Origin of the sequence: Microbulbifer sp. SH-1 (genome assembly GCF_011326135.1) — a bacterium.
Taxonomy (GTDB): domain Bacteria; phylum Pseudomonadota; class Gammaproteobacteria; order Pseudomonadales; family Cellvibrionaceae; genus Microbulbifer; species Microbulbifer harenosus.
On sequence record NZ_CP046948.1, the window covers coordinates 4632089 to 4684771 of the forward strand.

At 60.7% G+C, this 52683-nt stretch carries 45 protein-coding genes and 1 riboswitch (1 of these 46 running past the window's edge); of the genes, 19 read left to right on the plus strand and 26 right to left on the minus strand.

Annotated features, from left to right (window positions below; genetic code table 11):
- Positions 1-58, minus strand: partial view of an acyl-CoA thioesterase gene (locus GNX18_RS19165; protein WP_138236054.1) — the start only. The gene continues 356 nt to the left of window position 1, outside the view; the window shows 58 of its 414 coding nt (coding positions 1-58); it begins with the start codon at positions 56-58; the stop codon falls past the left edge of the window.
- 627 nt (positions 59-685) lie between these two features.
- Here GNX18_RS19165 and fabV point away from each other — a divergent pair.
- The 9 genes from fabV to zntB all read left to right on the plus strand — a co-directional run bounded on the left by fabV (position 686) and on the right by zntB (position 9548).
- Positions 686-1864, plus strand: a complete 1179-nt coding sequence (gene fabV / locus GNX18_RS19170) for an enoyl-ACP reductase FabV (protein ID WP_166220163.1) — start codon at positions 686-688, stop codon at positions 1862-1864.
- Between the two features lie 107 nt (positions 1865-1971).
- Positions 1972-3015 (plus strand): NADP(H)-dependent aldo-keto reductase, encoded by a 1044-nt coding sequence (locus tag GNX18_RS19175; protein ID WP_138236052.1) that lies wholly within the window; start codon positions 1972-1974, stop codon positions 3013-3015.
- A 103-nt stretch (positions 3016-3118) separates the two neighbouring features.
- Positions 3119-3349 (plus strand): DUF2789 family protein, encoded by a 231-nt coding sequence (locus tag GNX18_RS19180; RefSeq protein ID WP_138236051.1) that lies wholly within the window; start codon positions 3119-3121, stop codon positions 3347-3349.
- A 90-nt stretch (positions 3350-3439) separates the two neighbouring features.
- Positions 3440-4465, plus strand: a complete 1026-nt coding sequence (gene lpxL / locus GNX18_RS19185; RefSeq protein ID WP_240914109.1) for an LpxL/LpxP family Kdo(2)-lipid IV(A) lauroyl/palmitoleoyl acyltransferase — start codon at positions 3440-3442, stop codon at positions 4463-4465.
- A 136-nt stretch (positions 4466-4601) separates the two neighbouring features.
- Positions 4602-5477, plus strand: a complete 876-nt coding sequence (dapA, locus tag GNX18_RS19190) for a 4-hydroxy-tetrahydrodipicolinate synthase (protein ID WP_138236050.1) — start codon at positions 4602-4604, stop codon at positions 5475-5477.
- Between the two features lie 127 nt (positions 5478-5604).
- Positions 5605-6780 (plus strand): outer membrane protein assembly factor BamC, encoded by a 1176-nt coding sequence (bamC, locus tag GNX18_RS19195; protein ID WP_138236049.1) that lies wholly within the window; start codon positions 5605-5607, stop codon positions 6778-6780.
- Positions 6781-6800: 20 nt separating this feature from the next.
- Entirely contained in the window at positions 6801-7574 is a 774-nt protein-coding gene (locus GNX18_RS19200) for an MBL fold metallo-hydrolase (RefSeq protein ID WP_166220165.1), read from the plus strand.
- A 32-nt stretch (positions 7575-7606) separates the two neighbouring features.
- Positions 7607-8542 carry a D-hexose-6-phosphate mutarotase gene (locus tag GNX18_RS19205; protein ID WP_166220167.1) on the plus strand — a complete coding sequence of 312 codons (936 nt, stop codon included), beginning with the start codon at positions 7607-7609 and terminating at the stop codon, positions 8540-8542.
- Positions 8543-8579: 37 nt separating this feature from the next.
- Positions 8580-9548: a zinc transporter ZntB gene (gene zntB / locus GNX18_RS19210; RefSeq protein ID WP_166220169.1), complete on the plus strand. Its 969-nt coding sequence runs from the start codon at positions 8580-8582 to the stop codon at positions 9546-9548.
- A 25-nt stretch (positions 9549-9573) separates the two neighbouring features.
- Here zntB and GNX18_RS19215 read toward each other — a convergent pair whose 3' ends face one another.
- From GNX18_RS19215 to dksA, 10 genes are all read right to left on the minus strand, one after another.
- Complete coding sequence (locus GNX18_RS19215) at positions 9574-10386, minus strand: acyl-CoA thioesterase II (RefSeq protein WP_138236045.1); 813 nt, start codon at positions 10384-10386, stop codon at positions 9574-9576.
- A 25-nt stretch (positions 10387-10411) separates the two neighbouring features.
- Complete coding sequence (panB, locus tag GNX18_RS19220; RefSeq protein ID WP_138236044.1) at positions 10412-11227, minus strand: 3-methyl-2-oxobutanoate hydroxymethyltransferase; 816 nt, start codon at positions 11225-11227, stop codon at positions 10412-10414.
- Positions 11228-11313: 86 nt separating this feature from the next.
- Complete coding sequence (locus GNX18_RS19225) at positions 11314-11976, minus strand: deoxynucleoside kinase (protein WP_240914391.1); 663 nt, start codon at positions 11974-11976, stop codon at positions 11314-11316.
- 99 nt (positions 11977-12075) lie between these two features.
- Positions 12076-12555, minus strand: coding sequence for a 2-amino-4-hydroxy-6-hydroxymethyldihydropteridine diphosphokinase (gene folK, locus GNX18_RS19230; RefSeq protein WP_205828190.1), 480 nt, complete (start codon positions 12553-12555; stop codon positions 12076-12078).
- A gap of 13 nt (positions 12556-12568) precedes the next feature.
- Positions 12569-13993 carry a polynucleotide adenylyltransferase PcnB gene (gene pcnB, locus GNX18_RS19235; RefSeq protein ID WP_371808113.1) on the minus strand — a complete coding sequence of 475 codons (1425 nt, stop codon included), beginning with the start codon at positions 13991-13993 and terminating at the stop codon, positions 12569-12571.
- Positions 13994-15147: 1154 nt separating this feature from the next.
- Positions 15148-16548, minus strand: coding sequence for a sigma-54 dependent transcriptional regulator (locus GNX18_RS19240; protein ID WP_138236040.1), 1401 nt, complete (start codon positions 16546-16548; stop codon positions 15148-15150).
- Between the two features lie 129 nt (positions 16549-16677).
- Entirely contained in the window at positions 16678-19665 is a 2988-nt protein-coding gene (locus GNX18_RS19245) for an ATP-binding protein (protein ID WP_166220173.1), read from the minus strand.
- On the minus strand, positions 19655-19831 hold the full coding sequence (locus tag GNX18_RS19250; protein ID WP_166220175.1) for a hypothetical protein: 177 nt from the start codon (positions 19829-19831) through the stop codon (positions 19655-19657). The genes GNX18_RS19245 and GNX18_RS19250 overlap by 11 nt, the downstream gene beginning before the upstream one ends.
- Before the next feature lie 112 nt (positions 19832-19943).
- On the minus strand, positions 19944-20855 hold the full coding sequence (gluQRS, locus tag GNX18_RS19255; protein WP_240914111.1) for a tRNA glutamyl-Q(34) synthetase GluQRS: 912 nt from the start codon (positions 20853-20855) through the stop codon (positions 19944-19946).
- 136 nt (positions 20856-20991) lie between these two features.
- On the minus strand, positions 20992-21429 hold the full coding sequence (gene dksA, locus GNX18_RS19260) for an RNA polymerase-binding protein DksA (protein ID WP_138236082.1): 438 nt from the start codon (positions 21427-21429) through the stop codon (positions 20992-20994).
- A gap of 330 nt (positions 21430-21759) precedes the next feature.
- On the opposite strand from dksA, the gene sfsA reads away from it, so the two are divergent.
- Positions 21760-22461 carry a DNA/RNA nuclease SfsA gene (gene sfsA / locus GNX18_RS19265; RefSeq protein WP_138236038.1) on the plus strand — a complete coding sequence of 234 codons (702 nt, stop codon included), beginning with the start codon at positions 21760-21762 and terminating at the stop codon, positions 22459-22461.
- A 47-nt stretch (positions 22462-22508) separates the two neighbouring features.
- Here sfsA and GNX18_RS19270 read toward each other — a convergent pair whose 3' ends face one another.
- The 4 genes from GNX18_RS19270 to GNX18_RS19285 form a co-directional block, all read right to left on the minus strand.
- Positions 22509-22853, minus strand: coding sequence for a Rieske (2Fe-2S) protein (locus tag GNX18_RS19270; protein WP_138236037.1), 345 nt, complete (start codon positions 22851-22853; stop codon positions 22509-22511).
- Positions 22854-22902: 49 nt separating this feature from the next.
- Positions 22903-23979 (minus strand): S1C family serine protease, encoded by a 1077-nt coding sequence (locus GNX18_RS19275; RefSeq protein WP_138236036.1) that lies wholly within the window; start codon positions 23977-23979, stop codon positions 22903-22905.
- A gap of 71 nt (positions 23980-24050) precedes the next feature.
- A complete protein-coding gene (gene htpX / locus GNX18_RS19280; RefSeq protein WP_138236035.1) occupies positions 24051-24938 on the minus strand; it encodes a protease HtpX in 888 nt (295 codons plus the stop codon).
- Between the two features lie 328 nt (positions 24939-25266).
- The gene (locus tag GNX18_RS19285; RefSeq protein WP_138236034.1) at positions 25267-25551 is read right to left on the minus strand and encodes a TfoX/Sxy family protein; all 285 of its coding nucleotides are present in this window, start codon (positions 25549-25551) and stop codon (positions 25267-25269) included.
- A 411-nt stretch (positions 25552-25962) separates the two neighbouring features.
- Between GNX18_RS19285 and GNX18_RS19290 the strand changes: the two genes are divergently transcribed.
- The 3 genes from GNX18_RS19290 to GNX18_RS19300 all read left to right on the plus strand — a co-directional run bounded on the left by GNX18_RS19290 (position 25963) and on the right by GNX18_RS19300 (position 28173).
- Positions 25963-26700 carry a M15 family metallopeptidase gene (locus GNX18_RS19290; RefSeq protein WP_138236033.1) on the plus strand — a complete coding sequence of 246 codons (738 nt, stop codon included), beginning with the start codon at positions 25963-25965 and terminating at the stop codon, positions 26698-26700.
- Positions 26701-26789: 89 nt separating this feature from the next.
- A complete protein-coding gene (gene cysE, locus GNX18_RS19295; protein ID WP_138236081.1) occupies positions 26790-27548 on the plus strand; it encodes a serine O-acetyltransferase in 759 nt (252 codons plus the stop codon).
- A 73-nt stretch (positions 27549-27621) separates the two neighbouring features.
- Complete coding sequence (locus tag GNX18_RS19300) at positions 27622-28173, plus strand: hypothetical protein (RefSeq protein ID WP_166220177.1); 552 nt, start codon at positions 27622-27624, stop codon at positions 28171-28173.
- A gap of 72 nt (positions 28174-28245) precedes the next feature.
- Here GNX18_RS19300 and GNX18_RS19305 read toward each other — a convergent pair whose 3' ends face one another.
- Positions 28246-31188 carry a TonB-dependent receptor gene (locus GNX18_RS19305; protein ID WP_166220179.1) on the minus strand — a complete coding sequence of 981 codons (2943 nt, stop codon included), beginning with the start codon at positions 31186-31188 and terminating at the stop codon, positions 28246-28248.
- A gap of 274 nt (positions 31189-31462) precedes the next feature.
- Here GNX18_RS19305 and GNX18_RS19310 point away from each other — a divergent pair, with 274 nt between their 5' ends.
- Both GNX18_RS19310 and GNX18_RS19315 read left to right on the plus strand, forming a co-directional pair.
- Positions 31463-32056 carry an RNA polymerase sigma factor gene (locus GNX18_RS19310; RefSeq protein WP_166220181.1) on the plus strand — a complete coding sequence of 198 codons (594 nt, stop codon included), beginning with the start codon at positions 31463-31465 and terminating at the stop codon, positions 32054-32056.
- Entirely contained in the window at positions 32053-33084 is a 1032-nt protein-coding gene (locus GNX18_RS19315; RefSeq protein WP_166220183.1) for a FecR domain-containing protein, read from the plus strand. The genes GNX18_RS19310 and GNX18_RS19315 overlap by 4 nt, the downstream gene beginning before the upstream one ends.
- 176 nt (positions 33085-33260) lie before the next feature.
- Here GNX18_RS19315 and GNX18_RS19320 read toward each other — a convergent pair whose 3' ends face one another.
- The 3 genes from GNX18_RS19320 to ppa form a co-directional block, all read right to left on the minus strand.
- Positions 33261-33806 carry a hypothetical protein gene (locus tag GNX18_RS19320; protein ID WP_138236028.1) on the minus strand — a complete coding sequence of 182 codons (546 nt, stop codon included), beginning with the start codon at positions 33804-33806 and terminating at the stop codon, positions 33261-33263.
- A 216-nt stretch (positions 33807-34022) separates the two neighbouring features.
- On the minus strand, positions 34023-36650 hold the full coding sequence (locus GNX18_RS19325) for a TonB-dependent receptor (RefSeq protein ID WP_166220185.1): 2628 nt from the start codon (positions 36648-36650) through the stop codon (positions 34023-34025).
- Positions 36651-36904: 254 nt separating this feature from the next.
- Positions 36905-37441: an inorganic diphosphatase gene (gene ppa / locus GNX18_RS19330; RefSeq protein ID WP_166220187.1), complete on the minus strand. Its 537-nt coding sequence runs from the start codon at positions 37439-37441 to the stop codon at positions 36905-36907.
- 264 nt (positions 37442-37705) lie between these two features.
- On the opposite strand from ppa, the gene GNX18_RS19335 reads away from it, so the two are divergent.
- From GNX18_RS19335 to GNX18_RS19345, 3 genes are read left to right on the plus strand one after another with little or no spacing between them, the layout of a single operon-like run.
- Positions 37706-39157, plus strand: a complete 1452-nt coding sequence (locus tag GNX18_RS19335; protein WP_166220189.1) for a glutamine synthetase family protein — start codon at positions 37706-37708, stop codon at positions 39155-39157.
- Between the two features lie 28 nt (positions 39158-39185).
- A complete protein-coding gene (locus tag GNX18_RS19340) occupies positions 39186-40583 on the plus strand; it encodes an aldehyde dehydrogenase family protein (RefSeq protein ID WP_166220191.1) in 1398 nt (465 codons plus the stop codon).
- Between the two features lie 8 nt (positions 40584-40591).
- Entirely contained in the window at positions 40592-41770 is a 1179-nt protein-coding gene (locus tag GNX18_RS19345) for an iron-containing alcohol dehydrogenase (RefSeq protein WP_166220193.1), read from the plus strand.
- A 48-nt stretch (positions 41771-41818) separates the two neighbouring features.
- Here the strand turns inward: GNX18_RS19345 and GNX18_RS19350 are convergent, their stop codons facing one another.
- The 3 genes from GNX18_RS19350 to GNX18_RS19360 all read right to left on the minus strand — a co-directional run bounded on the left by GNX18_RS19350 (position 41819) and on the right by GNX18_RS19360 (position 47060).
- Entirely contained in the window at positions 41819-43327 is a 1509-nt protein-coding gene (locus GNX18_RS19350; RefSeq protein WP_205828014.1) for a M20 family peptidase, read from the minus strand.
- 89 nt (positions 43328-43416) lie between these two features.
- A complete protein-coding gene (locus GNX18_RS19355) occupies positions 43417-45657 on the minus strand; it encodes a TonB-dependent receptor (RefSeq protein ID WP_166220194.1) in 2241 nt (746 codons plus the stop codon).
- A gap of 200 nt (positions 45658-45857) precedes the next feature.
- The gene (locus GNX18_RS19360; RefSeq protein WP_166220196.1) at positions 45858-47060 is read right to left on the minus strand and encodes a helix-turn-helix domain-containing protein; all 1203 of its coding nucleotides are present in this window, start codon (positions 47058-47060) and stop codon (positions 45858-45860) included.
- Positions 47061-47253: 193 nt separating this feature from the next.
- On the opposite strand from GNX18_RS19360, the gene GNX18_RS19365 reads away from it, so the two are divergent.
- Positions 47254-48360, plus strand: a complete 1107-nt coding sequence (locus GNX18_RS19365; protein WP_166220198.1) for an acyltransferase family protein — start codon at positions 47254-47256, stop codon at positions 48358-48360.
- Between the two features lie 29 nt (positions 48361-48389).
- Here GNX18_RS19365 and GNX18_RS19370 read toward each other — a convergent pair whose 3' ends face one another.
- The 4 genes from GNX18_RS19370 to GNX18_RS19385 are packed head-to-tail and all read right to left on the minus strand — an operon-like array spanning position 48390 to position 52335.
- Positions 48390-49256 carry a choline/ethanolamine kinase family protein gene (locus GNX18_RS19370; RefSeq protein ID WP_166220200.1) on the minus strand — a complete coding sequence of 289 codons (867 nt, stop codon included), beginning with the start codon at positions 49254-49256 and terminating at the stop codon, positions 48390-48392.
- Positions 49240-49908, minus strand: a complete 669-nt coding sequence (gene pnuC / locus GNX18_RS19375) for a nicotinamide riboside transporter PnuC (protein ID WP_166220202.1) — start codon at positions 49906-49908, stop codon at positions 49240-49242. Before pnuC ends, GNX18_RS19370 begins: the two co-directional genes overlap by 17 nt.
- 4 nt (positions 49909-49912) lie before the next feature.
- A complete protein-coding gene (locus GNX18_RS19380; protein ID WP_166220204.1) occupies positions 49913-50173 on the minus strand; it encodes a YkoF family thiamine/hydroxymethylpyrimidine-binding protein in 261 nt (86 codons plus the stop codon).
- Between the two features lie 14 nt (positions 50174-50187).
- Positions 50188-52335: a TonB-dependent receptor gene (locus GNX18_RS19385; protein WP_166220206.1), complete on the minus strand. Its 2148-nt coding sequence runs from the start codon at positions 52333-52335 to the stop codon at positions 50188-50190.
- Between the two features lie 65 nt (positions 52336-52400).
- A riboswitch (TPP riboswitch) is annotated at positions 52401-52517 on the minus strand.
- Positions 52518-52683: the final 166 nt, after the last annotated feature.

Here is a 52683-nt window from a genome sequence, read left to right on the forward strand (position 1 = left end):
GACGCTGGGCCGGATTCAGGTCGCCGGGTTTTACGAAATGACGTGAGTAGTACTTCATGAGAATTTACCTCGCTGGTTGACCCTGGGTTGGGGGGAAAATATCGCCGCATTCCATAACGGCCCCAGGGGAGAAATTGCATTTAGCGTGCCAAGAAGCTGTGAATATTTTTTGATTCGAAGTGAATACCTAAATGCGAAGGAAAGGTGCCGGGTGAAAGGTTTCAGAAGCGTCGGCGACAGGGGCCGAAGGCGCCGCGCTGAAGCGGCCGGGCCACGCCGCCGACGCAGCGTACAGGGGTGAGACAAGCGTTTGTGAAGCATTGCTTCGCGCACAGACGAACGACGCCAATCTGTGATTGGTGGCCGGGCCCGCTTGCGGGGATCCACAGCGGTTCTGAAACCTTTCACCCGGTGGCTTCCCGCCACTGAACTTGAATAAGAGGACCCCTAAGCCTGGTTTAGTCAAAAGTGTGCAAAAAATGTGCGCTCCGCTCTTTTCGAGGGCGGGGGCTTGGAGTCCAACTTGGCTAAACTGGCCGCAACACTAGATATTCTGGCCGCGAAATTACCGTATCGTGACTTGCCACTCTGGGAGTCGCCCGCAAACGCCATTAGAATGTGCCGCTTTATGGCCCGCCAGTCGGCGGGCGCATATCGAAGAATCACCCAACGGAGAGAGCCCGGCATGATCATCCAGCCGAAAGTTCGCGGATTCATCTGCACCAACGCCCACCCACAGGGCTGCGCCGCCAACGTGCGCGAGCAGATCGAATACATCAAATCCCAGCCCGCCATTGAAAACGGTCCCAAGAACGTGCTTGTGGTCGGCGCCTCCACCGGCTATGGCCTCGCGTCCCGCATCACCGCCGCCTTCGGCTGTGGCGCCAGCACCCTCGGTGTATTCTTTGAAAAGCCGCCGACCGACAAGCGCACTGCCTCCGCAGGTTACTACAATGCCGCAGCCTTCGAAGAAGAAGCGCATAACGCCGGCCTTTATGCCAAGAGCATCAATGGCGATGCGTTCTCCGACGAAATCAAAGCCCAGGCTATCGACCTGATCAAGCAGGACATGGGCAAGATCGACCTGGTCATCTACAGTCTCGCCTCTCCAAGACGTACCGACCCGAAAACCGGCGAACTGTACAGCTCCGTATTGAAGCCCATCGGCAAATCCTATACCGCGAAAAACCTCAACACCGACAAGCTGGAAATCTCCGACATCAGCGTCGAGCCTGCGAACGAAGAAGAAATCGCGGCCACGGTCAAAGTGATGGGCGGCGAAGACTGGGAACTGTGGATGCAGGCCCTGAACGACGCCGGCGTACTGGCGGACGACTGCAAAACCGTCGCCTACACCTATATTGGTGACAAACTCACCTGGCCGATCTACGGTCACGCCACCATTGGCAAGGCCAAGGAAGATCTGGATCGCGCCGCCAAAGCCATCAGTGACAGTGGCAGCGCGAGCGCCAATGTCGCCGTGCTGAAAGCTCTGGTCACTCAGTCCAGCTCGGCGATTCCTGTGATGCCACTGTATATCTCTCTTGTTTACAAAGTGATGAAGGAAGAGGGCACTCACGAGGGCTGTATTGAACAGCTGTACCGCCTCTACACGGAAGGCCTGTACACCGACGCTCCGCGCCTCGACGACGCCAACCGCTTCCGTATGGACGAGAAAGAACTGCGCGCGGAAACCCAGGCCAAAATCGAAAAACTGTGGCCGGAAGTGACCGAGGAAAATCTGTTCGAGTTGACTGACTACAAAGGTTACGCCGACGACTTCCTCAAACTGTTCGGCTTTGGTGTAAAAGGTATCGATTACGATGCCGACATCAGTCCGTTAGTGGAAGCGGACTTCAAATAAGCGCTGCCCCATGGCATTTTAAAAATTGCGTCGAAAAGAAACGCCGGGCAATTGCCCGGCGTTTCCGTTTTATAATCGTGCACTTTTGATTCCGCAGGAGACGTTTCATGGAAACCCGCAAGCTCGGAAAAACCGATCTCGAAGTAAGCAAGATCTGCCTCGGTACCATGACCTATGGCGAACAGAACAGCGAGACGGAGGCCTTCGAGCAGCTGGATTATGCGGTTGCTCAGGGAGTGAATTTTATCGACTGCGCGGAAATGTACCCGGTACCGCCAAAACCCGAGACCTACGGCCGCACAGAGGAGATCATCGGCAACTGGCTGGAGAAGCGTGGTAAGCGGCAGTCGCTGGTGCTGGCGACCAAGGTGACAGGGCGCGGCGAGGGCAACTCCGGTGTCGGCCACATTCGTGGCGGCCCACGCCTCGACCGCGACCAGATACTGCGGGCCTGTGACGATTCCCTGGCTCGGCTCAAGACCGACTACATCGATCTCTACCAGGTGCACTGGCCGGAGCGTCAGTCCAACTACTTCGGGCAACTCGGATACCGGCATGGCGGTGACGACGGTGTGGATATCAGTGAAACCCTGAGCGCGCTGCAGGAGCTTGTGGCGGCGGGCAAGGTGCGCCACATCGGCCTTTCGAATGAGACGCCCTGGGGTGTGCACCGCTACCTGCGCCTCGCCTCCCACGGCAACAGGCCGCGCATCGCCTCGATTCAGAATCCCTACAATCTGCTGAACCGCACCTTCGAAGTGGGACTGGCGGAAATGGCCATTCGCGAACAGTGCGGCCTGCTGGCCTATTCACCCCTGGCGTTTGGCACTTTGAGCGGCAAGTACCTGAATGGAGCGAGACCTGCGGGCGCGCGCCTGACCCTGTTCGAGCGGTTCCAGCGCTATACCAATGAGCGCGCGGTATCCGCCACCGAGCAGTACGTGAAACTGGCGGCGGCGTTCGGCCTCGACCCGGTGCAGATGGCGCTGGCGTTTGTGAACCAGCAGCCGTTTGTGACGTCCAACATCATTGGTGCCACTACCATGGAACAGCTCCGTGCCAATATCTCCAGCAGTCAGCTGCAGTTGAGTAGCGAGCAACTGGAAGCCATTGAGGCGGTGCACCGGCAGAATCCCAATCCGGCACCGTGAACAATACCGTAAGGCGTGAACCTCACCTCTGAATGTCTATACTTCGAGGTAGTGTTTCGCGCCGATCAACGCTGATTCGATGCTCGGGTCAAAGGGAGTACTCATGCAGGCTGGTTACCACACCCTCAACGATCTGTTCGCCCAGCTGGGGTTGCGTTCTGACGATCGCGCCATCGAGGAATTTCTCGGTAAACATCACCTGGACGGTGAGGACAAGCTCTTCCACGCCAGATTCTGGAACGAGAGCCAGCGCAAATTCCTGCACGATGCGATTCTGGAAGATTCCGACTGGTGCGAAGTGGTGGACGAGCTGGACGCACTGCTGCGGCACTGAGACTCTCTGGAGTTAGTTGCGTCCAAAAGAGATCGGTCACCGGGCGGGCGGGCCGCCGGGAGTACCCTAGGGCGGTGCTGCGCGGCTATAATGCGCCGTTTTCGTCCGGGGGCATTGGCCGCCTGGTGCCTGTTCCCCGATCTCTGCTGTCCGCAACTTATGGAAAAACCCCGTTTTCGTGCTGCCCTGCTGCACCCGCGCTACTGGCTGACCTGGCTTCTGTTCGGCGTATGGTTTGCGGTGGCGCAGCTGCCGTACAACTGGCAAATGGCGATCGGTCGCATGCTGGGCCGGCTGATGCTGCGCTTTGCCAGCGATCGGCGCCAGATCGCCGAGCGCAATCTGGCGCTGTGCTTTCCCGAGCTTTCCGCCATGGAGCGCGAGCAACTGCTGCGCCGCAACTTCGCTTCCAACGGTATCGCGCTGATGGAGACCGGCATGGCGTGGTTCCGCTCCAGCCGCTGGCTGCGCCGGCGCTTTACCATCGAGGGGCTGGAATATCTGCAGGAGCCCCACAGCCGCGGCCAGGGTGTGGTGATGCTGGCGATGCACTTCACCACACTGGAAATCGGCGCCCAGTTTATGTCCCTGAGCCACCCGGTGGACGGCATGTACCGCCCGCATAAGAATCCAGTGTATGACTACATGCAGCGCAAGGGGCGCGAGCGCCTCGGGGAGGATTCCGAGGTGTACCAGCGTAAGGACGTACGCGGCATGTTGCGGGCGCTGCAGAAGGGGCGTGCGGTCTGGTATGCGCCGGATCAGGACTACGGCATCAAACAGGGGGTATTCGCCCCGTTGTTTGGGATCCCTGCCGCCACCGTTACCGGTACTTCGCGCTTTGCGCGGGTTGGTCGCGCCCAGGTGGTGCCCTATACGGTAACGCGCCTGGAGGGAAAGGGGTTTTACCAGGTCCGGGTGTTCCCGCCGATCACCGAGATCCCCTCCGGCGATGAATTGAAAGACGCGGCGCTGGTCAACCAGTTTGTAGAAGCGCGCATGCGTGAGAATGCTGCGCAGTACATGTGGGTGCACCGTCGCTTCAAGACTCGCCCTGAAGGTGAGGAGCCGTATTACCCGAAACGGAAACGGCGGCGCAAAAAGCGCAAAATTTGATCAATATCCGCCGGACTCCCTGCCGCGCAGTGGGATAAATTTTGCGCTGGCATCGAACTGGCACGGTCAGTAACATACCGCATTCATTTTTTTGGCGGTACAGGCCGGCTGCAGGCCGGTTGGAGAAGGAGTTGCAATGATTTCCGGCAGTATGGTGGCGCTGGCCACACCCATGTATGCAGACGGCAGCCTGGATTGGGACAAACTGCACGAACTGGTGGAATGGCACATCGAGCAGGGCACCCGCGCGCTGGTTGCGGTGGGCACCACCGGTGAATCCGCCACCCTCGATGTGCACGAACACCTGGAAGTCATCCGCCGCGTGGTGGACCAGGTTGCCGGGCGCATTCCGGTGATCGCCGGTACCGGCGCCAACTCCACCACCGAAGCCATTGAACTCACCGCGACTGCGGCCAAGTGCGGCGCGGACGCCTGCCTGCTGGTGACTCCTTACTACAACAAGCCCACACAAGAGGGCCTGTACCAACACTACAAGGCCGTGGCCAAGGCCGTTGCTATTCCGCAGATCCTCTACAATGTGCCGGGGCGCACGGCGGTGGACATGCTGCCCGACACGGTGCGCCGCCTGTCTTCCGTTGCCAACATCGTCGGCATCAAAGAAGCCACTGGCGATTTGGAGCGCGCGCGCCAGATCCTGGATCTGGTGCCGGAAGATTTCGCCGTCTACTCCGGTGACGACGCCACCGCAGTAGAGCTGATGCTGCTTGGCGGCCACGGCAACATCAGCGTGACCGCGAACGTGGCGCCAGCGGCGGTGGCGCAGATGTGCGAAGCGGCCCTGTCTGGCGACGCCGTGACCGCGCGCGCCATCAATCAACGCATAGAAATATTGCACAAAACACTGTTTGTGGAGTCCAACCCCATACCGGTGAAATGGGCGCTAAAGGAAATGGGTCGCATCGACAGCGGAATCCGCCTGCCGCTTACCGGTCTGTCTGCTGAGCACCACGGCGTGGTGCGCGAGGCGCTGCGCAGTGCGGGTGTGCTCTGACAGGCAGCGCTCACGGTAGACTGACGGCGAGAACGTACTGAGGCTGCAGGAAACAATTTTCCCGGCCTCATGGTCTATACCGCTTCAGAACAATTGCGATCGGGACTGATTCGACAAGGTACCAATAATGACAAAATTTACCGCCGGAGCCCTGCTGTGCGCTGCGGTTACCACCCTCGGTGGCTGTGGCATTTTCGGCCAGGACGGTTACTTCCGCGACCGCGGTGACGACTACCAGCTGGCCGACAGCCTGCCTCCGTTGCAGATGCCGGAGGGCGTTACTGCCAAGCACCAGGAGGAACTCTACGAAGTGCCGCAGATCAGCGGCGAGGTGGAGCGCGGCTCCTTCGAAGTGCCGCGCCCGCAGGCGTTGTCGGTCAACGTAGGGCTCGACCGGGTGAAAATCCAGAAGCTGGGCAACCGCCGCTGGGTGCTGGTGAACCAGCCACCGGATGAGGTGTGGCCGCAGCTGCACTATTTCCTGCGCACCGCCGGTTTGCAGCTGGCGATGTCTGACGCCGGTGCCGGCACCATGGAAACCACTTGGCTTACATTTGGTGAAAGCCCGCAAACCAAAGACAAATACCGCCTGCAGGTGGAGTCCGGGGTGCAACCCGATACCACCGAAGTTCATGTGCGCCACTATTCTGCGGCCCTGGACGCACCGGCCAACGGCCCGGTGGATTGGCCGGCGCAGTCCACCAACCCCGAACGCGAGGGCTGGATGATCGACGAAATGTCCAACGCGCTGGCGGCCGATGACAGCGGCGCCGCGGCTTCGCTGGTGGCTCAGGCTATCGGTGGCGGCAAGGTGAAGGTGCAGGTGATGGAACCGGCGGGCAAAGAGCCGTACATCGCGCTCGACCTGGCCATGAACCGCGCCTGGGCAACCGTGGCCCACGCCCTCAATACCGGTGCCTACCGCTTGCACAAGGAAGACGCGGATATCGGCGTCTTTTACGTAACCTACGACACCGACCGGGAACTTTCGGAAGAGGAAACCGGCTGGTTCTCCAGCTGGGGCTCCGGCGAAGACGACGACAAGCAGGCAAAAGCGGCCGACGCATACAGCCTGCAGCAGGTGCTGGCGAATATCGACACCAGCTCCACCGCCGAGCCGCGGCTGTTTGCCAACCTCCAGGGACTCGGCGGTTCCCCCAACAGCAATATCCCCGGCTATCTGGTGGTATTGCGCAGTGAAAACGACACCATCGAAGTGCGCATCCGCAATACCCGCGGCCAGCCACTCGGTCGCAACAAGGCATCAGAGCTGCTGATGGCCATTCGCCAGAACCTGATCTGACCTCCGGCTGGGACACGCACATGGCGATCAGATTTGCCTCCCTGGGTAGTGGCAGCAAGGGCAATGGCACTCTGGTCGCCTCCGGCGACCACTGTCTGTTGGTGGACTGCGGCTTCACCATCAAGGAGACCGAACGGCGCATGGCGCGGCTCGGTCTTTCCCCCGCGGAGCTCTCCGCCATTCTCGTCACCCATGAACACAGCGATCATATGGCCGGTGTCGGTCCGCTGGCGCGCAAGTACCGGCTGCCGGTGTATCTCACCCCCGGCACCTTGCGCGCGCGGGATTTCGGCGCGCTGCCTGCGGTGCAGTTGATCGAGGGCCACCAGCCCTTCGCCGTGGGCGACATCCAGGTCACTCCGGTGGCGGTACCCCATGACGCCCGCGAGGCCGCGCAGTTTGTCTTCCGCAGCCGGGGCAGCAGTCTCGGGCTGCTGACCGACCTCGGGACCATCACACCCCATGTGGAATCCCACTACGGCGATTGCGACGCGCTGGTGCTGGAGGCCAATCACGACCCCATGATGCTGGCGCAGGGGCCTTATCCACCGTCATTGAAGCGGCGCGTCGGCGGCGCCTACGGGCACCTCAGCAATCAGCAGGCGGCAGGTTTTCTGCAGCGTATCGGCAGCCAGCGCTTGCAGCATCTGGTGGTCGCTCATATCAGTGAGAAAAACAACAGCCTGGAGCTGGCGCGCGCGGCACTGGGCGACGCTGCCGCCCAGGCCGCCAACTGCATTTTTGCCTGTCAGCAGGAAGGGTTTGACTGGCTGCAGATCGAAAAGGCAGAGTAGACCTTGATTCCTGCGCCACAGGATACTTTCACATGTATCCGCTACCGGCGCCATTTCCCTCGAAGAACAAGAAAACGGAGTCTCCCGCAGTGGCCGCATTCGACGATCCCGCCCACAGCTACCTCACCCGCACCGACAGCGGTGCCCTGTACGGCAACCCTGGCCTGGACCTGCTGCTGGTGGAAACCGGCCTGTGTCGCGCAGTGATCTCCCTGCAGGGGGCTCAGGTACTGGAGTTTGCCGCCAGCGGCCGCGCGCCGCTGCTGTGGTTAAGCCCCGCAACCCCCTTTGCGGCGGGTACCGCCGTGCGGGGCGGTGTGCCGCTGTGCTTGCCCTGGTTCGGGGAAAACCGGGAAGACCCCTCAAAACCCAAGCACGGGCTGGTGCGCACGCAATTGTGGGAACTCGCCGATAGTGAAATGCTGTCCGACGGCGCGGTGGAGCTGACGCTCCGCTTCCAGCATCCAGGGGATGCACTGTTTCCCGCGAGCTTTACCTGCACCCTGAAAATCGTCCTGGGCAAGAGTCTCATCTTTGAGCTTGAGCTTACCAACAGCGCCGACAGCGCCGCGGAATACAGCTGGGCCCTGCACAGCTATTTTGCGGTGGAAGATGTGAATGCGGTGGAGGTGGAGGGACTGGACGGCGGTGAGTTCCTCGACAAGACCCGCGCTTTCGTTCGCGACCGCCTCGATGGCATGCAGACCTTTGCCGGTGAAGTGGATCGCGTATTTGAGCGGGCTCCCGCCCACCAGGTTATCCACACGCCCAATCCGATCACTGCCGAGAGCGAAAACTGCCACACGGTCATCACCTGGAACCCGGGTGCCGAGCTCGCCGCCACCATAAGTGACATAGGCCCGCACTACCGCGGTTTTGTCTGCGTGGAGCACGGCAATGCGTTTGCCGACAGCTGGCGACTGCAGCCCGGGGAGTCCGCCCGCGCCCGCCTGACGCTCAGCCGTTAAGTTACTGTCAGCAAACCATCCCGAGGCAGGAGGCCCCATGCAAACCGGACTGATTCACGCCTATCTCCTCGACGGCCGCGGCGGTGGACGCCGTATGCAGTGGCCGGAGGTGCAGCAGTGGACGCCGGACCAGGGGCGTCTGTGGTTGCACTTCGACTACACCGACAAGGACGCCCGCACCTGGATCAGCGGTGCGGCCAACCTGGATCCGCTGGTGGCCGATGCGCTGCTGACAGAGGAAACCCGCCCTCGCACCACGGGTATCGGCAGCGGCCTGCTGATCGCGCTGCGCGGGGTCAACCTCAACCCGGAATCCCAGCCGGAGGACATGGTGTCCATCCGCCTGTGGGCGGAGGAGACGCGGGTTATCAGCACGCGCCGGCGCCGCCTGCTGTCCATCGACGATCTCTGTACTCAGTTGGATGGCGGGCGCGGACCAACCTCAACGGCCGGGCTGGTGGTGGAGATCGCGGATCTGCTGGTATGGCGCATGAGCGACACGGTGGACAACTTCGAGGAGGTGATCGACGAGCTCGAAGACCGGGTGGTGGGTGGCGCCAGCGCCAATCTGCGCCTGGATCTGGCGATGCTGCGCAAGCAGACCATCACACTGCGCCGCTACCTGTCGCCGCAGCGGGAGGCACTGGCGCGCTTTCTGGGGGAGAAACTGGCGTGGATCAGCGAGGCGGACCGCCTGCAGTTGCGCGAGGTGAGTGACCGCCTGTTGCGGCATATTGAGGATATCGACGCGGTGCGCGAGCGCGCGGCGGTCACCCAGGAAGAGTTGATGAGCCGCATTTCCGAGCAGCTCAACAGCCGCATGTATGTGCTCTCCATTATCGCCGCCATCTTCCTGCCGCTGGGTTTTTTCACCGGTCTGCTGGGCATCAATGTCGGCGGTATCCCCGGTTCCGAGAATCCCCGCGCTTTTCTGATTTTCAGTGTGTTACTGGTGGTGACAGTGGCGATCCAGCTAGTGGTATTCCGCTGGAAACGGTGGTTGTAGCGTCCATCGTGTTGCGGGACCGCCGTCAGGCGAACACCGTTACCGTCTGCCGTGTCAGCGCCATCAGCACACCGCGGCTGTTCCACAGTCGCGCCTGGATCACCGCGTAACCATCTTCCGCCTGTTCCACCTCTGCCAGATACTGCCACCAGTCGCCGCTGTCACAGTCAGCGGTCATGGCGGCGGGCATTAGTTCCACGGTCCATGTCAGCGAGCTGGCGGGGGCGACGGTCTTCAACATCGGCAGCACCGCCGGTGGCCAGGCGTCGATCAGCGCAAGCAGGTGCGCGGTGGTGGCGGGGCCCGCGGATTCGCGGAAGCGGACCCAGCCACCAATACGGCCTTCGCGGTGGCCACTGAAGGGCAGGGCGCCAGCACAGATCCGGTAGTCAAAGTGGCGGGTGAACTCCGGCACTAGTCCCTCGATATAGGGGAGCGCCTCGCAGGACTCCGGTTTGGGAAACTCCGGAGCGGCGTCGGTCGCCACGGCGATTGCCGAAGTGCGCGGTTTGCCAAAACTCGCCAGGGCAGCGGTCACGACCTGGTCGCCCTGGCTGGCGTGGGCTTCGATCTGCACTGCGGAACGGCCGGCGCGCAGTATCCGGGCGCTCGCCTGCAGTTCACCGGCTTCCGCCGGGGCCACGAACGAGACCGTGAGGGAGCGCAGGGGAGTATTCGCTACCGGCGCCTCAGAGGCCTGTTCCAGTGTCGCCTCGACGTGTCGGTACAGCATCGCGGCGACGAGACCGCCAAAGGTAGCGCGGCCCTGGGCCCATCCGCTGGGAATATTCGTGGTGCCGCCACTGCCGGCACCGTCGAGAATGGCAGTAAATTCCATTGAGTAGTCTCCGGCCTGCGGCGGCTCAATTAAAGCTGTGGTCGGTGCCGGGGAAGGTGCCGTTTTTTACGTCTTCGGCGTATTTGCGCAGAGCGCCGGGAATGTTGCCCGCTTCCGCGAGGAAGTTCTTGGAGAACTTCGGCGGTTTTTCCGTGAGGCCGAGGATGTCATTGATGACCAGTACCTGGGCGTCGGTATGAGGGCCGGCGCCGATACCGATGGTCGGCATGGAGACCGCTTCAGTGATGCGCTTACCCAACTCCGAAGGCACGCACTCCAGCACCAGCAGATCTGCACCGGCCTCATCCAGCTGTACGGCGTCGTTCAAAATTTCTCCGGCGTGGTCGTCGTCGCGCCCCTGCACCCGGTAGCCGCCCAATTTGTGTACCGACTGTGGCGTCAGTCCCAGGTGCGCACACACCGGAATGCCGCGCTCGGTCAGCATTTTTACGGTGGGCGCGAGCCAGGCGCCGCCCTCAATTTTCACCATGTGCGCGCCCGCCTGCATGATGCGGGTGGCATTGGTAAGCGCTTGCTCCGGTGTGGCGTATGTCATGAATGGCAGGTCGCCCATGATCAGGGATTTTTTGTTGCCGCGGGCCACCGCTTCCACGTGGTAGATCATCTGTTCCATGGTGACCGGAATGGTGCTGTCGTAGCCGAGCACAGTCATGCCGAGGGAATCGCCGATCAACACGGTTTCCACCCCGGTTCTCTGCGCCATTGCGGCCATGGGGGCGTCGTAGAGGGCGACACAGATAAACTTCTCTCCATCCGCCTTCATCTTGCGCAGGGTCTGGACAGTAACAGGCTTTGTCAGCTCACTGGGGGCGTAGGGCATGGTGATTACTCGCTAATCTGGGGCGCGGGGCCCGTGGTACATCCGCGGCGTGACACCGGGATACTCAAGCGGCAGGAAGGCGGTGCCTATCTGCCGGGATTGTAGTAGTGGCGGCCGCTCTTGATCTCCAGCAGGTATTCCACCAGTTGAAGGTAATCCCGCTGCTGGTCGACGATGTCGATCTCGGCACAGTTCACGATCAGCAGGGGCGCTTGGTCGTAATAGTGAAAGAAGTTGGTATAGGCCTCGTTGAGGGTCGCCAGGTACTCGTTGCTGATACTGCGCTCAGCGGCGATACCGCGTTTGTGGATGCGCTGCTGCAGTACTTCGAGGGGCGCCTGCAGGTAAATTACGAGATCCGGCTTCGGCGCTTCCAGTGTCAGGTGCTGGTAGACCTGGCGGTAGAGCTGCAGTTCGTCGCTGTCCAGGGTAACTTCCGCGAACAGGTGATCTTTTTCAATCAGGAAGTCCGCCACCCGCACCGGCTTGAACAGATCGTCTTGGCGCAGGGCCTGAATCTGTTGCGAACGCTGCAGCAGGAAGTGCAGTTGCGTGGGGAGCGCGGCGTTTTTCGGGTCGCGGTAGAAGCGCTCGAGGAAGGGATTTTCTTCCGGCAGTTCGAGCAATGTATCGTAATTGAAGGTGGCGGCCAGCTTTTTCGCCAAGGTGGTTTTGCCTACGCCGATATTGCCTTCAACTGCGATAAAGCGGGGCAGTTTGCGCTCCTGCAGGTTCAGTTCCAGGGCCAGATTCTCTGCGCTGTAGTCTTCGGAAGGTGTGTTGTCGGATACGGAGGATTTTGTCACCGGGGTTGCTCCTTCTTGTTCCCTGATTTCCGTCGGTACCGGTTATTTCAGTCGATGCAAGCGGTTGGGTGGACACCGGGCCAGCAGTGTCTGCAACGGTGTACCGTCGGGCATACACAGGTCTGGTGCCAGCTCTGCCAGCGGTTCCAGCACGAAATTGCGTTCCGCCATGCGCGGGTGCGGCACGGTCAGTCGTGCGGTACCCAGCGTTTTATCACCGAACAGCAGAATATCCAGGTCCAGCGTGCGCGCGCCCCAGCGCAGGGTGCGCTCGCGGCCGTGAAGGTGCTCGATAGCCTGCAGCGCATCCAGCAGCGCTTCCGCCGCCAATGACGTTTCGACACAGGCCACTGCATTGACGTAATCCGGTTGCTCACCGGGGCCGATGGGCGCACTGGCGTAAAAGCCGGAGCAACTCAGAACCTGCGTCTGTGGAATTTCTTCCATGTGCGCGAGCGCACTGCGCAGCTGGGCCGCCGGGTCCGCAAGATTGCTGCCGAGGCCAATATAACAGCGTGTCACTTGTGATTTCCGCTCAATTCGACGGATGTTCCGCGCCGCCGCCCTGCCGATTGCCACCCTGGCGGCCACGGTTGCGGCCGCCGCGATTGCGCCGGCCACGGCCTTTGCCGCTGCCCTGCGCGCCGTTGCGCGGCAGGTCGCGCACCATCTGCAGCCGCTGTTCCTCATCTGCCTGCTGGAACGCCGTCCACCACTGGCCGAGGCCCGCGGGAATCTCGCCACTGTCTTCGCGCAGCAACAGGAAATCGTAGGCCGCTCGGAATTTGGGAAGCTCCATCAGGCGGAAGGCGCGCTCGCCACTGCGGCGGGGCAGGCGGGATTGCATGTCCCAGATCTCGCGCATGGGGATGGTGAAGCGCTTGGGAATCGCCGTGTGCACCAGCTGGTTGCTGGTAATTTTCTGCGCGGCCTGCGCCAGTGCCGGCACCGGGGGAACGCCCTTGCTTTCGAGGTATTGCTGTTCGGCATTGACCCCCGGCCACAGCAGTGCCGCGTACAGGAACGCCGGCGTTACCCGCAGGTCTTCGCGAATACGGGTATCGGTATTGCGCAGGGCCTGGCGGGTAAGGGCCAGGGCCTCGGGGTTGTCCAGCAGGCGCGCGTTGTCCGGGAACAGATGCTGCCACAACTGGTACTGGCGCAGCAGCTCGAATGTGCGCTCGCCGTGGCCGCTCATCAGCAGCTTCAACACCTCGTCGAACATGCGCGCAGGGGCGATGTTGCGCAGCAGTGGTGCCAGTTCTTTCAGGGGAGCGGCGGTGGCCGGTTCAATATCAAAATCGAGCTTCGCTGCAAAGCGCACCGCGCGCAGCATGCGTACCGGGTCTTCCTTATAGCGGGTTTCCGGATCGCCAATCATGCGGATCAGGCGCTGCTCGATATCCCGAATGCCACCGGTGTAGTCGTGGATCTCGAAACCATTGGTGGTGTAGTAGAGTGCGTTGACCGTGAAATCCCGCCGGATTGCATCACTCTCAAGGTCACCGTAGACATTGTCGCGCAGCAGCATGCCGTGTTCGGACTGCTGTGCCTCATGCTCTTCGCCATCGCTGTGGTGGCCGCGGAAGGTGGTGACCTCAATTACCTCGCGGCCGATACGCGCGTGCAGGATGCGGAAGCGGCGGCCGACAATGCGCGAACCGCGAAACAGCTGCCGCGCCTGCTCGGGGGTGGCATCGGTCGCGACGTCAAAGTCCTTGGGGTGGCCGCCCAGCAGTAAATCGCGCACACCGCCGCCGACGATATAAGCCTCAAAACCGCCCTCCTGCAGCCGCTTCATTACCGTAAGCGCCGCGCGGCTCACGTCCCGGCGGGACAGGCTGTGATCACTGCGGGGGATGATCACACGGGATACGCCCGTGTCGCTGGCTTTGGGCCTGGTTGACTTGCCTGGGGACTTCTTGAGCGGCGGTTTACCGCGACCACCCTCGCTGGACATGAGCGGGGTGTCGCCATTGGCGTCGGTGGTTTTTGATTTGTTGTGCCAGCGTTTGATACTGCTGATCAGGGAATTGAACATACGGCTTACTGTGTTATCCGCAGCCCAGTGCATGGGCGGCTCTACGGTTGATCCTGGTGGCTCATAGCGAGCTGGTACCGGGATGGCGGTGTTCCTGGCTCGTATGGGGGCGGATTCTATCACACACAGCGCAACGCACAGCTGCCGGCCCCGCTCCCTGCGGGTACCAGCAAATGTGTGCATTCATTGGAAAAGAAAAGAAGGGAATTATTCTTATTCGGTATGAAGGCAGCGGCTTCCTTGCGCTATCAATTTGCTTTTCAGCAAACCCTCTCCCAGGCACAATCAGTCAGTTTGTCACGTGCTTGTCGTTATTTTTGTTGTCTTCTACAAGTTATTGTTTTTGTTATTACGCTTTATTCTTATTGTTTATTGTTGTTTTAGTTCTTATTACTTTTTGTTTATTTTTATTGTTGTGTTGAGCCTTATTGTTGTTATTGCTCAGTTTTTGCTCCGGTCATCGATCACTTTGGCTTTTATTATCGATCTGCCCGTTTTTATTGTTTTTTTGTTGCGCCCACTTATTGTCAGTTGTTATTAGGGCTTAAACAGTCATTTATTTTTATTCTTGGCTGTTCTTGTTGTTTGACCTATACAAAGCAGATAGCGTGCCAACTTTAAAATTTCTTTATAAATCAATAAGTTAAAAAAATTGGGAACTTTTTTGCGCTGCGGGAACACAGCTTTCCGTTACGCAAGGTACGGCAACTGTTACTCACCTGGGAGAGGGGGTAACACTTTCACTTGTTACCAATTTTTCTCCCGACACGAATCCCGCGCACACAGACGCCCGCAAACCTTTGGTTGCGCAACTTGTTGATTTTCAAGGAATTAACTGAAGCGAATTAGCGAAATTAGACAGTAGTGATAGCAGGGCGGACGCAGGGGGTTGGGAGAAGGTGGCGATGCCGGGGATGGTCTTGCGAGACCTTCACCGCCATGGATGGCGGTGCAGAGCCCCCAGGGATGGGTTGAGGGGGAGCGCCTAGCTCGTGTCTCGCAAGACCATCCCCGGTAGCGACACCGCCACAAAAGGTGTTCGGGAGGGTGTTAGGTATCTCGGAGTTTGATACTCAGGCCTCTTCTTCCGCCGTACGCTTGGACTTCTTGCGCGGAATGCCGAGCTTCTGCCGGCGCTCCCACAGGCACTTGCGGCTCACGCCGAGCTTCTTCGCCAGATCCGTCTCGCTCATCGTGTCCTGGTGTTCCAGAACGAAACGCGCGAAGTAATCCTCCAGTGACAGATCCTCCCGCGGATCCGAATGCAGACTGTTGCGCGGACGGCGCTCCGGGTCCGCCTCATCGATGGGAACCAGGTCCAGATCGATATCCAGCGTCTCGTAATCGATCTCACTGGCATCCTCCGTAAGGATCACTGCGCGCTGGATCGCATTCTCCAGCTCGCGCACGTTACCCGGCCAGGTGTAGGTTGTTACCGCCTGGATCGCCTCCGGTGACAACTTGAGGATGGGGCGACTGATCTTGGCGCAGAACTTCTCAATCAGGTTCTCGGCAATGGACAGCACATCCTTGCCGCGCTCGCGCAGCGGTGGCAGCGTCAGCTGGACCACATTGATGCGGTAATAAAGGTCCTCGCGGAAGCGGCGCTCCGCCGCCAGCTGGCGCAGATTGCGGTGAGTCGCCGCAACCAGCCGCACGTTGACCTTGCGGGACTCGATTGCGCCGATGGGGCGCACCTCGCCCTCCTGCAGTACCCGCAGCAGGCGCGCCTGGGCCTCGAGGGGGAGTTCACCAATCTCGTCGAGGAACAGGGTGCCGCCGTCGGCCGCCGCTACCAGACCCTCGCGGGCGGTCTGGGCGCCGGTAAACGCGCCTTTTTCGTGACCGAACAGCTCCGCTTCGATCAATGTTTCCGGAATCGCCGCGCAGTTCACCGAGATCAGCGGTTTGCCGCTGCGCTTGCTCTCCTCGTGAATGGCGCGAGCCACCAGCTCTTTACCGGTGCCGGTTTCGCCGTGCACCAGCACCGTGGCATCGGTGGGCGCTACCTTGTGGATACGCGCGTAGAGATCGCGCATCACCGGGCTGTCGCCGATCATGCCGGCAATGGCGCGGCCCTCGGCCTTGCTGTCGGCAGCGGCGGCGCCGGCAGCGCGGTTCTGCTCCGCCTTGCCGATCACCCGGCGCACGGTGGCGATCATTTCGTCGTGATCGAAGGGTTTGGCAATGTAGTCTGCAGCGCCCATGCGCATGGAGTCCACCGCCGAGCGCAGGCTGGCGTAACTGGTCATGATCAGCACCGGTACGTCACCTGCCAGCTTCAGCAGATCGGTGCCGGGCGCGCCCGGGAGGCGCAGGTCCGAAATGATCAGGTCTACATCCGTGAGGCGATATTTGGTGGTCGCCTCACGTACCGAGCCGGCTTCACTGATCTTGTAGCGGTGCCTCTCCAGCAGCTTGCGCAGGGCCGTGCGGATAATGGCTTCATCTTCTACGATCAGGATGTGGCTCATGTGTTACGCCTGGTTACAAAATGTTCAGAGGGGCCTAAGTTTTACCTGTTGGGCGTTTCGATGCAACCCAGTTGCCAGTTGAAGGCTAAAATTTATCCAATTATTTTTCATCCGCCCGTAACAGGCCTGTCATATTTCCAGGCCGTGCGCCGCGCCCTCCAGCGGTAATTGCACCACAAACCGCGCCCCGCGGCCGGTTTCGGGGTGGGCCGGACTCACCAGTTCCAGCTGCCCTCCATGTTCTTCCACAATGCTGTACACCATGGCGAGACCGAGACCGGTACCTTCACCGGGTTCTTTGGTGGTGAAGAAGGGTTCCAGAATCCGGTCGCGGTGTGCCGGTGAAATCCCCGGGCCATTGTCGGTCACCGCGATACACGCAAGCCCCGCGCGGACATAGCCTTCCACGTCGATATGACCGCCATCGGGGCTGGCGTCGCGGGCGTTGCTCAGCAGGTTGATAAAGACCTGGATCAGGCGCTGGTTGTCTCCCAGCGCGACCAGATCTGCGGGGACGCTGTTGGCGAAGGTGACCTGGGTTTTGTCCCGCTGCAGAGACAGCAGCTGTACCGCCTCCTCCACACAGGCGCGCAGGTCTACCGGTGCCTTCTCGCGGTCGTGAGTGCCGCTGTGGGAGAAACTCACCAGGGAGTGCACGATTCGGCTGATGCGCTGGGTCTGGCTCAGGATCTGGTCTGCGGTCTCCAGTACTTCCGGGTTGTCCGACTCGAACTGCAGGTTCTGCGCGAGGCAGGCGATGCCTGTTACCGGGTTGCCCACCTCGTGCGCCACCCCGGCGGCGAGGCGGCCCACAGAGGCCAGGCGCTCGCTGTGCATCAATTCCTGCTCCAGCACCTGGGTCTCGGTGATGTCCTCCACCAACAGCATCTGGCCGTCGCCGCGGTTGTCTTTGACTCTGGTGCTGTCGCGCCCGTATTTTTTCTGCTTCAGGCGGGTCTTGTGCAGATTGAGCCAGTGGTTGTTACCGTTCATTTCTATCTGCTGCTTGAAGCGGCTGGCGTCTTCCGACTGCGCGAACTCCGTCAGCAGGGTCCGCCAGGGTTCCGGCAGGTACTCCAGTTTCGAGCCGATCACCTCACTGGCGGTAATACCGGTGACCTCCGCCATGGCGTAGTTCCACAGCAGGATTTCGCCATCGCGGCCGAGGGAGCAGGCGGCCATGGGCAGCTCTTCCAGCATCTGCCGGTGGTAAAGGCGCAGATTGTTCAGTTCCGCGGCGAGACCGGTGAGCTGGTTTTTGTAGCGGCTGAGGCGTGTCTCGATCAGGTGGATGTCTTTGTTCGCCGGCTGATCGCTGGTTACGAACGGCAGGTGACGGTCCACGATCTGGCCGGCCAGCACCCGTCCCAGCAGGCCCGACAGGTTGGCTTCAAGCCGGTCGCGCAGCTGGCGCAACGCGTAGGGGCGGCGCTCATTTTCCGTCAGGTTGAGCTGGCGCAAAGCGCGGTTCACTTCCTGGCTGGCGGTGGCGGCGCCGAGGCTTTCCGACAGGCGCAGGCGGAAATCCGCGGCGGATTGCACATCCAGCTCAAGGCGCAGGGCCTGGCTGATGGAGTCGTCGCTGCACAGGTCGGCGGCATAGCGCTCCAGGCTGGAGGTTGGGGTGAACAGCGACAGGCCAACAAACAGCAGCACGTTTACGGACAGTGACAGGGTGGTGATCTGCGGCCAGATTTCCATGCCCAGCGGCAGGCGATAGTCGCCGAAAGTAATGCCGCTGTTCCCCACCATGGCCGGTAACAGCAGGCCGGCGGCCCAAATCAGCATGCCGGCGAGCAGGCCACCGATAAAGCCGCGGCGGTTGCCCTGAGGCCAGTGGATCACCGCAAAGATTCCCGGCAGGAACTGCAGAGAGGCAATGAACGCGATAATGGCCAGGTCGGACAGCGACAGGCGGTTGTTCAAAAGTAGATAGAAGCCGAATCCCGCCAGGAACAGCGCCGCCACCAGCGAACGGCGCAGCCACAGCAACTGGCGGTACATATTGTCGTCGGATTGCCAGCGGGTGCCGGGCAGCAACCAATGGTTCATCACCATGGTGGAGAGCGCCAGGGTGATCATGATCAGTGCGCCGGTGGCGGCGGACAGGCCGCCGATAAACGCCACAATCGTCAGCAGCGCGGACCCGCTGGCGCGCGGTACTGCGAGAGTGAAGTACTGCACTGGCTCCGCCACATCCAGTGCAAAACCCGCCCACATGATGGGGAAGATCGGCAGTGCCATCAAAAGCAGGAACAGCGGGAACCCCCAGCTTGCGGTGCGCAGGCCCAGGGCCGCGGGCCGCTCGGCAATGCTCAGATAGAAAATATGCGGCATGGCCACGGCGGTGGCGATGAATACCAGCAGCAGGGTGTGCGAGGAACCCTGTTTGATCGGCGAATATAGAAGCTGCTGCATGTCACTGTTTTGCGCCAGCCACTTGTCGAGCCCGCCCAAGCCGCCGAAAACGCCATACACGGCGTAGAGCCCCACCGCCAGTAGCGCCAACAGCTTCACCAGGGATTCCAGCGCCATGGCACTGGCGAGGCCCGCCCGGCGCTTGCGCGATGCGCCGTAGGTGGTGGTAAACAGCGCCAGCAGCACACAGTAGAAGAAGGCAATCAGATCCTTGCTGGTGACGCCGCTGTCCGGCAGTGCCAGCGCCGCTACATTGTCGCGCGACAGCAGTGCCAGAGTCTCCGCTACCGCCTGGATTTGCAGTGCGATCAGCGGCAGCAGCCCCAGCAGCATGAACAAGGTGGCAAGGGTGCCCGCCTCGCGGCTGTGGTAGCGGAACACCAGCAGGTCGGCGGGGGACGTGAGCTGATAACGCTGGGCCAGGCGCGCCAGTGGCTCGAGCGCCACTGGCGCGAACAGAAACATGGCACCGGTGCCGAGATAATAGGCCAGCACCCCATAGCCGTGCTGCCACGCCAGATCGATGATGCCGTAATAGGTCCAGGCGCTCAGGGAAACCCCCAGCGACAGCACGTAGAAAAACGGATGCCGCACCCAGTTGCTCGGCAGCCAGCCTTTGGAGGTGGCAAAGGCGACGAAAAACAGCGCGAAGATATAGGCAACGCCAATCAGTGCGATATTGACGATTTCAAAGGTCATCCGGGCGGCGCCTCCGTTGAATGAAGATCGCCAGCAGGATCAGGACGAACCACAGAATAAACGGGCGATACCAGGCGCCGGTGGGATTGATCATCCAGGTGAATACGGTGGGGCTGAATACATAGCCCACCAGTACCAGCAGGATTAACAGGGTACGGTTGCTCATTAAGGACCTGTCGGGGTCGTCCTGCGGTAAGGCAGAGAAAATATGGCGCAAAATGGTAATGCGCCGTTGGGGGGCAGTTCAACACTCCGTGGCCTATTGCGCAAACTTGCGCCTATTGATGCAGCAGGCGGTTGCGAGGGTCAATCTGCCGGCGCTGCCAGCGGGCCGCGGCCCAGGCGAGAATATGGCGGGGTTGCTCCAATATCAGTTCTGCGGGCGGGTGAAAGCCGAGAAAACGCAGCGCCTGCAGCAGGTTTTCGGCGGGACGGGCGTCGTCCAGCGCGGCGGCTTGGTTCTGTTTGCTGAGTTTCTGCCCGCTTTCATTCATCACCAGTGGCAGGTGGCCAAAGCCGGGTGGCTCGGCCCCGAGGGCCCGAAAAAGGCGGCGCTGGACCCCGGTGCAGTCCAGTAGATCGGCGCCGCGCACTACGCAGGTCACACCCTGAGCGATATCGTCCACTACCACTGCCAACTGGTAGGCATAGAGTCCATCTTTGCGTTTCAGGATAGGGTCTTCGACCGTGTGCTGGATCTGGGCGCCGTGCCAGAGATCGTCGAAGCGTTCTTCCTCGCCTTCGCAGCAGAAGCGCAGAGCGGTGAGTGCGTCGCTGCCTGGCGTGTATTGTCGGCATGTCGCGCGACGATGGCCGCCGGAGCGGCGGATCTGCTCGCGGGTGCATCCGCAGGGATAGACCAAGCCTTTTTCGCGCAGCTGCTCCAGCGCGTTCTGGTAGAGATGGTGGCGCCGGCTCTGCCACTCGATTGGGCGCTGGCTGTGTAGCTCGTGGGTGTCCAGTGAGTGCAGTATCCGCTCAGCGGCGCCTGGCATTTCCCGCGGTGGGTCCAGGTCTTCCATACGGATCAGCCAGGTGCCGCCGTGGGCCACGGCATCCAGATAGCTGCCGACGGCACAGACCAGCGAGCCGAAGTGCAGGGGGCCGGTGGGAGAGGGCGCAAAGCGGCCGATGTAGCTTGGGGAGGTCATGGGATAGGGTGTCGGGCAAACGTTGCCGCGGGTGTTCACCAGCTGGGCTCGTTGCGAGTTTCCGTCTCAGGCGCTTGGCCCGGTCCGACCACTGCGGCCGTTCCGGGCACTCACCGCGCCCGGAACGGCCGGGCGTGAATTCGCGCAGCGAGCAATGCCCGCTCAGCGCACGGCTTCACCCCGAAATCTGCTTCTCTTTGATTTCCGCCAGGGTTTTGCAGTCCACACACAGGGTAGCGGTGGGCCGCGCTTCCAGACGGCGGATGCCGATTTCGACGCCGCAGGCTTCGCAGAAGCCGTAGTCGTCCTGATCGATCAGCTCAATGGTGGCGTCGATCTTTTTGATCAATTTGCGCTCGCGATCGCGGGTGCGCAGTTCCAGACTGAATTCCTCTTCCTGGCTGGCGCGATCTGCCGGGTCGGGGAAGTTCGCAGCTTCGTCCTTCATGTGCGATACGGTGCGATCCACCTCTGCCATGAGTTCGGCCTTCCAGGCGAGCAGCAGCTTGCGGAAGTGCTCCTGCTGCTTCTCATTCATGTACTCCTCGCCCTTTGTTTCCTGATAGGGCTCGAAGCCGTGCAGAGAATCGGATTTCGCAGCAGTATTGGGCATAGTCATTGCCTCTCTCGTAATACGGGGCCCTGTTTTATAGGGGCACTACAACCAAATTCAAGCCTTGCAGGCTCAAAGCCTAAGCGACCGCAGGCTGTATCCTCAGGCCGCCGCGGCGACCAAGGCGAGGAAACTACCAAATCTCCGTGGGCGGCGCCACAAAATGTTGCCCGAGCAGATCTGCGGCGACGATCCTCCGGCCAGAGTCGCACCGATTGGTGTATTCTGACGACGCTTTTTTCATCAGGCTGGCGCTTGTGCCGGCCAACGCTGACTTTTTGTGAGTCTCTTTCAAGAAATACTCACGCCTAACCATTCACAGGATACTTCGTGAAATTTGATCCGGCTCTGGGCGAAGGGCTGTTACTGCGCCGCTACAAACGTTTTCTCGCCGACATCCAACTTTCGTCTGGTGAAATTATAACCATTCACTGTCCGAATACCGGCTCCATGAAGAACTGCTGGCTGGAAAACACGCCGTGCTGGTTTTCCGATTCCGGCAACGCCAAACGCAAATACCGCCACACCCTCGAAATTACCACCACGCCGGAGGGCGCGCTCGCCGGGGTGAACACCGGGCGCGCCAACGCGCTGGTGGAGGAGGCGATACATAGCGGTGTGATCCGCGAACTACAGGGCTACGACAGCCTGCGCCGGGAAGTGAAATACGGGGAGGAGAACAGTCGTATAGACCTGTTGCTGAGCCGCGGCGATGGCGACTGCTACGTGGAAGTGAAAAATGTCACCCTGGCGGAGGGCGCGCGCGGAATGTTTCCTGATGCGGTGAGTGTGCGGGGAGCCAAGCATCTGCGTGAACTGCAGAAACTGGCGGAAGCCGGGGTGCGCGCCGTGTTGTTCTACTGTGTGCAGCACTCGGGCATTGAGACGGTGGAGGCGGCTGGGGAAATTGACCCCGCGTATGCGGCGGCACTGGTGCAGGCGGTCGAGGCCGGTGTGGAGGTGATTGCTTACCGGGCCGCGTTGGCCGCGGGTGAAATCCGCCTCGCCGAGCGCCTGCCGTTCATCGCCTGATCGTATTGTTGGGCAAAGCGAAGCTGTGCCCAACAGAAACCGCCGGATCAGTCCGCCAGAATCACATACAGCCCGTCCTGGGCGTATTCCACCGGCACTGGCGTCAGCGCATCTCCGGCGCAGGGGCCGGCGATGCACTCACCGGTGCTGATTTCAAACAACGCGCCGTGGGATGCACACTGGATCAAGGCCTTCTCTGAATCCAGAAACTGATCTGGCTGCCACTCCAGATTGATACCCCGATGCGGGCAGATGTTCTTGTAGGCGAAGATTTCACCGTCCTTTTTCACGGCAAATACATTGTCCAGGCCGGCACTGGCGTCGCCGACGGAGAAGCCCTTGGCGTCGCCTTCGTTAATGTCTTCGTAGCGGCAGAGAAAGTGTTTTTGCATCGGCTGTCTTTTATATGTTGTCGTCGAGTGGGCGGGCGAGTGTATCGGATCACGGCGCGGCGAGCACCAGCGAGGTCTGTAGCGCCTCGCCGTCGCGCAGATAATCGACCCGCACCCGGTCGCCGGGGCGGTGGTTTTCCAGCACATTCATCAGGTCGTCGTAATTGCCGATGGGGTGGCCGTCAATACCCACGATCACATCCCCCAGCTGCCAGCCGCCGCGATCGCCGCGGTAAACCCCGCGCAACCCGGCTTGCTCCGCGGGCAGGCCCGGCGCGGTGCGCAATACCGCCACGCCCTTGAAGTCGTACTGGCTCGCCCACTGATCGGGCGCGGATTCGATGCCGAGGATCGGGCGCACCAGGCGGCCGTGGGCAATCAGCTCCGGCACGATCTTTTTCACCGTGTCCACCGGGATAGCAAAGCCGATCCCGACGCTGGCGCCACTCGGGCTGTAGATGGCGGTATTTACGCCGATCAGGCGCCCGCTGCTGTCCAGTAGCGGGCCGCCGGAGTTGCCGGGATTGATGGCCGCGTCCGTCTGGATCACATTGCGGATGGTGCGATTGCCGGCTGCCTCAATCTCGCGGCCCAGTGCGCTGACCACGCCGGTGGTGAGGGTGGTGTCGAGGCCAAAGGGATTGCCGATGGCGAGCACCTTGCGGCCTACCGCGAGCCCCGCTGAGTTACCCGGTACCAGAGGTTTCAGTAACTCCCGTGGTGCGCTGATCCTGACCACCGCCAGATCCTTTTCCGGGGCCGACCCCACCAGTTCGGCGGGCCACTCGCTGCGGTCCTGCAGGGTGATAGTAATTTTTCGCGCCTTTTCGATCACATGGTAATTGGTCACCACATGCCCCTGGTCATCCCAGATAAAGCCGCTCCCCGCGCCCTTGGGCACAGTGTGCAGGCGCAGGCTCCAGCGGTCCCGCACCAGGGTTTCGTTGGTCACATAGACCACGGACGGGCTGGCGAAGTTGAATACCTGCATGGTGTTCACTTCGTCGTCGGTGGCGAACTGGGGGGTACGCGATTCGGCCAGCGCTGAGAACGCCGGCGTAAGCAGCACAAGCAGGAGCGTGAGGGAGGAAAACTTGCGGGTAGCAGAGCGGAATGACATAGCCATGGGTGATTTCTGATCCGGTTTATCGTTCGACAGCCGGTCCGAAACTGGGACCGGCTGCGCTCGCGAAAGCGTTAACGGGCAGAATTTTGCAGCGCCAGAATCCGATCCTCAAGGGGCGGATGGCTGGCCAGCAGCGCAGCCATGCTGTTGCCGTAGATACCGAATGCCTTCATGTTGGCGGGCAGCGGCTCTTCGCGGCCTGCTTCCGATTCCGCCTTGATGCGCGCGAGTGCGGCGATCATGGCGTTGGGGCTGGCGAGGTGGGCACCGGCGGCATCCGCGCGGTATTCGCGGCGGCGGCTGAACCAGGCGACGATGACCATGGCAAATACACCGAACACCATGTCCATGACGATGGACGTGATGTAGTAGCCGATGCCGAGCCCCTGTTCATTGCGCAGCAGTACCCGATCGACGAAGAAACCCACGAGGCGGGCGAAGAACATCACAAAGGTATTTACCACGCCCTGAATCAGCGCCAGCGTCACCATATCCCCGTTGGCCACATGGCCAATTTCGTGGCCGATCACCGCGCGCGCCTCGTCGCGATTGAAACGTTGCAGCAACCCGGCGCTGACCGCGACCAGCGCATTGTTGCGGTTCCAGCCGGTGGCAAAGGCGTTGGCCTGGGGCATGGGGAAAATACCCACGTCCGGCATGCCGATACCGGCCTTCTGCGACAGCTCGCGCACCGTCTCCACCAGCCAGCGCTCATCCGCCGTTTGCGGTTGCTCGATAATCTGGGTGCGGGTGGACATGCGTGCGATGGTTTTCGACATCAACAGCGAAATCAACGCGCCGCCAATACCAAAAATCGCGCACATCAACAGCAGGCCCGGAAGGTTCAGATTGACGCCGTTGGCATCGAGAATCCCCTGAATACCCAGCAGGTTGAAAATAATACCGACCAGCAGCATGACGGCCAGGTTGGTCAGCAGGAAAAGCCCTATTCGCAGCATCAGCCTTCTCCAGAAAAGGTGGTTGTAAGTGTTGGTGTCGGTGAGAAATCCGGAACCATTTTAGTCCGAGTAAAAAAACGAATGGTTGGGAATCCAGTGCCGTGTCCGAGCGGGTATCCGCGCGTGACCGGGGCACCCGTATTCCGGATTTTAATAAGGTCGGGCGGCGCTGATTGCAAGGGCCCCGCGAGGATTTCCACCGCGTGTACATGACATTTTTTACAGGCACCTGACGGCACCCGAAAAATGAATCGGGCGTTGCCGGTGTTGCAAATAAAAAGTGGCGCGGCGGCGGGTGCGCCGTAAGCGGAATGAAAGGGTTTTGGGGTCAGGCGCTGTCTTTTCGCGAGAGTAACTGTTCCGCTTCGCTCACCAGGTTGGCCTTGAGGTCCGGGTCGAGATCGTTCCAGTGTATGTCGAGCAGTGCGCCCTGTAGCGCGTAGAGCAACACCCGGGAGACGTTGATGCCGCGACGCCGGATGCTGGCGAACGCTTCCACCGGGCCTACCCTGTGCAGATCTTCCAGGGAACGTATACCGATGGAGTGGAGAATATTCACAGAGGCAAGTCCCAGGTTTTTCAGTTTCAACAACTCTGATTGACTTGGGTGCATAAATTTCTTCCCTGAACTGTTGAGACTCTCTGGTTGCCAATCGCAACCGCATCCCGTTCCCGCTCGACGGAAAATACCGCCGGCGAACACAACCTGAATCCTTTTCCGTTTGACCCTCTTCGGGGCCAAACACAACAGGCGTGCAACATAGCACAAAAAAATAAAAGGCCAAACCGCGATCATCTCCGGAGAAAATGTTGCTTTGTCAGCTCGCGGCGCCCGCGCGGCAGTGCTGCCAGGGCGCCCGAAGCGTTATAGTGCCCGGGTGGCGCGGCCGCGGTGTATATCGACGCAGCGGTCTTTGATTGGCACATTTGTGCTATTTAGTCACATCTGCAGAAAAGCCTAGTCCTATTTCTCAGGTTTTGCTGTGAGCTTTTCCCAAGGAAATTTTCCAGAGGTATTTCGACCATGCACAGTCTCCTGCGTGACATGCTGTTCGGACTCAGTGATGCGCATGTAATTCTTGAGCCGGTCTCCGGGCAGCTGATGCACCCGGAGGCGCTCACCGCGTTTGACCAGTTGCGGCGCGACGCCCGCGACGCGGGCTTCCATCCGAAAGTGGTTTCGGGGTTTCGCAGTTTCGAACGCCAGCGCACTATCTGGAATGCCAAAGTCAGTGGCCAGCGGCCGCTACTCGACAGCGCGTGCCGTGAGCTGGACGTGACCTGTATGTCGCCAGAGGAGATCGTATTCGCTATATTGCGCTGGTCCGCGCTGCCCGGCGGATCGCGTCATCACTGGGGTACGGACTTCGATGTGATCGACGCCGCCGCGGTGGCGGAGGATTACCACGTGCAGTTGACGCCAGAGGAGGTTGCGGACGAGGGGGTTTTCGGTCCCTTCCACGTTTGGCTTGATCAGCGCATTGCCGAGGGGCGGAGCTACGGGCTGTTCCGTCCCTATGCCGAAGATCGCGGCGGCGTGGCCCCCGAGCGCTGGCATCTGAGTTACGCACCTCGGGCACGGGAGTTCCAGCAACTGCTGACCGGTGAGTTGCTGTGTGAGCAGCTTCAGCGCTGCCAGCAGGCCGGGGCGGGTGCGGAAGTAATGTTGTCGGCAATCGCCTGCGGCGCCATCGACGAAATCTTTGCGCGCTTTATTGCGGTGCCGGACGATGCCTACCCGGCCAATTTGCAGCGCCTCTAAGGGGTGTTTTCACCGCCCGCAGAAGGTTGAATACGGGAGTAGATGCCATCAACGTCAGTGAGCTGAACCATCGCGAAATCTGGTCCACCATGCGCGCGGAGGCGGCGGCGGCCGCTGCCGGCGAGCCGGTTCTGGCCAGTTATTTCCACAATACCGTGCTGCGCCACCGCAGTCTCGACCGCGCGCTGGCATACCAGCTGGCGTCGGTGCTGGATCACGCCGCGCTCACCGCCACTGCCCTGCAGGAAGTGATCGCCGCGGCGTTGACAGACGAACCGGAAATTTCCCGCTGTATGCAGGCGGACATATGCGCCTGGTACGACCGCGATCCCGCATGCGACCAATATCTCACCCCGTTTCTCTACTTCAAGGGCTTTCACGCCCTGCAGTCTCACCGCATTGCCCACTGGCTGTGGAAAAAAGGTCGGCACACACTGGCGCTGTACTTTCAGAGCCGCGTGTCGGAGCAGTTTGCTGTGGATATCCACCCCGCTGCCACGTTTGGCTGCGGCATCATGATCGACCACGCCACAGGCCTCGTGGTGGGGGAGACCAGTGTTGTGGGCGACGATGTCTCCATCCTGCACTCGGTCACTCTTGGCGGCAGTGGCTGTGGCGGCGGAGATCGCCACCCGAAAATTGGGCGGGGTGTAATGATCGGCGCCGGCGCCAAGATCCTGGGCCCGGTCGCTATCGGTGAAGGGGTCAAGATCGCCGCCGGCAGCCTGGTGCTGCGCGATGTTCCCGCGCACGCCACCGTGGCCGGGGTGCCGGCGCGTGTTGTTGCGGCAAAAAGTGTCGCCGCGCCCGCGTTCACCATGGACCAGACACTGGATTCCGAAGACTGAATCCGTTTGAATAGACCGCAGCAAACAATGACAAGCCGATCGCAGCGGCACCACTCTCGAGCGAGATTCTTGCATGTCTGATTCCACCTACAGTGTGATCTTCCGTGGCGATCTGCAGCCCGGATACACCGTCGCCGATGTCAAAGCCAATTTTGCGCGTCTGTTCAGGCTTGGTCCCGCAGCGGTGGACAAACTGTTTAGCGGCCGCCCGCTGGCGATCAAGAAAGGGTTGCTACAGGCGCAGGCGGAACAGCTTGTGGCGACCCTGGCAAAGCTCGGCGCCCAGTCCTCGCTCAAGGCGGAAGCGGAGCCCGCGGTGGTTGCAAGGCCTGAGCCCGAGTCTGTACTCAAACCTGAATCTGGCGACAGACCGGTCGCCGCGCAGCCTTCTGCGGAATCGGGTCTCTCCCTGGCACCGATGGAGGGCTATCTGCTGCGGGAGCATGAGCGTGCCCGGCAGGAACCTGTGCAGGTGCCGGTCAGCCATCTGAGCCTTAAGCCGGCTGAGGGCAATCTGGTGGAATCCTCAGAGTGCAAGCAGGAGACCCCGCCGCCGGTGACAGTACCCGATTGGAAACTGGCCAATCACATCACCGGCAAGGCGATATTCAAAGTACAGGACTGATTCTCCAGCGGCACTCCCGGTCGACCGGTTTTCTGCCATAGATTTTGCCGGCACAGCGAGTTGCCGGCGAGATCAGAATTCCATCTTCACGCCCACGGCGAAGCGGCGGCCATTTTCGTAAAGGCCCTGGGGTATGCCCGCGGCGCTGTGTATCCGTATCACCTCGTCGGTCAGATTGATCGCCTCGGCGGAAAACGCCAGCGTTGCCGACCAGCGCCACTGCGCGGTGGCATCCCACTGCTGGTATGCCGCGGTCTCACTCTGGGAGCCGGCGATGATCTCCCCGTAGGAGCGCGAGCGGTAGTTGTAGCTCAGGCGCGCGTCCAGGCGCGGGTTTTCGAAATACAGCGATGCGTTGAACTGGCTGCGCGAATTGCCCGGCAGTTCCAGTGTGCGGCTGCCGTCAGCGGAGGGCACGCTGGCGTCGGTGTAAGTGTAATTGCTGAGTATCCCCACGTTGCCGCTGAATCCCTGTTGCCACTGCAGTTCCAGCCCGCGAATGGTCGCACCCGGGCCGTTCTGCGGCCGGGTGATGTAGTGCAATTCGCCGTCGATCATTTCCGGGTTCACGTGCGGGTACACAAACGTGGAAATGTCTTTGTAAAACGCCGTGGCGGAAAGCAGCGAGGCGTCGGCGAAATACCATTCCAAGGCGAGATCCAGTTGATCCGCGCGATAGGGCTCCAGTTGCGGATTGCCCGCGGCGCCGTAACCGCTGGTGGGCTCGACGATGATATTGGGTGTCAGATCCTTGAAATTCGGCCGCGCCATAACCTGGGCGATGCCGACGCGCGCGAGCAGGTCCTCATCCATCCGGTATTGCAGATTGACGCTCGGCAGCAGGTCCCTGTAGCGGTTGTCGGCATGGTGCAGCTGATCGCGATCATAGGCACTGGCGCGCTGCCGGGTGCCGACGCCGCGCACACCGGCATTGCCCGCCCAGGCCCCGGCTTCGAAATCGATACTGGCGTAGGCGGCGAGGCTCTGTTCGCGAATACTGAAATACGCGCTGCGATCGTAGCGATAGCGCATGGCCCCATCGTTGAACAGCGGGTTGATGACCGACTGCAACAGTGCGGCGTCGGTGAGCGCATAGCGCACCAGCGTGTCGGCGCTGGCACTCTGGTCGCTGAGTGATGGACTGAGGCCGCCGCTTACCTGGTCCAGTCCGATGTTATGCAATGTTTGCCAGGCGGCGCTCTCGGTGTCGATTTCCCCCACGGTGAGATTGTTTTCCACGCGGTGGTTGCGGTACTTGAGGCCGAACCGGGCATGTTGCAACCAGCCGTCTCCGAAATCCCGCCCCAGATCCCACTGCGCGTAATGCTCGCGGCTGTCCATGGCGCGCACCCAGTCCCGAGACAGCGGCGACAGATGGTCCAGCGCTGCGGGATTTTGCGGGTCCAGGTCGAGGTATTCGGCTTCCAGGGTATTGCGGTCCAGATGAAAGCGCACCCGGCTATTGCCGGTGAAGCGGTACAGGCGATCGTGGCTGGTACCTCCGCGGGCACTGGTGTGGCCGAACTGCACATGGTTCTCCCACCGCTCGCCGCGGTGGCGGATATCCATATCGTTGACCGCGGTATCGATATACGCCTGACGCTGGATGCTGTCGAGAATCGCACCGACGCTGTCCGGATTGCCGAGGGTGCCGCCGGCGAGAATTTTGTGGCCGTCGTCACTGGTCAGGTATTCAGGATCGGTCACCGTCACTGCCGGTGTCTCGCTGAGCTTGTAGCCTCCGGGCGAGAACAGAAAATTGTGGTTGCGATTGTCGATGTCCATCTGCGAGCGCAGCAGGTTGAGCGCCAGATCCCAGCGGGCATCCGGTGCCCACTGGGCGGTGAGGTTGCTCGTGGTGTGACGGCGCTCCTGCTCGAGCATTGCGGAACCGCCGCCCCAGACCGCGTAGACCTTGTCGGTGACGGTGCCCTGGCCATCGGTAATCGTGTAGAGATTGTTGTCGGCAAAGGTTTCCAGACCGTCGCGACGGCTGCCCCGGCGCTGCCAGTTCAGCGACGCCAGCAGGCCGAAGGTCTGTGCGTCGTTTTTCCAGCTGCCGAGGGCCGAGCCCTGGGGCGCCCAGTCACCCGCCAGCGCGCTGTACTGCTGTCCGGCAGACAGGTGCAGGGCGCGGCTATCCATGTCCAGCGGTTTGCGTGTGCGCACGATCACCGTGCCGCCGATACTGCCCTCGTCGAGATCCGCGCGCGGGGTTTTGTGTACTTCGAGAGACTGCACCAGTTGCGAGGCGAGGGTGGCGTAGTTGAAACCGCGGCTCAGGTTGTCGTTTGCCCACCAGTAGGCCGAGGCCACATGCTGGCCATTCAACAGTGTGCGATTGATATCCTTGTCGGTGCCGCGGATGTTCACGTCCCGCCCTTCGCCCCACACCCGGTCCACGGAAACCCCGGCGATCCGCTGCAGCGCATCCGCCACATTGTGATCGGGGAACTTGCCGATATCTTCCGCGGTGGTGATTTCCACCAGGTTCTCACTGGCGTATTTGGTGGCGAGACTCTGGCGCAGGCTGGTGCGAACGCCGGTTACATAAGTTTCCTCCAGAGGGCGCATTGGGTTGGCCGTCGCCGGCGGCGCTATCGCACTTGCGGAGTCCGCGGTGCCCGGCATAGGTGCGCTGATCACCAGAGTGCGATTGCTGCCCAGCCGGAAGTCGAGGCCGGTGTCGGCCAGTAGCTGTGCGATGACCGCTCGCGGGCTGCCTTGCCCGCGGATCAATGGAGAATCTTGTGTCGGCAGCTGCTCCCTGCGGTAGAACAGCTGGACGCCGGCCTGTTCGGCGTACCGGGTGAGCGCCTGATGCAGGGGTTGAGCGGGCAGATCAAACGGGATGGTGTCGCGGGCAAACCACGCGGGATCGCTCGTTTCTACTGTTGTCGTGTGCGGAAGCGCCGCCGGCAGGGCGCGGGCGGGATGCACTGGCAGCAGTGCCTGCAGCAGAACCAGTGCAGGACCAATGCGCCTCAGTTCGGCGGCGATAGGTGTTTTGGTCATTATTATCGTTGGGCGGAAACCAGTCGTGGCGATTCGGGGTCGTTACCGCAGATCGGCAAAATACCTGATAATCGCCGGACGTCGCAAGGAAACGGGTGGCCCGGGCGGTACCTGGGAAGGCCGGGACGGGCAGTTCGTCCGCAAAAAAAGAAATAAGTAAAAAAGCTGAAGGATGCTGTCGGGGTTTTGCTCCGCCTGTCGTTTACAGAGGTTATGGGTAAACGTTTGCGAACAATACAGACAAAGAGCGGTTGCGTGACCTCGGGGGGCCGGCGTGCGTAGTTTCAAGTTGCGGAACTTCAGGTCCGGCGCAGCGCTGCGGCTGGTGAAGCCGTCTCCGGTCGCGGACGCATGCGGCGAGAACAGTGCCTTTATCGAAGCACTGTACAGTGAATATCACTCTGCACTCGGTCACTACGTCGCCCGCATGTTGCCCGGCGGGCGCGAGGAGGCGGAAACCATCCTGCAGGAAACCTATATCAAACTGTTGCGCCTGCAGGATCTACAACCCCTGCGGGAAAACCCCAGGGCCTATCTGTATACCGTGGCCACCAATCTGGTGCGCGACAGCCTGCGGCGCCAACTGCGCCGGAGGGCAGACCAGCACGAGAGTTTTGATGAGCAAGACCACGCGAGTTCGCAGGTATCACCCCAGGGCAGTGCCGAATGGCAACAGAGTCTGCAGCAACTGAAACAGTCCCTGCTCAGGCTCAAGCCGGTTACCCGCAAGGTATTCCTGCTGAGCCGTTTTGAAGAAATGACCTATCCGGAAGTGGCGGCGGCACTGTCCATCAGCACCCGCAGTGTCGAGCGTCACATGAGCACTGCCCTGAAGCACCTGCAGCAAGAATTGAACGAGTTGTTATGAGCCCAACGCACACGACGGACCCAACACACACGACGGATAAAGCCCCGCGCAAACTGGACGGTACCATTCGCGAACAGGCCGCAGACTGGCTTGCCAGGCAGCAGAGCGGCACCATGAGTGCCGCCGAGTCGGACGCGCTGGAGCAGTGGCTGCAGCTGGATGGCCGGCACCGGCAGGCGTTTGCCCAATGCCAGCAGCTGGGCCTGATGACCGCGTTCCTGAAAGACGACCCAGAGCTGAATGCCGGTCTGCCGGAAATCCGCAAGGCGGTACGCCGGCGCTCCCGGTTCTACAGCCAGTGGCGCTGGGTGAGCGGTATTGCCGCGGTGGTACTGGTCGCTGTGGCCGCCCTGCTGGTGCGGGATTATTACGCGATTGATTACTACCAGACGGGTATTGGCGATCAGCGTGTTGTGCATCTCGACGATGGCTCTACGCTGATGCTGAACACCGACAGCCGTGTGGGCGTACGCTACCGGCGCGCCCAGCGCGCCCTGTTTCTCGAACGCGGCGAAGCGTTTTTCATGGTGGCAAAAAATCCCTCACGTCCCTTTGTCGTCAATGTGCAGGGGTCCGAAGTGCGCGCCCTGGGAACTGCATTCAATGTTGCGCTGCAGGCGGGCAATGTGCGCGTGGCGGTGACCCAAGGCGTGGTGGAGGTGCGCGCGCAGGATGCCGGCGGCGAGCCGCGGCAGCTGGCAAAAATGTTGCCGGGGCAGGGGGTTCGTTACACCGCTGCGCGCCCGGGTGACAACAGCGGCGTAATGTCGGTAAACCTGGAGCAGGTCACCGCCTGGCAGACCCGACGGATCTATTTTGACAACGAACGTCTGGAAGATGCCATTGCCGAATACAACCGCTACACCACGCGCAAAATGGTGCTGGTGGGCGATGCCCTGGCGGATCAGCGCATCAGCGGCGTATTCAATATAGGCGATGCCGACGGTCTCGCCTTTGCGCTGGAGCAGGGTTTTGGTGCCCGCATCAATAAAAATAACCAGCGCGTTCTGGTGCTCGAACCGCGCTAGCGGTTAGTGTTAAAACTCGCATCCAGCTTCTGTGGCGACGCTAACACCAGCACCTTCAGCCGCGCTGCGGCACACCAGCCGCAGCGCATTCACCGCTTTACTCATGGCTCTGCTTCCCGATTGCGAAAACCCGGCTATACGCCGGTGAGTCAACGGGCCCAGATATGGCCGGAAATTCAGTCGGGAATTCGCACCTGGCAGAGGCGGTTGCACAGCAGCCAGACGAACAGCACACCCAGGGCGCTCACTACCAGCGTGGTGAAAATATGCTTTGCCAGATTGGCCGCGGCCAGACCGCGCACCAGCGCGGGGGCGATGGTGGGATAGCTGTGGATGGCGACAAGCATCTGCAGGTTTTCCAGTATGTCAGACAGGGCGATGGCAAAGGGCAGTAACGCAAGGTATTTGAGTGGCGTATGCACCTGGCCGCAGGCCTTGATGAGCTGCACCATCAACAGTGCGTAGGCAAAGGCGTAGGCGACGGGGAACAGCATGTCCGGTACGCTCTCGTTAAAAAAATACAGCGCCCTGCCATCGCTGCCGATCGCGCCGAGAAAGTCTTCAATGGCATCGGCGGTCAGCCCCACCCGGATATCCAGAGGCTCCAGTGTTGCGCTGATCTCCGGATAAAAGACCAGCAGGATGATTGCCTGCAGGGTAAAATTGAGCGCGAGAAAAAATCCCGCCTTTTTCCAGGAGGCGTAGCGATAGAGCCAATGCATTTCGGAGCCATTGAATGAATTGAATATATGGTCACTTTACTGCGGGAGCGCATAAGTTGGGTATGAATCTGTGCGCTTCCGTTTGGAAATTCACTAAAGTGTGAAATTGTTTTGGGGTAAACGGCTAAAGGCGAATGAAAAATGGCGCCCGATGGGCGCCCTAAAAGGTGACAAGGTGATGCCTGTTGGAAAGTGGATTGTTCAGCGCGCCGTTGGTCAGTAACTGAGTCGTGCGCCCAGGCTGAAGCGCGCACCATTTTCGTAAAAACCCACCGGAATGCCGTCTGCGGTGCGCATATAGATAATCTCGTTGGTGAGATTCACTGCGGTCAGGAAAATATCCACATTGTCGTTCACCATCCAATTGGCGGTGGCATCCCACTGATCGTACTGGTCGGTTACCAGCTGGGAGCCGGATGTCAGGCCGCCGTAGGATTCCGAACGCAGGTTGTAGGAAAGGCGCAGGCTGATTGCGTCATTTTCATAGTAGGCGGACGCATTGAACTGATCGCGGGAATTGCCCGGCAGTTCTAGCCGCGTGCCGTCTTCATTTGCCGGAACCTTCGCATCGGTCCAGGTGTAGTTGGCCAGTGCACCGAAACCACTGCCGAAGTCGTGCTGTACCTGCAATTCAATACCCTGGATATCCGCGCCCTTGTCGGCATTGTACGGGCGGGTGACATTGATGTTCTGGCCGTCAATATTCTCAACCTGGGTATCCTGGAAAACAAACGTACTCAGATCCTTGTTGAAGTAGGTGGCGGCCAGCAGGCTGGCATCGTTGAAGTACCACTCCGCACCGATCTCAAACTGGTCGGCAAAAATCGGGTCCAGCATCGGGTTGCCGGCGGTGGCGGTGCCACTGGTGGCATTGATCACGATGTTGGAACTCAGATTCTGGAACGTCGGGCGGGCCATGGCGCGGGAGGCGGCGGCGCGCAGGATGATTTCCTCCGAGAGATCGTAAATCACGTTGACGCTCGGCAGCGCCTCGCGGTAACTGCGACCGACCGCGCCGCGCTCGCCGTCGATATACGCGTGAGAGGTCTGGTCGGTTTCCACCAGACGCACGCCGAAATTGCCGTGCAGCTGTCCGCTTTCAAACTCCGCCTGGGCATAGGCCGCGGTGATTTCTTCGTTGATTTTGTAGTAGGCGCGCTGGTCTTCCGCATAGGTCATGACACCGGCGTCAAGAATGCTGTCGACTTTTTGCTGCGCGAGACCGGTATCCAGAAAGGCGTAGCGGGTAAGGGAGCCCGAGGTGGCCCCTTCGCCGTGCAGTACCGGGCTGGGGCCGCTGGACACATCGGCCAGCGTAATGGCGTTCAGCGCGGCCACCTGCTCGGCAATGTCGGGATTGTTCACGTCTACCGAGCCGTTCTGGCGGTTGTTCTCGATGGTGTGATCGCGCAGTTTCAGGCCGGTCTTGATGGCGGTGATAAAGCCGAGTTCGACATCGATGCTGGCGTCCGCCTGGAAATAGGTTTCCTCGTCTTCCATGATGCGAACCCAGTCGCGCAGGTTGGCCGCATTCAGATGCAGGGTGCTGCCATCCAGCGGATCTACGCCGGGGAAACTGAATTCATTGGTGTTCTTGCCGAAATTGAGATCTTCCGCGGCATTGCCTTCAAACCAGTAGTTGCGATCCTTGGTACTGCCGCCTTTGGCGTTGGTGTTGCCTGCCTGCAGGTGTAATTGCCAGCCGTCGCCGTCATAGTCTGCGGCGAAGTCCAGTACTTCGGATTCCACAAACGAGTCGCGCACAATAGGTTCATCCGCAACACCGATACTGTTCGGATTTTCGATCACACCGCCGACGAGGGCCTGGTTGCCATCGCTGGTGGGAATGAACACCGGGTTGGTGACCACATCCCCGTTCGGGATCTTGTAACCGCCCGCCACGAACAGGTAGTTCTGGTTGCTGTTGTCCATTTCCATATCGGAGGCGACGTAGTTCATAGCCAGGTCCCAGCGATCCGAGGGGCGGAACTGCACGGTAATATTCGCGGTATCCCGCTGGCGGTCCTGTTGGAAAATTGCGGAGCCGCCGCCCCAGGGCACATACACGTTCTCGGTCACGTTGCCGTTCTGGTCGGTAACGCTGTACAGGTCATTGGTAGGAAACACTTCAAGGCCATCGCGGCGCATGGTGCGCTGTTGGCTGTTGAACGAGGCCAGTACACCAAAAGTCTCGGTATTATTTTTCCAGCTCAGCAGACCGGATATCTGCGGGTCCCACTGGTCCGGCAGTTCGCTGTAGGTTCCCTCGGTGGAGAAGTTCACCGTCATCGGGTCGAGGTCCAGGGGGTTGCGTGTGCGCACATTCACCATACCGCCGATGCTGCCCTCGTCGTGGCGGGCTTCCGGGCTCTTGTAGACTTCCAGCGCGGATACCAGCTCCGACGCGAGGATGGAGTAGTTGAAACCGCGGCTCGGATTGTCATTGGCCCACCAGTAGGCGGAAGCCACATTCTGGCCGTTCATCAGGGTGCGGTTGAGGGTGCTGTCGGTGCCGCGTACAAAAATATCGCGGCCTTCGCCCCAGATACGGTCCACAGACACGCCAGGTACGCGCTGCAGGGAATCGGCGACGTTTTTATCCGGGAATTTTCCGATGTCTTCTGAGCTGATCGCGTCCACGATGGATGTGGCATCGCGCTTGACGTCCAGCGACTGTTGCAGTGCGCCGCGAATGCCGGTCACCACAACTTCCTCCACGGTCTTGCCATCGGCCGCCTGTTCCTGTTGTTGCTCTTGGGCAGCGGCCCCTGCGGAAATCACCGCAATAGTGCCGGCGAGCAGTGTCTTTTGAAACAGCGCAGTGTGAGCACGCGATCTTTGCATGGGTTTCTCCATTCTTTTGTTATTTGGCATTTCGAATTTTTGTTATGTCAAAGCACGGCCGTTATTTATGGGAGCCGTAATTGGGTAAACGCCAGTGATGGAAATATCCCGACAGGAATTTTCAATTAGGTTTACGGAGGGAGATGAGAGTCGGTGGCGGCACCTTAGCCGCGAGTGCTGTGGTTATGGCGGACACGATGTCAAGGCACAAAAAAGCCGGCGTAAAGCCGGCTTTCGGGAGAGGAAGGCTGTGATCAGCCCTCTTCTTTCAGGTAACGCTCGCGGGAAGCCATAACCTCGGCGCGCGCGGCGTCGGCGTCGGCCCAGCCGTCCACCTTCACCCATTTGCCGGCTTCCAGCTTCTTGTAGTTTTCGAAGTAGTGCTCGATCTGCTTGATCAGCAGCTCCGGCAGATCGCTGATTTCCTGCACGTGGTCGTACAGTTTGGTCAGCTTGGTGTGGGGTACCGCCAGCAGTTTGGCGTCTACGCCGGATTCGTCGGTCATGTTCAGTACACCGACCACGCGGGAGCGGATCACGGAGCCAACCATGACCGGGTAGGGTGCTACTACCAGCACGTCCAGGGGGTCGCCGTCTTCAGACAGGGTCTGGGGTACGTAGCCGTAGTTGGCCGGGTAGAACATGGGGGTGGCTACGAAACGGTCTACGAATACCGCGTCGGCGTCCTTGTCGATTTCATACTTGATCGGCGCGTGGTTGGCGGGGATCTCGATGATGACGTTGATGTCGTTGGGCAGGTCTTTGCCCGGGGAAACCTTCTCGAAGCTCATTGCTGGTCCTGGCTAAATAGTGAACAAGTTGATGGGTGAAAAATTGGAGCGCGGATTATATACCCTGAGCGGGCGCTAACATAGCGGGCGCGATTTATGACTAATGAACGCGCCATTTGGGAAATTTTGTGGCGGTGTCAATCCCAGGACCGACCCCGATATCGGCGCCTTCGCCCACAACTTTTGTGTGTGTCGACTAAGCTCAAGGCAGGATTCCGCCCGCCTCCCGCAGGCGACGGTCCGGTCACAATAATGGAGCCCCTCATGGACGAGTCCACCGAACTGCCGTCGTCGCCGCCGGCCGCTTTTGCCTCCAGTTCCCCGGTGTCTCAGGCCGGTTCTACCCTCGGCCCGCGCCAGGTGCAGTCCGTTGCCGACGCGCGACGCATTGTTGAGGCCCGCGGCCTCAGCCACGTGAAGGTGGGGTTGTTCGATAACGACGGGGTCATGCGCGGCAAGTACATGAGCCGCGAGAAGTTCTTCTCCGCCCTCGACAAGGGCTTCGCGTTCTGCGATGTGGTGTTGGGCTGGGATGTTCAGGACCAGCAGTACGACAACACCCGCTACACCGGCTGGCATACGGGATACCCGGATGCGCCGGTGCGCATTCTGCCCCACACCTGTCGCGAGGTGCCGTTTGAAGACGGCATGCTGCTGTTTCTGGCGGAGTTCGAGGGCGCGGCGGAGTCGGTGTGTCCGCGCGCACTGTTGCGGCGGGTGATCGCGCGCTGCGAGCAGGCGGGCTTTGCCCCCTACGCGGCGCTCGAGTACGAATTTTTTGTGTTCGACGAAACCCCGGACACGGCCCGCGCCAAGGGTTACCGCAACCTCAAACCCTTTACCCCCGGCTGGTTCGGTTACTCGATGATCCGCAATTCGGTGCACGCGGATCTGTACCACGAAATTCTCGCGCTGGCGGAGCGCATGGACTTCCCCATCGAGGGGCTGCATACGGAAACCGGCCCCGGGGTACTGGAAGCGGCCATCGCCGTGGACGGCGCAGCAGCGGCGGCGGACAAGGCGGCGCTGTTCAAGACGTTTATCAAGGTGCTGGCGGAGCGGCGCGGGTTGATGGCGACGTTTATGGCCAAGTGGTCCAACGACTACCCCGGCCAGAGCGGGCACATCCATCTCTCCCTGCGCAATAAGAGTGACAACACGTCGGCGTTTTTTGCCGAGGGCCAGCCGCATTCCATGAGCGATACCCAGCGGCATTTTCTCGCCGGCCAGCAGCGGCTGATGCCAGAACTGCTGTGCATGGTCGCGCCCACGATCAACAGTTACCGGCGCATGATCCCCGGTTTCTGGGCGCCCACCCACGCCACCTGGGGGGTGGAAAACCGCACGTCTGCGCTGCGGGTGATTCCCGGTGGGGATAAATCCCAGCGCCAGGAATACCGCCTGGGCGCGGCCGATGCCAATCCCTACCTCGCACTCGCCGTGGCACTCGGCTCCGGTCTCTACGGGGTGGAGCAGGGTTGGGAGCCGGGAGAACCGGTGGAGGGGAATGCCTACGCGGTAGAGCAGTCGGAAGAGCTCGCACTGCCGCGCACCCTGTGGGATGCCGCGCAACGCCTGAAGCAGTCTCAAGCCGCGCGGGAACTGTTCGGGGATGCCTTTGTGGATCACTTCGCCGCGAGCCGCGAGTGGGAGGAGCGCGAATTCCGCAAACATATCGGCGACTGGGAGCTGCAGCGCTACTTCGAGATCATTTAAAGCGAATTTCCAACAACCCAATAATTCCATGCAAAAACTCCAATGTATTTCCCCCATCGACAACAGCGTTTATGTTGAGCGCCCGCTGGCCACGGACTATGAAATCCAAAACGCCCTGAACAATGCGCAGCGCGCACAGCTGGGCTGGAAACAGGTACCGGTGGCCGAGCGTGCGGCGCTGGTACGTGCGGCGGTGAATATTCTGCAGCGGAAAAAAGCCGAGCTTGCCAGGGAAATCTGCTGGCAGATGGGCCGGCCCATCGCCTACGCCGGTGGTGAGATAGACGGCCTGGCCGAGCGCGCGCTCTATATGGCAGCGCTTGCGGAATCCCCTGAAGGTCCACTGAGCGATATCCAATTGCCGGAAAAACCCGACTTCAGGCGGTTTATCCGCCGCGAACCACTGGGCACGGCTTTCGTCATCGCGCCGTGGAATTACCCCTACCTCACCGCCATCAACGCGGTGGTGCCGGCACTGCTGGCCGGCAACAGCGTCATTCTCAAACATTCAGCGCAGGCGCCGCTGTGTGCCGAGCGGCTGGTGGAAGCCTTCGCGGAGGCGGGAGTGCCACCGGGGGTATTCCAATACCTGCATCTGGATCATCGCGACGCCGAGCAGATGGTGATCAATGGCGGTGTGCAGCATGTGGCCTTTACCGGTTCAGTGGCCGGTGGCGCGGCGGTGGAAACAGCGGCTGCCGGGCGCTTTCTCTCCGTGGGGCTCGAACTCGGCGGCAAGGATCCGGCCTATGTGCGCGCCGACGCGGATCTGGAATACGCTGTTGCGTCGGTGGTGGACGGAGCTTTTTTCAACTCTGGCCAGTCCTGCTGCGGTATCGAGCGGCTGTACGTGCATCGGGATCTGTACAGCGAATTTGTACAAAGGTCGGTGGCGCTGATCTACAAATACCGCCTCGGCCGCCCGGACGAAACGGAGACGACCCTCGGCCCGCTGGTGCGGGCCAGTGCCGCGGACTTTGTGCGCGACCAGATCGACGAAGCGCTAGCTCAGGGTGCGCAGGCCCATATCGACGGCAGTGAATTCGCATTGGACCGGCGCGGCAGTGCGTACATGGCGCCCCAGCTGCTCACTAACGTCAATCACTCCATGCGGGTGATGAGTGAGGAATCCTTCGGCCCAGTGCTGGGCGTGATGCCGGTGTCGGACGACGCGGAAGCGCTGGCACTGATGAACGACTCGGAATACGGCCTCACCGCAGCGATCTATTCCGCCGACGAGCAAGCCGCACTGGCCATGGGCGATCAGTTGCAAACCGGCACGGTGTTTTTGAATCGCTGTGACTATCTCGACCCGGCGCTCGCGTGGACCGGAGTGAAAAATTCCGGGCGTGGCTGCACCTTGTCCGGTGTCGGCTTCGAGCATCTCACGCGCCCGAAATCCTTCCACTTCAAACTCAGACCCTGAAGGTCACCATGTCGAAAAGCCCTTTTTTCACCAACTGGAATTATCCCACCGCCATGCGCGTGGGGCCCGGGCGCATTGCCGAACTGCCGCAGCTGTGCCGGGAAATGGGCATGGCCACGCCCATGCTGGTCACCGACCCGGGGCTGGTGGCGCTGCCGATGGTACAGGCGGTGGTGGAGCGATGCCTGGTAGCGGGTGTGCCGCTGACGGTGTTCAGCGAGATAAAAGGCAACCCCACCGGCAAGAACGTGAGCGATGGTGTCGCGGTGTTGAAGGCGCACGGTTGCGACGGGGTGATTGCCATGGGCGGTGGCTCGGCGCTGGATGCGGGCAAGGCCATTGCGCTGATGGTGGGGCAGACCCATTCTCTCTGGGATTTCGAAGATGTGGGGGACAATTACCTCAAGGTGAACACCCACGGCATGGTGCCGGTGATTGCCGTGCCCACCACTGCCGGCACCGGCTCGGAAGTAGGGCGCTCGTCGGTGATCACCGATGAAAGTGCCAAGCTGAAAAAAATTATTTTCCACCCGCGCATGCTGCCGGACATCGTACTGCTGGATCCCGAACTTACTCTCGGCTTGCCGGCACCGATTACCGCCGCCACGGGCATGGATGCACTGTCACACAATCTGGAAGCCTACTGTGCGCCGAACTTCCACCCCATGGCGGAGGGGATCGCACTTGAGGCCATGCGCTTGATCAGTGTGTACCTGCCCCGCGCCGTGGCCGACGGCAATGACCTGGAAGCGAGGATGCAGATGCTGGCAGCGTCCAGTATGGGTGCCACCGCATTCCAGCGTGGGCTCGGCGCCATGCACGCGCTGGCGCATCCCCTCGGTGCCCTTTACGACAAGCACCATGGTCTGCTGAATGCGATTTTGATGCCCTATGTATTGTGCGCCAACCGCACCGCTATTGAAGAGCCCATGAGCCGGCTGTCGCGCTACCTGTCGCTGCCCTCGGCGGGTTTTTCCGGCGTGTTGGACTGGGTGCTGTTTCTGCGACGGGACTTCGGTATTCCACACGGGTTGGCGGACATCGGCATCGGCGACGAGGACGCGGACCTGATTGCGCAGATGGCCGCCGCCGATCCATCCGCGCCGGGCAATCCGCTGCCTTTCAGCGCGGATGCCTATCGGGAAATATTCCTGAACGCCTGCCGAGGGGTCCTCTGCGAGGCATAAAGTAACTCCCGGTTTTGTGTTCAGGCCGTCATCGCCGGCGCGCAGGAATTACTTGTCCGATATCTGCGGCGGTGTGTTCGCGCTCTGTATCAGCCGCTGATAAAAACCAGTGGCCTTCACCATGTTGTCGATACTGATACGCTCATTGGTGCCGTGGAAACCGTGCACGTCCTCGCGGGTCACCAGCATGGGGTTGAAGCGGTAATTGTTGTCGGCAATTTCCTGGTAGCGCTGGCTGTCGGTGCCCGCAATGGTCAGGCCGGGAGCGGTTATCACCGGGCCGAACAGCGCGCGGGTGGTATCCGCCACCAAATGAAATCCGTGCGCTTCATCGCTGGATACCCGGGAAGCGGCATCGCCTCGGCGGACTTCGATTTTTACGCGCTCGTCGTCAATGACCTGTTCCAGGTGCTGCAGTACATCGTCGATACTGTCCCGCGGGTGCAGGCGGAAGTTCACCGTCGCGATGGCCTCGATGGGTAGCACATTTTCCTTCACGCTGGCGGAAAGCATAGTGGGTGCCGTGGTGGTGCGCAGCATGGCTGCGGTGCTGTTCTGCTTTTCCAGCGCCGCTTCAATGCCGCGTCCAAACAACCATTGGTTGGCGAACATCAGGCGTTTTTCAAAGGGCATGTGGCGCGCGGCGGCGTCGAACAGTTTCTGGCTGAGACCCTCCAGCCCCCCGGGCATTGGATGCTGATTCAGTCGCACCAGGGCGCGCGCGAGAACATCCACTGCGGTTTCCGGCGGCGGCATGGAAGAATGGCCGCCCTGGCCCGATGCCACCAGATCCACCGTGAGGTAACCCTTTTCCGCCACATTGATGCTGGCGATCGGGGACTCCACTCCGGGAATGAATCCGTGCAACAGGAATGAGCCTTCATCCAGGCTCCAGTCCAGCTGAACACCGTCACTTTTCAGTTTTTTCACCACCGCAGCCGTGCCGCTTTCACCGCCTGTTTCTTCGTCGCTGGTGAGGCTGATGTACACCGTGCGCTCGGGCTGATAGCCCTGTTTCAGCAATCCGGTGGCCGCCTCCATCAGGGCGATGGCGGCGCCCTTGTCGTCCAGTGTGCCGCGGCCCCAGATATGTGTGTCGTCCACCGCACCGGCGTAAGGCGGATGTTGCCATTCATCCTCGGTACCGGGGATGACCGGCACCACGTCGTAGTGGGCGGAGAGCAGAATGGGGGGGAGCGCGCTGTTCCTGCCGGGCCAGGTGAATAGCAGGGAGAATTCCTGGCCGTCCTTTGTGCCCAGTTTTTGCGGTGGTATTGCCGCGTGCACTTCCGGATAGGTTGCCGCCAGCCAAGTGATGAAACTGCGGAATTCCTGTTGGGTTTCGTGCTGGTTCAGCTGCGCCGACACTGTGCGGAACCGTATTGCCTCAGACAGGTGCGCGGCGATGGCGCGGCCGTCGAGATCCGGCGATTCGGGGGTGACATTGGCCAGCGGTGGCGCCGTGAAACCGAGGGTGCGGATCACAATCACCGACGCGAGGGTCAGGGTCGCGATGCCAACGCCGATCAGGCAGCGGTTGATCAAGTTATTTTTCATGGTCGACGGTAGTTTTGTTGATTGAGTGGCGGCCCGGTGGCGATGGCTCCCGGGCCGCGATGGTCAGTGGATGTTACCCGGATTGCGAATCAGAAACGGTATTCCAGTTCAATCCCGGCGGTGCGCTCCAGGCCGTAGAAATGGCGCAGGGTGCCGAGGAAGTCGCGACTGGTGTTCACCATGTACTCCTCATCGGTGAGGTTGTGCACAAACAGTGCCGCATTCCATGAGTCCGCGTGGCTTTCCAGACCTATACGCGCATTCACCAGATGGTAGGCGTCCACCTGGCCGAATTGGACGGTGTCGCCATTGGCGAGAGTGCGCTTGCTTTCGTTCTCCGCGGTATTGTAGAAGCTGTCGCGGAAAATATAGTCGAGGCGCAGCAGCAGATCGGCGCCGATGCTGTTGATGGGCAGGTAGTACTGGCCACCCAGGTTGAACGACGTTTCCGGCGCGTTGGGCAGCTGGTTGCCGGAGAGGTCCGAGCCGTTGGCATCCGCGTTGGGATAGCTGGCAAATTCCGCATCCAACAGGCCCATCGAGGCGTTGATGGTGAGGTTGTCACTGGCGAGCCAGGTGATCTCTGCTTCCAGGCCACGGGTTTCCACTTCCGCCGCGTTGCGAATGGAAATAGACGTGGCGCCCTGGCCCAGATCCACGAACTGGTTGACCTGGTAGTCATCGTAGTTGGACTGGAACAGCGCCAGGCTGTAGCTGAACTGACGGCTGAAGGCAGTGCCTTTGAGACCTATTTCAAACGCGTCCACCGTTTCTTTGTCGAAGTCGGTACCCGCGACCAGGTCGCCGGCGGCGACGAAGTCGAGGTTATAGCCACCGCTCTTGAAGCCGCCGCTGTATTTTCCGTAGACGTTTGCCTCCTCGCTCAGGGCGTAGTTGATACTGACCGTGGGCGACAGGTGCGAATCGGTGCGGTCGTCCCGCACCGTGCCGGTGGCGGTACCGAACAGCGGGGCACCGCTGCCGTCGATGGCCCAGTCCACTTCCTTCTGTTCCTCGGAATAGCGCAGGCCGAAGCCGAGTTTCCAGGCGTCGGTCAGCTGGTAGGAGCCGTTGATATAGGCGGCGATACTGCTGGTATCCACGATTCCGGCAGAGACGACCGGGCTGTCCGGATTGACCAGCCCGGGCGCGCCGTACTGGGCCTGCAACAGGTCCTCAAAGAACTTCGACGAGGTCACCTCGCGGTAACTGTCACCCTCCTGCTGGTACAGATAGAGACCCGCGACATAGTTGAAATCGTCCGCGCCGGGCGACACCAGCTGGAATTCCTGGGTCTGCTGTGCGTAGCTGTCGGTGTAGGTAATTTCCACCAGCGGGTAGGGGGAGTAATCGGTGTCGTTGTTGTAGGTCATCTCCGTGTCACGGGAGGAGGTGATGGAGCGCAGGGTGAAATCGCTGGGCAGATTCCACTCCATGGTCAGCGCCGCGCCGCGGATTTCCCGCTCCTCGCGCGGGTCCACATTCATGGCCACTTGGTGCATTTCCGGTGCCCCCGTGTCGGGGCCGGTGCCGAATGGATTGGTGACGGCCTCGCCAGTGGTGGAGAGACGATCACTCTCCATGCCATCCACCGCCAGGATCGCATTGAACGCGCCGCCGGCGTCGTACATCAACTGGGCGCGGTAGGCGCTGCCGTCCTGCTCGTTCAACAGATTGCCGGTGGTCAGGTTCCTTATATAGCCGTCGCGCTGCTGGCGGTTCACCGAGATCTTGCTGAACAGGCTCTTGGATAACGGTGCATTGAGGGTCGCCGACAGCTGGCGGGAATTCATGCTGCCGTACTCGACGCCGACGCTGCCGGAGAATTCATCGCTTGGCTTCTGGGAGATCAGGTTGATAGCGCCGGCCACGGTGTTCTTGCCGAACAGGGTGCCCTGGGGGCCACGCAATACCTCGATGCGCTCGAGATCCACCAGATCCTGGTTGATCGCCGGGGACTGCCCCAGGTAAACGCCGTCCAAGTAGACCCCGACGCGGGTGTCGAAGCCGATGTTGCGGCTGTCGGAACCAACCCCGCGCATGGTCACCGTGGTGGTGAAATCGGTACCCGAACTGATGTTCAGGTTGGGCACGAACTGGGCGACCTCCCTGACCTGGCGCACGCCGGTCTGCTTGATCGCTTCCGCACCCACGTTGGTAATGGCGATGGGCACCTCGGTAATGCGCTCGGTGCGCTTCTGCGCGGTCACTGTGATTTCTTCGAGTTCCGCGGCCAGTGCGGTGGGCGACAGCTGGACGGCGATCGCGGTGGCGACGGCGGCGGCCAGTACATTGGGCCTATTGGCGCCGGGGAAAGGGCGGGCGTGCATGGTGTTCTCCTGACTGGGTTCTTATTTTGTTGCGCCCCAACTCTGGCATCGGCCGGGGCTCATCAGGGTTATATCGGTTCCGTGCGGGCGTGGCGTCCGGTCTCGCGAATTCGGACAACTTTGTTGCCGGGACCCTGCCGAGGAAAGTCCGAACTTGCAAATCCGGAATTATTTTCCCTTTTAAATCAATTGCTTGGCGGTCAGGCTTCGCGGCTGCGGTAGCGGCTGGGAGACACGCCAAGGCGCCTCTTGAACTGGGAGAAAAACGTCGAGTTGGAGTTGAATCCGGCCTGCAGGCCGATATCCGTCACCGACAGATGCGTATTCGAGGGGGCGGTAAGAAGCCGCGCGGCCTCCTCCACCCGGTACTGATTGATAAAGTCGTAAAACGATTGGCCGGCAATACCGTTGATGGTTTCCGACAGGTGGTGCGGGGGGACGTCCAGTTGCCGTGCCAGCTGGGCAATTTTCAGACCCGGCTCAAGATACGGCTTTTGCTGCTCCATGGTGAGCTGCAGTCGTTGCCACAGGGCTTCTGCGGTGCTCTCGCTGAGATTGCGCACGGCGGGCTTGCGGCTCGTCGGCGGCGAATTTTCGGCCACCTGCTTCTCGGTTTCATCCGGTGTCGGTTCGTCGCCCGGGCTCGCCACCGACAGCCGGATACTGCGCTGTTGCAGGCCAAACCAACCCAACAGCACGCTCAACATCAGCGGCACCAGTGCCTGCAGCAGGCCCGGTGTCAAATTGCGGCCAAGCGCTAGCCAGTTGGCGATTTCCACCAGAATCGCCACCGCGGTGGTCGCGAGAAACACATAGCTCAGTACCCGCAGCCAGCGCAGGTTCACCGACTCGATATTGGAATAGCTCTCCTTGATCCAGCGCTGGTAGGGACGCAGCAGGCGCAGCACCCAGAGGGAATACACGATGGGGGAAATCATGGCCGCCGCCCGGTGCACAAAGCGCGCGCGGGTCATATCACTGGCCGTGCAGGTCGCATCACCGATACAGGGGGCGCTCAGCAGGTCGCCGCCTGCCACCGGCAATTGCCACAGCCACAGCAATGCCGACGCCAGCGCCGGCAACAGATGCCACAGATGGCGGGCACGCCAGTGGAACCCCGGCTCCGTCAGCAACCGGCAATAGAAATAGAGAAACGGGCCGAACAGCAGCTGCAACGCAAACACCGCATGGAACGCCGCCGGCAGCCTCTCCACCTCGATGTGCGCGATATACGCCAGCGCCACCAGGTTGCAGATAGTCAGCAGCATGCCCAGGCAGCGGTTGGCCCGGCGGTTGCCCCAGGGGGCCATGCACAGAAGCAGCGCCAGAGTAGAGCCGGTGGCGATACCGAACAGGATCACGAGGCTGATGAGGTGGAGGGTTACGGTGTGAGAAACGAGCATAGGGACCATCAGTCTCTGGTAGCGCAGACTTTCCAGGTTGCGTGAATATCGGTGCCAATTTTTTAGCGTCGGTATAAAAAATGCCCGGTCACCACTGTTTCAGGCGTGCGTTGTGTATAAACTGTTCGGCGCGCCGGAATTGGCGCATTTTATCGCGAATCGTTCTGTCGATTGAACAGAAACGGGGGGAGACATGGAACGTCGACTTTACCACCTGGATTTTCTCCGGGCGGTCATGCTGTTTATTGGGGTTTTTTACCGTTCCGCGCACGCGGATGCCGGGACCGGGGAATACGATTTTGTCCGAGGGATTTCCGGCGCCTTCCGGATGGCCTGTTTCTTTATCATCTCTGGCTATTTTTCCGCCATGGTACTTGAGCGCCGGGGGGATCTCTCCTTCCTCAAAGGGCGCATGACCATGCTCGCGGTGCCCGCTTTGGTCTGCGTCCTGCTGCTGGCGCCGTTCACTACGGAGTGGATGCTTGCCTATTACACCGAGGCGGGCACCGGGAAATCCTTCAAGATGTTCTGGATGCAGCACGCCTGGTTCCTGCTGTCCCTTCTCGTCTTCACGCTGCCGCTTGGCTATATCCTGCGCTATTCAAGAGACTGCGTACGCGGGTTAACGGCGTATATGCCTCTGGGGGTGGCGAGACTGCTGCTGTTTGCGGGCGTGGTTGCCGGATGTGTTTTTCTGCACCAGTTCCTGCTCCCGAAGTACATGTGGGATATTCCCTGGATACATCTTGTGGGGCTTTTTGTGCTGATTACCGTCCAGCATTTTCCGTATTTCCTGCTGGGGGTGTTTATGTACCTGTGGAAAGACCTCTATCGGGCGTTCAACAATCACCCCGCATTGTGGGTCGGGTTGACGCTGGCCTGTATCGGCGCTGCCCTGGGGTTTGAACTGGGCAGCGGCCATCTGGAAAACGTCGGGAGAGGGCTGAAGTATCTGGCCATGACCTACGAGTACGTTCTGGCAATGGTCATCTCCTTCGCGCTGTTTTCGCTCTCGGCGCGCTATCTGGACAAGGACTTCTATATCGTAAGAATCATGGCGCAGTCGGCGTATACGGTATACGTTGTGCACTTCATTCTTGTCGCCTTCCTGCTGTTTATTCTGCAGCGCGCGGGGCTGCCCACGGATGCGAGGATGGTCTTGTCGGGCATTATCGCCTGTGCCACCGGCATGCTGTTTCACTTCGCAGTGGTGGAGAGGTTCCGCGTGGCTTCCCTGCTGTTCAATGGGCGGCTGCAGCCTGCGGCGGCGCGGCGCGCGGCGGCAAGAACCGCCGGCTGAATATGTCTGGGCGCCCGTCGACTGGGCTTTCAATACAACCGCCGTAACAGTGCCTCGGCTTCGCGGTGGATACTGTCGCTTCGATCCGGTGCGCCGGTCAGGTCGCGGTGGCAGTTTTGCACCGCGTACCAAAGCAGCGCGAGGTAGCGATAGATGTGCTGCCAGTGCTGGAGCCGCTGCAGTTCGCGTTCGCCGGGGACACGTTGCAGGTAGTTCGCGAGAAAGTTTTCCCGTCCAGAAGTGTCCCAGTCAAACTCTTCAGTAATGACAGCCAGGTCGAAATAGGCATCGCCGCTGGCAGCGTACTCCCAGTCGATGGCATACAGGCGCCCGTCGAGACCGGCGATCAGGTTGTTTTCCTGTAGATCGTTGTGGCAGAGCACCATTCCGTCGGACAAGCGCGCCGCCGCCGCCATGTGTGGCTCGATCTTGCGGTGCAGGGAGGCGAGGGCACCTGCGAAGGTCGCGTGTGGGGCTATGGCGCGGCGATAACGGGAAATTTTTTCTTCGATTTCCAGTGCGACCGCGATGGTCGGTTGCCGGTGGATTTCTCGCACCAGAGCCGCGAGTTTCTCCCGATCCGGTGATTGGTTCGCATCTATCGGCGTACCCTGTATAAACCGGGTCACCAGGTAGCGCTGTTGTGGATCGCAATAAACGACAGGGGCGCAGAGCCCTGCGCGGTCGGCCAGGCGCAGGGCCTGGGCCTCCGCCATGCGGTTCAAATCCAGCTGGCTGCTGGCCGGCGAGTTTCGGCGCAATACTAGCAGTGTGCCATCGGCGAGGATTTGATAGCTGCGGTTGGTCAATCCATTGCTCAGGGGTTTGACCACGGTGGGCGCGCTGTGGCTCCAGTGCGCCCAGTCGGATGGGATGACCTCAGCCGGCGTGCGCATGGGCATTTGCCATTGAGCGCGGATCCGCGGTGAGGTTTTGCTGCTGGTACAGCGCGTACCACTGGAAAAACCCGATGATCACCAGGATCACATAGAGCACGAACAGCAATGCGGTGAGGTACAGCTCGCGGTCGATGTACAGATAGATCGCGGCGCCGTCGATGACGATCCAGTAGAGCCAGTTTTCCAGCACTTTGCGCGTCACCATGTAGGTGGTCACCACCGCACCCCAGGTGGTGAACGAGTCGAGATAGGGCAGCGCCGCGCTGGTGTAGTTGTCCAGGACATAGCCGAACACCAGCGTGAGCAGGCCGACGGCGGCAAAGGTGTATAGGTGTGTCGTTACTGACCAGCGGTGAATGTGCATTTTCTCGCTGTCCGTTCTGCCTTTGCGCCACTGCCACCAGCCGTACACCGCAATCAGCAGGTAAAAAATCTGCAGTGCAGACTCCATCACCAGGCTCACGTCCCAGAACAGAAACAGGTAGATCGCGGTGCTGGCGAAGGCCGCGTACCAGCACAGGATATTTTCCCGCATGGCGAGCAGCAGGTAGGCCAGCGCCAACACCACCGCCGCCACTTCCCACAGGGACATGGCGGCCATGGACGAATAGGCAGATACGAGGGCTTCGCGGATTTCAGGGCTGAACATGGGATCAGGGATTTTCCACTGGGCTCAGATCGCCATCGATAAACTTGCACACGAAAATCGCGCGCCCGAACCGCTCCCAGGAGCTGCGCATTTCCGTTTTTAGAATATCCATCAGCTGGTCGTAGTCGCCGAATACCTGGGTGCTCATGGTATTGGTGATGACACGCAATTGAGGCTGCTGGTTCAGGCGCTCGATAAAATCCTTGATCGCCGGAATGTACTCGTCCTTCAACGGGTACATGCTGATTTCCACGGAGAGCTTCATAGACGTATTCCTGTTCAGAAGGTGTAACTGCCGGAAATGCCGGCCACTCTCGGCTCACCCAGCTGGTAGTAACCCTCCGGCGCGTAGCCGTTGGCCGGGTTGTTGCCGAACTGGTTGCTGAAGTAGAAACCGCGGGTGTAGACGACTTCGTCGGTCAGGTTGCGGCCCCACAGGGACACATCCCAGCTGTCGCCGCGGTAGGTGAGACGCGCATTGACCAGCTCGTAGGCGGTGGACTTCTCGTTGTGGCTGTTGGAGAAGTAGAAATCGTCCTTGCCCTCCAGTTCCAGTCGCGCAGTCAGGTTGCTGGTCAGCGCGTACTCGGCACCGGTGAAGTACTGGTAGTTGGGGGCGTGGGCCAGGTCGCGGCCGTTCAGGCTGATGGGGGTGACTTCGCCGGTGTAATCGTCGCGCGCGTCTACATGGACGCTGCTGATGAAGTCCTCGAATTCCGCGTTCAGCCAGCCAAGGGTAGCAAACAGGCGCAGGTCATCGCTGGCCTGGAAGTTCACTTCTGCTTCCAACCCGGTAGTGCGGCCACCGGCGGCGTTCGCCAGGTAGTCGTCGAAAGAGATTCCGTCGGAAGTGATGTTGGCAATGGACTGCTTCGCCTGCACATCGCTGCGGTCCTGATAGAACGCGGCGAGCTGTGCCTGCAGGCGGTTCTCCAGCCAGTCGCCTTTTATCCCCAGCTCGTAATTCAGCATATGTTCGGTATCGAACAGGAAGGTGTCGCTGCCAATCGCCGGGTTGCTGGCGGAGGCAGAGATGATGCGACCGTTCACACCACCGGCCTTGTAGCCGCGGGATACGGTGCCGTAAATCAGCGCATCTTCATCCAGCGCAAATTGAAGCGTGATGTTGCCGCCCCACAGGTTTTCATCGGTGCGATCGGCGACCAGCAATGAATCACGGTAATCTGCGCGACGCTGTTCCAGACGCAGGCCGGTGATCAGCGCCAGGCGCTCGGTGAGTGCGGTATCGAGCTGGCCGTAGAGCGCGGCATTGTCGGTATCGAAGTGGCTGGAAAAGCTCGCGTTGCGCTCAAGTGCCTCTTCCTCGGTGCGCAGGTAGATCCCCGCCACCCAGCCGGTGCTGCCGCCGAACAGGCGGCTCGCGTCGGTGGAGACCAGGCGCACATCGGCACTCAGGTTGTCGCGGTCGCGCAGGTAGTTGTCGGTGGAGACGTATTCGTCCGGGTGGAAGCCCACGTGGACCCAGTCTTCGTCGTAGCCGTACTCGGTATCGGAGCTGGCGGCGCTCAGCACCGACTTGACGGTGAACAGATCGCTGCCGCTCCACAGGCCGCTTGCCGCGCCGGCAAGGGTTTCCTGGCGGTCCCAGCCGGGCTGGTCAGACAGGGTGTTGCGGGAGTTGTCGAGGGTGAAGGCGTCGTAGCCGTTGTCTGCATCCAGATAGAACAGGGTGAAGTCCAGCTGCAGGTCGTCGTTCGCCTGGTAGCTCAGCTTGCCGCGCGCCGCGGTCTCATCAATATTGTTGGTGTCGTCGCGGTTGAGGAAACGGTTGTGCACATAACCGTCGGACTGCTGGTTCTGCACCGCGAAACGGTAGGCCAGCTGCTCCGACAGCGGGCCGCTGGTAACGGCGGACAGGGTGCGGGAGCCGTACTGGGCGGCTTCCGCGGAAACCCGGGCAAAACTCTCGGTGCTGGGGGCGTTGCTGGTCATGTTGATCAGGCCCGCCAGCGCGTTGGCGCCGTAGAGGGTGCCCTGCGGGCCGCGCAGGATTTCCACCTGCTGCATATCCAGGGTGCTGGCGGCGAGTCCGAGGCCGGTGAAGTCGATGCCGTCCACAAGCAATCCGACGGAGGGGTTCACCGGATCGATAAACTGGCTGCGCTCGCCGATACCGCGGATCTGCACAAAGCGGCCGCGCGAGGCGCCACTGGAGAAATTCACGTTGGGTGCCAGATTCAGCAGCTGCTCGAGATTGGTTGCACCGCGGGCCTCAATGGCATCCGCGCCGAGCACACTCACGCTGGTGGGGGTGTCGAGCTGGGTGGTTTCGCGCAGCTGACTGGTAACGACCACTTCCTCCAGTCCGGTCTCCGCGGCGGCCAGCGAGCTGGCAAGTGCGACCGCAAGGCCGATAGCGCAGGCGAGGGGCTTGGTAGAGGAATTAACACGGGTACTGGAATTCATGGCTCTCTCTCGTCGTCAGAATGAAAGAGACCCGGTGCGCGACGTGAAGAGAGGGGAGTGCGGGAGCCGCACTGGGGACCTATTCCTACGCCGGTATTAACCGGATCAGGTTCAAGGGTTTGCGGCGCCGGATCGGTTGGACCCGGCGGCATCTCAGGCTTTCGCCACCCCTTAGGTTTTGCGGCCGCGATGGTAGCAGATAGGCGCTGGGCCGGAAATGGCGAGCGTGGAATAGGGGAGGTTATTGCCTGACCACTTTAATTAATTGGCCAAACACCTATAATCCCCGGACCGATTTCTAACCGCGACAAAGAGTCAGCCCTTGCCGGGCCAACGGGGGATATTTTC

Excerpts from the sequence above, each read along its gene's own strand:
- cysE (WP_138236081.1), top strand. The coding sequence starts at position 26,790 with ATGCGCGCGGAGGCGGCGGCGGCCGCTGCCGGCGAGCCGGTTCTGGCC.
- GNX18_RS19305 (WP_166220179.1), bottom strand. The coding sequence starts at position 31,188 with ATGACCAAAACACCTATCGCCGCCGAACTGAGGCGCATTGGTCCTGCA.
- ppa (WP_166220187.1), bottom strand. The coding sequence starts at position 37,441 with ATGAGCTTCGAGAAGGTTTCCCCGGGCAAAGACCTGCCCAACGACATC.
- htpX (WP_138236035.1), bottom strand. The coding sequence starts at position 24,938 with ATGCTGCGAATAGGGCTTTTCCTGCTGACCAACCTGGCCGTCATGCTG.
- zntB (WP_166220169.1), top strand. The coding sequence starts at position 8,580 with ATGCAAACCGGACTGATTCACGCCTATCTCCTCGACGGCCGCGGCGGT.
- GNX18_RS19250 (WP_166220175.1), bottom strand. The coding sequence starts at position 19,831 with ATGAGCAACCGTACCCTGTTAATCCTGCTGGTACTGGTGGGCTATGTA.
- GNX18_RS19285 (WP_138236034.1), bottom strand. The coding sequence starts at position 25,551 with ATGCACCCAAGTCAATCAGAGTTGTTGAAACTGAAAAACCTGGGACTT.
- dksA (WP_138236082.1), bottom strand. The coding sequence starts at position 21,429 with ATGCCCAATACTGCTGCGAAATCCGATTCTCTGCACGGCTTCGAGCCC.
- bamC (WP_138236049.1), top strand. The coding sequence starts at position 5,605 with ATGACAAAATTTACCGCCGGAGCCCTGCTGTGCGCTGCGGTTACCACC.
- fabV (WP_166220163.1), top strand. The coding sequence starts at position 686 with ATGATCATCCAGCCGAAAGTTCGCGGATTCATCTGCACCAACGCCCAC.
- pcnB (WP_371808113.1), bottom strand. The coding sequence starts at position 13,993 with ATGTCCAGCGAGGGTGGTCGCGGTAAACCGCCGCTCAAGAAGTCCCCA.
- GNX18_RS19345 (WP_166220193.1), top strand. The coding sequence starts at position 40,592 with ATGTCGAAAAGCCCTTTTTTCACCAACTGGAATTATCCCACCGCCATG.
- GNX18_RS19300 (WP_166220177.1), top strand. The coding sequence starts at position 27,622 with ATGTCTGATTCCACCTACAGTGTGATCTTCCGTGGCGATCTGCAGCCC.
- GNX18_RS19385 (WP_166220206.1), bottom strand. The coding sequence starts at position 52,335 with ATGAATTCCAGTACCCGTGTTAATTCCTCTACCAAGCCCCTCGCCTGC.
- GNX18_RS19355 (WP_166220194.1), bottom strand. The coding sequence starts at position 45,657 with ATGCACGCCCGCCCTTTCCCCGGCGCCAATAGGCCCAATGTACTGGCC.
- GNX18_RS19200 (WP_166220165.1), top strand. The coding sequence starts at position 6,801 with ATGGCGATCAGATTTGCCTCCCTGGGTAGTGGCAGCAAGGGCAATGGC.
- GNX18_RS19370 (WP_166220200.1), bottom strand. The coding sequence starts at position 49,256 with ATGCGCACGCCGGCTGAGGTCATCCCATCCGACTGGGCGCACTGGAGC.
- GNX18_RS19205 (WP_166220167.1), top strand. The coding sequence starts at position 7,607 with ATGTATCCGCTACCGGCGCCATTTCCCTCGAAGAACAAGAAAACGGAG.
- GNX18_RS19275 (WP_138236036.1), bottom strand. The coding sequence starts at position 23,979 with ATGGCTATGTCATTCCGCTCTGCTACCCGCAAGTTTTCCTCCCTCACG.
- GNX18_RS19215 (WP_138236045.1), bottom strand. The coding sequence starts at position 10,386 with ATGGAATTTACTGCCATTCTCGACGGTGCCGGCAGTGGCGGCACCACG.
- panB (WP_138236044.1), bottom strand. The coding sequence starts at position 11,227 with ATGCCCTACGCCCCCAGTGAGCTGACAAAGCCTGTTACTGTCCAGACC.
- GNX18_RS19360 (WP_166220196.1), bottom strand. The coding sequence starts at position 47,060 with ATGCTCGTTTCTCACACCGTAACCCTCCACCTCATCAGCCTCGTGATC.
- GNX18_RS19315 (WP_166220183.1), top strand. The coding sequence starts at position 32,053 with ATGAGCCCAACGCACACGACGGACCCAACACACACGACGGATAAAGCC.
- GNX18_RS19175 (WP_138236052.1), top strand. The coding sequence starts at position 1,972 with ATGGAAACCCGCAAGCTCGGAAAAACCGATCTCGAAGTAAGCAAGATC.
- GNX18_RS19290 (WP_138236033.1), top strand. The coding sequence starts at position 25,963 with ATGCACAGTCTCCTGCGTGACATGCTGTTCGGACTCAGTGATGCGCAT.
- lpxL (WP_240914109.1), top strand. The coding sequence starts at position 3,440 with ATGCGCCGTTTTCGTCCGGGGGCATTGGCCGCCTGGTGCCTGTTCCCC.
- GNX18_RS19350 (WP_205828014.1), bottom strand. The coding sequence starts at position 43,327 with ATGAAAAATAACTTGATCAACCGCTGCCTGATCGGCGTTGGCATCGCG.
- dapA (WP_138236050.1), top strand. The coding sequence starts at position 4,602 with ATGATTTCCGGCAGTATGGTGGCGCTGGCCACACCCATGTATGCAGAC.
- GNX18_RS19380 (WP_166220204.1), bottom strand. The coding sequence starts at position 50,173 with ATGAAGCTCTCCGTGGAAATCAGCATGTACCCGTTGAAGGACGAGTAC.
- GNX18_RS19320 (WP_138236028.1), bottom strand. The coding sequence starts at position 33,806 with ATGCATTGGCTCTATCGCTACGCCTCCTGGAAAAAGGCGGGATTTTTT.
- GNX18_RS19325 (WP_166220185.1), bottom strand. The coding sequence starts at position 36,650 with ATGCAAAGATCGCGTGCTCACACTGCGCTGTTTCAAAAGACACTGCTC.
- GNX18_RS19335 (WP_166220189.1), top strand. The coding sequence starts at position 37,706 with ATGGACGAGTCCACCGAACTGCCGTCGTCGCCGCCGGCCGCTTTTGCC.
- GNX18_RS19180 (WP_138236051.1), top strand. The coding sequence starts at position 3,119 with ATGCAGGCTGGTTACCACACCCTCAACGATCTGTTCGCCCAGCTGGGG.
- GNX18_RS19270 (WP_138236037.1), bottom strand. The coding sequence starts at position 22,853 with ATGCAAAAACACTTTCTCTGCCGCTACGAAGACATTAACGAAGGCGAC.
- GNX18_RS19340 (WP_166220191.1), top strand. The coding sequence starts at position 39,186 with ATGCAAAAACTCCAATGTATTTCCCCCATCGACAACAGCGTTTATGTT.
- pnuC (WP_166220202.1), bottom strand. The coding sequence starts at position 49,908 with ATGTTCAGCCCTGAAATCCGCGAAGCCCTCGTATCTGCCTATTCGTCC.
- GNX18_RS19240 (WP_138236040.1), bottom strand. The coding sequence starts at position 16,548 with ATGAGCCACATCCTGATCGTAGAAGATGAAGCCATTATCCGCACGGCC.
- GNX18_RS19365 (WP_166220198.1), top strand. The coding sequence starts at position 47,254 with ATGGAACGTCGACTTTACCACCTGGATTTTCTCCGGGCGGTCATGCTG.
- GNX18_RS19245 (WP_166220173.1), bottom strand. The coding sequence starts at position 19,665 with ATGACCTTTGAAATCGTCAATATCGCACTGATTGGCGTTGCCTATATC.